A 52,234-nucleotide genomic window follows, 5' to 3' on the forward strand; every position below is an offset into this window, starting at 1 on the left:
CTGGAGTCGCTGAATCTGAAGCAGCGGCGGCTGGAGATCGTGTCGTGTCCGTCGTGCGGCCGGGCGCAGGTGGATGTGTACAAGCTGGCGGATCAGGTCAGTGCCGGTCTTGAGGGCATGGAAGTGCCGTTGCGGGTGGCCGTGATGGGCTGCGTCGTCAACGGTCCGGGTGAGGCCCGTGAGGCGGACCTGGGTGTCGCTTCCGGGAACGGCAAGGGGCAGATCTTCGTGAGGGGCGAGGTCATCAAGACCGTGCCCGAGTCGAAGATCGTCGAGACGCTGATCGAAGAAGCCCTGAAGATCGCCGAGCAGATGGAGAAGGACGGCATCGCCTCGGGTGAGCCCCAGGTCTCCATCAGCTGAACCAGGACTCGCACCACCGCGCCCCGCCGGACGAACACCGCCCGGCGGGGCGCGGTCGTGAGCGACCCCACGGGGTCCTGCGGACGCTGTTCCCGGGCACGGGCGGCGCCGATGAGCCTCTTTGGGTACAGTGCGGAAATCAGCAGACCGCATGGTGAGGCCCCCTCGTGTTGACGCAGACCACCACCCGGGTCCTCGAACCCAGCGACCTCGGCGCCGCTCTCGCCATCCTGGAGAGCGAACCCGTCGCCAATGCCTTCGTGACGTCCCGGGTCCAGATCGCAGGTCTCGATCCCTGGCGCCTCGGCGGCGAGATGTGGGGCTGGTACGCCGATGGACGGCTGCGCTCGCTGTGCTACTCGGGCGCCAATCTCGTACCGATCTGCGCCACCCCCGAGGCCGTCAGGGCCTTCGCCGACCGGGCCCGCCGGGTTGGCCGCCGCTGCTCCTCGATCGTCGGCCCCGCAGAGCCCACCACCCGGCTGTGGCGGCTCCTCGAACCCGGCTGGGGCCCCGCCCGCGAGGTCCGGGCCCATCAGCCGCTCATGGTCACCGAGAGCCCGTCCGCCGAGGTCACCCCCGACCCGCTGGTCCGCCGGATCCGCAAGGACGAGATGGGCGTCCTGATGCCGGCCTGCGTGGCGATGTTCACCGAGGAGGTCGGCATTTCCCCGCTCGCGGGCGACGGCGGACTCCTCTACCAGGCACGCGTCGCCGAGCTCATCGGCGCCGGCCGCTCGTTCGCCCGGATCGAGGACGGCAGGGTCGTCTTCAAGGCGGAGATCGGCGCGGCCACCCCGCAGGCCTGCCAGATCCAGGGTGTCTGGGTCGCCCCCGAACAACGCGGCCGAGGACTCTCCGAGACCGGCATGGCGGCGGTCCTGCGCTACGCCCTGGCCGATGTCGCACCCGTCGTCAGCCTGTACGTGAACGACTACAACACCCCTGCGCGCAAGGCCTACACCAGGGTCGGCTTCCGCGAGGTCGGAGAGTTCATGAGCGTGCTGTTCTGACCGGTCGGCGGCCGGTGCCACCGACCCGTACCACCCACCCCACCCGGGCCAGTAGGGTCGGCGCATGGCAGCAGTTTCCGGGGGCGTCCCCCACACTCCCAGCGTCCGGATCGGACCGATCGATCTCGCCGCGCGCGTGGACGAGGCGCTCGCGGTGCAGGCTGTCGCCTTCGGCCTGGGACCGGAGGAGATCGAGGTACGGCGCCACATCGTCCTCAGGCACCTCGACCACCCCTGCGCCCGCGCGCTGGGCGCCACCACCCCGGGCGGCCGGCTCGTCGGCTTCGTCTACGGCATGCCGAACGAACGCGGCCAGTGGTGGTCCACCGTCGTCGAGCCCTACCTCCGCGCCACCGGCTCCGCGCACTGGCTCGACGACTCGTTCGTCATCACCGAGCTGCACGTCCTGCCGAAGTTCCAGAACCGCGGCATCGGCCGCGCGCTGATCACCGCCATCACGGACGCCGTCGACCAGCCCCGGTCCATCCTCTCCGCGATCGACACGGAGAGCCCGGCACGTGGTCTCTATCGCAGTCTCGGCTACCAGGACCTGGCCCGGCAGGTGCTCTTTCCCAGCGCTCCCAAGCCGTACGCGGTGATGGGAGCCCCGCTTCCGCTGCGTCGCAGGGGCTAGGACGGAAGCCAATCGATTTCCGCCCACCCGTACCACCCGGCTAACCTCCTGCACATCACCCTTCCGAGCAGGAGTTCATCATGGCCCAGGTCCAGCGCATGTCCCGATTGATGATCAAGACACTGCGCGACGACCCGGCGGACGCCGAGACGCTCAACCACAAGCTGCTCGTCCGGGCCGGATACGTACGTCGCACGGCGGCCGGAATCTGGACCTGGCTGCCGCTCGGCAAGAAGGTCCTGGAGAACATCACCCGTGTCGTGCGCGAGGAGATGGACGCCATCGGCGGCCAGGAGGTGCTGCTGCCCGCGCTGCTCCCCAAGGAGTCGTACGACGCCAGCGGCCGCTACCACGAGTACGGCGATCTGCTCTTCAAGCTCAAGGACCGCAAGGGCGCCGAGTACCTCCTCGGCCCCACGCACGAAGAGATCTTCACCCAGGTCGTCAAGGATCAGATCACGTCCTACAAGGACCTGCCCGTGATCCTGTACCAGATCCAGACCAAGTACCGGGACGAGGCCCGCCCCCGCGCCGGTGTGCTGCGCGGCCGCGAGTTCCAGATGAAGGACTCGTACTCCTTCGACACCACGGACGAGGGGCTCATCGAGGCGTACCGGCTGCACCGCGCCGCCTACATCCGGATCTTCGAGCGGCTCGGCCTCGACCACCGCATCGTCTCCGCCGTCTCCGGCGCCATGGGCGGCTCGGCCTCCGAGGAGTTCCTGGCCCCTGCCCCGGCCGGTGAGGACACCTTCGCCGACTGCCCCGCCTGCGACTACGCCGCCAACACCGAGGCCGTGACCTTCAAGGCCACCCCCGTGGACGGTTCGGCGCACGGCCCCGTCGAGGAACTGGACACCCCCGACACTCCGACCATCGAGACGCTCGCCGCGCACCTGGGCGTTCCGGCCTCCGCGACACTGAAGAACCTGCTGGTCAAGGTCGACGGCGAGATCGTCGCCGTGGGCGTGCCCGGTGACCGCGAGGTCGACCTCGGCAAGCTCGGCGAGCACCTCGCCCCCGCCGTCGTCGAACTGGTCACCGCGGAGGACTTCGAGGGCCGCGCCGACCTGGTACGCGGCTACGTCGGCCCGCAGGGTCTGGAGAAGGTCCGCTACATCGCCGACCCGCGCATCGCCGCCGGCACCGCCTGGATCACCGGCGCGAACAAGCCCGGCACCCACGCGAAGAACGTCGTCGCCGGCCGTGACTTCGAGGTCGACGACTACCTCGACGTCGTCGTCGTCGAGGCGGGCGACCCGTGCCCCAAGTGCGGCACCGGCCTCAAGCTGGACCGCGCCATCGAGATCGGCCACATCTTCCAGCTGGGCCGCAAGTTCGCGGACGCCTTCCAGCTCGATGTGCTCGGCCAGAACGGCAAGCCGGTCCGGGTCACCATGGGCTCCTACGGCATCGGCGTCTCCCGCGCCGTCGCCGCGCTCGCCGAGCAGACCGCCGACGAGCAGGGGCTGTGCTGGCCCCGCGAGATCGCCCCGGCCGATGTCCATGTCGTCGCGGCGGGCAAGGCGCTCCAGACGGAGCTGGCTCTCGACGTCGCCGAGAAGCTCGCCGCCGCCGGTGTGCGGGTCATGGTCGACGACCGCGCGGGCGTCTCGCCCGGTGTGAAGTTCACCGACGCCGAGCTGATCGGCATCCCGAAGATCCTGGTCGCCGGCCGCCGCTCGGCAGAGGGCGTCCTGGAGCTCAAGGACCGCCGTACGGGCGAGCGCGAGGAGCTCACGGTCGACGAGGCGATCGCCCGCCTGACGGTTCAGGGCTGACACCGCGACGCGAAGCCGTAGGCCCCCGCGGGGGCCTACGGCTTCGCGTCGCATTCACAGCCAGCCCGCGAACTCCAGGGTCAGCTCGCCCTCCTGGCGACGGCCCACCGCCAGCGCCCGGGTTCCCGACTCCACCGCGCGGAACAGCGTCCAGCCGTGCAGCCGCTCCCGGTCCACGTCCAGCGAATCGGCGAGCCTCTTGATCCGCCGACGGGCCGTCACCGGGCCGCCGGGGGAGGCGATCAGATCCTCGACGCGGTCGCGCACCAGGCGCGCCAGATCGTAGGCCCGCTCACCGACCAGCGGTTCCGGCCCGACCGTCAGCCAGGGCACCCGCTCGCCCGCGAGCACCTTGCTCTGGCGGAAATTGCCGTGCAGCAGCAGGAGTTCGGGGGAGTGGGCGACAAGCTCCTCACGCGCCGCGAGCGCCGCGCAGACCAGTGGCTCCAGGCTCGGGTCAAAGGCGGCGTAGGCGCGCATCGGCTCCGTACGGCGCCCGGTCCGCTCGGCGACCGTCTCGAATCCATGGCCGGCCGGCGGCTCGACCCAGAGCCGGCGCACCGTACCCGCCGCCTCCAGCAGCGCCTTCGCCTCCGGCAGTGAGCGCAGCGACACCTCGGGGTGCAGCCGTTCGAGAAGCAATGCGCCGGGGGCGCCGTTGAAGAGCTGCACCGCCCCCCAGCCGTTCCAGTGAGCGAGCGCCGCTTGCTCCAGCTCGGGTGCGGCCCCGGACGGAGCGATCTTCAGCGCGGCCGGGGTGCCGTCGGAGCAGGTCACCAGCAGGACCAGACTGCTGCGCCCCCCGGGGGCGGCAACCCGTTCCACGGTCAGCCTCTGCCCGGTCGAGGACAGCGCTTCCTCGGTCAGTGCGGGAAGCTGCGCGAGCCAGTCGGCGGCGGCATCCCCGTACGACTCGCCGAGCGCTCGCACCAGACGCTGCGGCGGTTCGAAACCCATACGTGCTTTGTTCCCTTTCAGAGCTTCTTCAGTGCCTCGCACGGGTCCCGTTCGTCACATCGGTCCCTTGGAGCGCGTCGGACCCGGCGTTCGCATGCTTCCCTGCCGGCGCGCCGGTCCCGGCGGCGGTCCGCTCGGCGAGCCCGGGAAAGGGTACGCCGCTGCCCCGCCAGCGGACCGCACGCACCGCGGCCTCCCGCAGCGCATCCGCGGCCTCCCGCCTGAGCGGACCCGCGGCGGCCCGTACGAGATCGGAGTACACGTCCGCGACCCGGTCCTCCAGCAGGGCGGCCAGTCGCACCGCCGCAGCCGGGTCCGGCACCGCGAACGGCAGAGCGTACGCCGCCTGAGCCGCCACAGGTTCACCGCCCAGGTCACGCACGGTCCGTGCCAGCGCATCGCGCCGGGCCCGGTGCGCGTGGTAGGCCGCAGTGGCCTCGGCCCGTCGGCCGTCGGCGACCCGGCCGCCGACCACCCCGTACCCGTACACCGCCGCGTGTTCGGCGGCCAGGGCCGCCTGAGCCGCCTTCTGTGTTCCGGCGCTCATGACGAGGTCTCCTTGGCCAGTTCGGTCAGCAGATAGGCATGGGCCGCGCCCGCAGCCGCGATCGACGCCAGCAGCCGGGCCAGCTCCGGCGGGGCGTTCAGCAGCGTCGCCGTGTGGGCGTCCGCGGTGCGGCGCTCCGCCGCGGCCAGTTCCTTGAGGGCGCCGGCGGCGTCGGTCGCGCGTGTCCGCGAGAACACGAGCGTCTTGCCGCCATCAGGCGCCAGCGCCTTGGCATGGGCCCGCACGGCGTCCCGCAGCGGCGAGAGCCCGGCGGCGGTCGCCGGATAGGCCCTGACCACCTGTTCGTACCGGGCGAGCAGTTCCCTGCTGGTACCCGCTGCACCCGTCCGGAGCGTCTTCTCCGCCCGTGCGGCGGCCTGCTCGGCCGTGGTCGCCGCGTCGGCCCGGGCGGAGCCCTCCTGGGGCCCGGTCCCGTCGCCGCAGCCGGCCAGCACCGCCCCCATGGCGATCGCCCCCGTCGCGGTGAACGCACCTCTGCGCGTCGTCCCCGTGCGCCGCACTTGTTCTCCTTCGGGCTTGGACCTGTCTTGACTGGATCTGTCCTGAAGTGATCACCGCAGGCGAGCGTACCCGCGGCAGCGGAGCAGGCGGACGGCAACACCCCTCGGGACCGGATACCCTTTGACCTGACACGCGAGATCCCCACAACAGCAGACGCGGCCGAGGAGTCACCCGGATGAGCACCACCCAGAGCGAGAGGCTGCGCGGACTGCTCGAACCGCTCGTCAGCGCCGAGCAGCTGGATCTCGAAGAGATCGAGGTGTCCCGGGCGGGCCGCCGCCGGGTGCTGCGGATCATCGTGGACTCCGAAGAAGGCGTGGAGCTGGACGCCTGCGCCGAGCTGAGCCGCGCGATCTCCGAGAAGCTCGACGAGACCGACGCGATGGGCGAGGGCGAGTACGTCCTCGAAGTCAGTTCCCCCGGTGCCGACCGTCCGCTGACGGAGCACCGCCACTACGTACGTGCCACGGGCCGCCTGGTCAAGCTGCACCTGCGCGAGGGAGGCGAGCTGGTGGCTCGCATCCTCGCCGTGGACGAAGAAGGACTCGACCTCGAAGTGCCGGGCGTCAAGGGCCGCAAGCCCACGTCCCGCCGGGTCGCCTTCGACGAGATCACCAAGGCGCGCGTGGAGATCGAATTCAGCCGCAAGGACAAGAAGGAAGAGGAGGCGTAGCCGTGGACATCGATGTGAAGCTCTTGAAGGGCTTGGCACAGGACAAGGAGATCCCCTTCGACGTGCTCGTCGAGGCGATCGAGTCGGCCCTCCTCATCGCCTACCACCGTACGGACGGCAGCCACCGCCGCGCGCGCGTGAAGCTCGACGAGCGCGGCCATGTGACGGTGTGGGCGAAGGAGGACCCGGCCGACCTCGAACCGGGCCAGGAGGCCAAGGAGTTCGACGACACCCCGTCCGGCTTCGGCCGGATCGCCGCGACCACCGCCAAGCAGGTCATCCTGCAGCGGCTGCGCGACGCCGAGGACGACAGGACGTTCGGCGAGTACGCGGGCCACGAGGGCGATGTCGTCACCGGCGTCGTCCAGCAGGGCAAGGACCCGAAGAACGTCCTGGTCGACATCGGCAAGCTGGAAGCGATCCTGCCGGTGCAGGAGCAGGTGCCGGGCGAGGAGTACACCCACGGCCTGCGTCTGCGTACGTATGTCGTACGGGTCGCCAAGGGCGTGCGCGGTCCGTCCGTGACACTGTCGCGGACCCACCCCAACCTCGTGAAGAAGCTCTTCGCGCTGGAGGTGCCGGAGATCGCGGACGGTTCCGTCGAGATCTGCGCGATCGCCCGCGAGGCCGGTCACCGCACCAAGATCGCGGTCCGTTCGACCCGTTCCGGGCTGAACGCCAAGGGCGCCTGCATCGGCCCGATGGGCGGCCGGGTGCGCAATGTCATGGCCGAGTTGCACGGCGAGAAGATCGACATCGTGGACTGGTCGGACGACCCGGCCGAGATGGTGGCCAACGCCCTGTCGCCCGCGCGGGTGAGCGAGGTCGAGGTCGTGGACCTCGGCGCCCGGTCCGCCCGGGTCACCGTCCCGGACTACCAGCTGTCGCTCGCGATCGGCAAGGAGGGGCAGAATGCCCGCCTCGCCGCCCGCCTCACCGGCTGGCGCATCGACATCCGTCCGGACACCGAGACCGACGCCGAGCGCGACGTCGCCGACCGGGAGCGGGCCGAGCGGGCCCGCGAGCGTTCGGAGCGCCGCTGACCAACCCGGCGGTCGCCGGGCTGTGGCCCGCGCCGGACTCCTGGCGCCGCCCCGGAAGGGGTGTCAGGGGCTCGGTCGCGCGGGCCGCGGGGAATACATCTCAGCGGCATGCCGTTGAGAACACGACAACATCCGTTCGATTTTTGCCCCAAAGGGGTGAGGTCGGTGCGGGGAGGTAGACTTAAACGTGTCTGGCCGGACGCAGGCTCTCGCTTGCCCCGAGCGAACCTGTGTGGGATGCCGGGAGCGGGCGGCAAAGAGCGAGCTGCTGCGCATCGTCGCGGACGGGGATGCATGCGTCCCTGATCCTCGCGGTACGCTGCCCGGCCGGGGTGCATATGTACACCCCGTCTCTGTCTGTCTGGACCTGGCGGTTCGCCGCCGGGCATTCCCCCGGGCCTTCAAGGCCAAGGGGCCGTTCGACCCCGCCGCAGTGCAGCGGTTCGTCGAGCGGGCGACACCGTAAGAAATGAACGGCACGGGACCCCGTGCGGTCAGGTACCTCGCGAGTTGGAAGTAGGTCGAGATTGCGATGAGCACTCGATGAGTACGCGATGAGTACGCCCATGAAGTAGCGACGGTCCGGCGGTAACCCGGACCTAAAAGGAGCGAAGTGGCTAAGGTCCGGGTATACGAACTCGCCAAGGAGTTCGGCGTCGAGAGCAAGGTCGTCATGGCCAAGCTCCAAGAACTCGGTGAATTCGTCCGTTCGGCGTCCTCGACGATCGAGGCGCCGGTTGTACGCAAGTTGACTGACGCACTGCAGGGTCCCGGCGGCAACGCCGGCAAGTCCGCTGCAAAGCCTGGCGCGCCCCGCAAGGCGACGCCCGCAAAGCCCGCAGCGCCCTCCCCGGCCGCTGCGGCACGTCCCGCTGCCCCGAAGCCCGGCGCCCCGGCCCCCAAGCCGGCCGCAGCCGAGGCCCCCAGCAGCACCCCTTCCGCTGCCGCGCCTTCCGCGCCGTCGGCGGGCCCGCGTCCGGGTCCCAAGCCCGCGCCGAAGCCCGCTCCGGTCACCCCGGTGCCCGCAGCAGAGTTCTCCGCTCCGGCCCCGGCCCAGCCGGCCGCGCCGCAGCAGGCCCCGCGTCCCGCGGGTGCCACCCCCGGGCCCCGTCCTGCCGGTGGCCATGCCCGTCCGGCTCCGGCCGGCGGTCAGCGTGACGGCGGCCGTGGTGGCGAGCGCGACGGTGGCCGTGGCGGCGACCGTCCGGCCCGTCCCGCAGGCCAGGGCGCCCCGCGCCCCGGCGGCGCCCGTCCGGCGGGTCCCCGTCCGGGCAACAACCCCTTCACCTCCGGCGGCTCGACGGGCATGGCCCGTCCGCAGGCGCCCCGTCCCGGCGGCGCACCGCGTCCCGGTGGCGGTCAGGAGCGTCCCGGCGCCCCGCGTCCGCAGGGCGGCCCCGGTGGCGCCCCGCGTCCGCAGGGCCAGGGCGGTGCCCGTCCGACTCCGGGCGGCATGCCTCGTCCGCAGGCTCCGCGTCCGGGCGGTGCGCCCGGTGGTAATCGTCCGAACCCGGGCATGATGCCGCAGCGTCCCGCTGCGGGCCCGCGTCCCGGTGGTGGCCCCGGCGGTGGCCGTGGTCCCGGTGGCGGCGCAGGCCGTCCCGGCGGCGGTGCAGGTCGTCCCGGCGGCGGCTTCGCCGGTCGTCCGGCCGGTCCCGGTGGCGGTGGCGGCGGTTTCGCCGGTCGTCCCGGTGGCGGCGGTGGCGGTGGCGGCGCAGGCCGTCCCGGTGGTGGTGGCGGCGGCTTCGGCGGTCGTCCCGGCTTCGGTGGACGTCCCGGCGGCCCCGGTGGCCGTGGTGGCACACAGGGTGCGTTCGGCCGTCCCGGCGGTCCTGCGCGTCGTGGTCGCAAGTCGAAGCGGCAGAGGCGCCAGGAGTACGAGGCCATGCAGGCCCCGTCGGTGGGCGGCGTCATGCTGCCTCGCGGCAACGGACAGTCCGTCCGTCTGTCGCGCGGTGCCTCCCTCACCGACTTCGCGGAGAAGATCAACGCCAACCCGGCGTCGCTCGTCGCCGTGATGATGAACCTCGGCGAGATGGTCACGGCGACGCAGTCGGTCTCCGACGAGACGCTGAAGCTGCTCGCCGAAGAGATGAACTACGTCCTGGAGATCGTCAGCCCGGAGGAGGAGGACCGCGAGCTGCTCGAGTCCTTCGACATCGAGTTCGGCGAGGACGAGGGCGGCGAAGAGGCTCTGGTCTCCCGTCCGCCGGTCGTGACCGTCATGGGTCACGTCGACCACGGTAAGACCCGACTTCTGGACGCGATCCGCAAGACGAACGTCGTTGCGGGCGAGGCCGGCGGTATCACGCAGCACATCGGTGCGTACCAGGTCTCCTCCGAGGTCAACGGCGAGGACCGCCGGATCACCTTCATCGACACCCCGGGTCACGAGGCGTTCACCGCCATGCGTGCCCGTGGTGCGAAGTCGACCGACATCGCGATCCTCGTGGTGGCGGCGAACGACGGTGTGATGCCCCAGACGATCGAGGCGCTGAACCACGCCAAGGCGGCCGACGTGCCGATCGTGGTCGCGGTCAACAAGATCGACGTCGAGGGTGCCGACCCGACCAAGGTGCGCGGTCAGCTCACCGAGTTCGGTCTGGTGGCCGAGGAGTACGGCGGCGACACGATGTTCGTCGACATCTCCGCCAAGCAGGGTCTGCACATCGACCAGCTGCTGGAGGCCGTGGTCCTGACCGCGGACGCCTCGCTCGACCTGCGGGCCAACCCGGAGCAGGACGCGCAGGGTATTGCGATCGAGTCCCACCTCGACCGCGGCCGCGGTGCCGTTTCGACCGTCCTGGTCCAGCGAGGCACCCTGCGCATCGGTGACACGATGGTGGTCGGCGACGCGTACGGCCGAGTCCGCGCGATGCTCGACGACAACGGCAACAACGTCGAGGAAGCGGGTCCGTCGACCCCCGTCCTCGTCCTCGGTCTCACCAACGTCCCGGGTGCCGGCGACAACTTCCTGGTGGTCGACGAGGACCGTACGGCCCGTCAGATCGCCGAGAAGCGTGCCGCCCGTGAGCGCAACGCCAACTTCGCCCGCAAGGGTGTCCGGTTCTCCCTGGAGAACCTGGACGAGGCGCTCAAGGCCGGTCTGGTCCAGGAACTCAACCTCATCATCAAGGGCGACGCGTCCGGTTCGGTGGAGGCTCTCGAGTCCTCGCTGCTCCAGCTCGACGTCGGTGACGAGGTCGACATCCGGGTCCTGCACCGCGGTGTGGGTGCGGTCACCGAGTCGGACATCGACCTGGCGACCGGATCCGACGCCATCGTGATCGGCTTCAATGTGCGCGCCGCAGGGCGTGCGCAGCAGATGGCCGAGCGCGAAGGCGTGGACGTCCGGTACTACTCGGTCATCTACCAGGCGATCGAAGAGATCGAAGCGGCCCTCAAGGGCATGCTCAAGCCGGAGTACGAAGAGGTCGAGCTCGGTACGGCGGAGATCCGCGAGATCTTCCGTTCGTCCAAGCTGGGCAACATCGCCGGTGTGCTGGTCCGGTCCGGCGAGGTCAAGCGCAACACCAAGGCGCGCCTGCTGCGCGATGGCAAGGTCATCGCGGAGAACCTCAACATCTCCGGTCTGCGCCGCTTCAAGGACGACGTCACCGAGATCCGCGAAGGCTTCGAGGGCGGTATCAACCTCGGAAACTTCAACGACATCAAGATCGACGACGTCATCGCGACGTACGAGATGCGCGAGAAGCCGCGAGGCTGACCCGTACCTCAACAGTCGGGGCCGGTCGACGGGTCATATTTCCGTCGATCGGCCCCGGCCGTTCCGTGTACGGTTCTTGTGTCCCTGCCAAGCGCTGGCAGGGCACGAACCCGAACCGGCGGGACATCCGGACATACATGTATGTGGGGACACTGTCCTTCGATCTGCTTCTCGGCGACGTACGGTCGTTGAAGGAGAAGCGCTCCATCGTCCGTCCGATCGTCGCCGAACTCCAGCGCAAATACGCGGTGAGTGCGGCGGAGGTGGGCGGTCAGGATCTCCATCGCAGGGCCGAGATCGGCCTCGCCGTGGTCTCCGGGGACACCGGACACCTCACAGACGTACTCGACCGGTGCGAGCGGCTGATCGCCGGCCGGCCCGAGGTGGAGCTGTTGTCCGTACGACGACGGCTGCACAGCGACGAAGACGATTGAGCAAGGCAAAGAAGGAGACGGACCAGTGGCCGACAACGCGCGGGCGAAAAAGCTGGCGGACCTCATCCAGGAGGTGGTCGCCGAGAAACTGCAGCGCGGTATCAAGGACCCGCGTCTGGGTACGCACGTGACCATCACGGACACCCGGGTCACCGGTGACCTGCGGGAGGCCACGGTCTTCTACACGGTCTACGGCGACGACGAGGAGCGGGCGAGCGCGGCGGCCGGCCTGGAGAGCGCCAAGGGCATCCTGCGTTCGGCGGTCGGAGCGGCGGCGGGGACGAAGTTCACCCCCACGCTGGCCTTCGTGGCCGACGCCCTCCCGGGGAACGCCAAGGCGATCGAGGACCTCCTCGACCGGGCACGGGCCTCGGACGCACGGGTGCGCGAGGCGTCCTCGGGCGCCACGTACGCCGGTGGCGCGGACCCGTACCGCAAGGCGGAGGACGAGAACGACGAGGACACCGCCTCCGAATGACATCGCAGAACAAGACGCCGGACGGTTTGATCATTGTCGACAAGCCGTCCGGCTTCACTTCGCACGACGTCGTCGCCAAGATGCGCGGCATCGCCCGGACCCGCCGCGTCGGCCATGCCGGCACGCTGGATCCGATGGCGACGGGCGTTCTCGTGCTCGGTGTGGAGAAGGCCACCAAGCTGCTGGGCCATCTCGCGCTGACCGAGAAGGAGTACCTCGGCACGATCCGGCTCGGCCAGAACACCATCACGGACGACGCGGAGGGCGAGATCACCTCGTCCACCGATGCGTCCGGTGTGACGCGTGAGGGCATCGACGCCGGGGTGGCGGCCCTGACCGGACCGATCATGCAGGTGCCGTCCAAGGTCAGCGCCATCAAGATCGACGGTAAGCGGTCCTACGCACGGGTGCGCGGCGGCGAGGAGTTCGAGATCCCGGCCCGGCCGGTGACGATCTCGTCCTTCAACGTCTACGACGTCCGCGAGGCGGTCGCCGAGGACGGGACGCCGGTCGTCGACCTGGTCATTTCCGTCGTCTGCTCCTCGGGTACGTACATCCGCGCGATCGCCCGCGACCTCGGCGCCGGGCTCGGCGTCGGCGGGCATCTGACCGCGCTCCGGCGCACCAGGGTCGGGCCGTACGGCCTCGATATGGCGCGGACGCTCGACCAGCACCAGCAGGAGCTCACCGTGATGCCGGTGGCCGAGGCCGCCGCCTCGGCGTTCCCCCGCTGGGACGTGGACGAGAAGCGCGCCAAACTGCTGCTGCACGGGGTGCGGCTGGACATGCCGGCCTTCCCGCCGGGACCGGTCGGGGTCTTCGGGCCCGACGGGCGGTTCCTGGTACTCGTCGAGGAACAGAAGGGCAAGGCCAAGAGCCTCGCCGTCTTCGCCTGACCGGCGACCCGGGTCCTGGGACCCCATCGTGGAGCGGGCAGGGCCCCTGTGCCCGCTCCACGATCCCCCAACGATTTCTGTCCACCGGACGCCATCAATTCACCCCAACGAGCAGGCGCTCGGAGTGAATCGGGGGTGCATTCGGGGGCGCTTTTACTCCGAGTGGTATTCGTGCCGATCACCGTCGGCCTAACGTCGGACCATGGGAAGCGGGGACCGGGCAGCGCTGGTACGTATCTGCGATTCGGCCGGCCGGCCGCGGGGGACCGGATTCGTCGCCGACGACCGGGGCACGGTGGTGACCAGCCACGAAGCGGTCGACGGTCCCGCCCGGCTCGTCCTGTACGGAACGGACGGTCGCAGCTGCCCCGTCGAGGCCGCCGATGTCACCGCGCTGCCCGAACTGGACCTCGCCCTGCTGCGTACCTCGGGGCCCTCCACGCTCGGCGTGGAGCCGACACCGATCGCCTTACGGGACCGGATCGGCGCCGGTACGTACGTGACGATCGCCGCCCACGGCTGGCGTGAGGCGCGGGTGTTCGGCACCGCTCCGGTGACGTACACCACGAACGGCCGCTGCCATCGGATCGGCGCAGCATTGGAGCTGGCGCTCGGTACGGACGGAAGGGACGCGCTGCGGCTCGGCGGTGCGGCCGTGGGAGGGCCCGTCCTCGATCCGGAGAGCGGCGCGGTCATCGCCGTGCTGGGCACCGAACTGCGCGCCGGGCGTCCCGCCGCAGGGTTCGCCGTGCCGCTCAGCGGCGCGGGCACCGACGGTCCGCTGGGCGAGCTGCTGCGGCGCAACGCGACGAGCGTTCCCGGATACGGACGCGACCTGAATCTCGCGGGCGCCCTGCACCTCACCGCGACATCACTCGGCTCGGCGGGCGGGCCGGCCGGCTGTTCCGATCCGGTCGAACGCCCGGACGTCATCGCGGAGTTCAGCGCCTTCTCGGACCCCGGCCACCTCTCGTCCGCACCGCACGGCCCCGTCGTGGTCCTCGGTCTCGTGGGAGCGCCGGGCACCGGCCGCACCACCGAACTGGCCGCACTCGCCGCCCGCCGGGCCCGCGGCGCCGTACCCGCACCCACCCTCTGGCTGCGCGGCGCCGATCTGCTGGCCGACGACGACTCGGTCGCCGACGCGATCGCCCGTACACTCCGGCGGGCCGGGCGGATCGTCACCGCCGCCGGAGCGAGGGGCGACATGGCGAGCGCCACCCCCGAGCGGGTGGCCGGGCTGGCCGAAGAGTCCGGGAGCCCGCTGCTCGTCCTGCTGGACGGCCCCGAGGAGATGCCTCCCGTACTGGCCCACGGGCTGGCCCGGTGGACCGCGGGCACCGTCGACTGGCTGCGGGAGTGCGGGGCGCGGCTCGTGGTCGCGTGCACGCCCGAGCACTGGGAGACGGCCGGTGCGCTCTGCCCGCCCGGTGCCCTGCACCGTCCCGTCAGGCCTGCGAGGCGGCTGCCGTCCGCGGTCCGCCTCGGCGACCTCACCGCGATTCAGGCCGAACAGGCCCGGGAGCGGTACGCCATCCCGTCCGATGCGCTCGCCCCCGGCCACGGTCGGCACCCGCTCACTCTGAGTCTTCTCGCGCAGGTGCGCGAGGCGCTGCCCGGGGACGTCGTCGGGCAGCCGGACGCGGAGGACGTCTTCGGCGCCCACCTGGACCTGATGTGCCTGCGCATCGCAGTCCGCATCGCAGCCGTATCGGGCCCGTCGCCCGGCGGCACCGCGGTCCGCCGGCTGGCCGCGCAGGTGGCGGGGCAGGTCCACGAAGCGGCGCGGCGCTGTCTGGGTCCCGGACAGGGGGAGCTGGACCGGGCGGTGTTCGAGGAGGTGTTCCCCTGGCGCACGGGCTGGGCGTCGGCGGTCCTCACCGAGGGGCTGCTGGTCCCGGCGGGAGCGGGCTACCGCTTCGCGCACGAGGAGCTGGGGGACTGGGTGCAGGGCGCCCACCTGGACCTGGACGCGGCGCTGCACGCGCTGGTCCACCGGTGGCATGCGGAGGAGGGACCGGGAGCGGGGGCGGCGGAGCTGCGCGTTCCGCAGCCGAGGAGGCCGCGTACCGGGCACAGCCGGGCGCCCGTGCCGGAAGCGTCGACGGAGGCCGCGGTGACGACGGGGCCGCGCACCCTGCCCGTACCGCGCCATCGGATCGGCCCGGTGATCCAGGCCCTGCTGCTCCTGGGCCGCCGCCAGGGCCCTGCCGCGCTGGCGCACCGGCTGGCCGATCTGATCGAGGCCCTGGACCGGATGCCACCGGGGCCGGGGGCGTCCGGTCAGACCGCCCATGACGCGCGCTGGTGGGCGGTGCACCTGCTCTCGGAGACCCTGCTCCGGGTGCCCGATGCCCGGCCTCATCTCGGGGTGTTGCGGCTGCTTGCCGGCCGTATCGTCCGGCGTGCGGCCGCGGGTGGGCCGGGGAGCCGGGGGGCGGGGGTGTACGCCGAGTTCGGGCCGTGGTTCTGGCGGCGGCTGAGGCTGCCCGAAGCGGACCGGATCGATCTGTTCCGGCGTCTCGTCCCCGTCGACGGCCCGCGCCGTGCCGACCCCCGTGGTGACGGCGACCGCACCTGCGACCCGTACCCCGACGGCGACAGCGGCGAGCGGTTTCTGGATGCCGTCGCGCGGCGGCTCGTCGCGCAGCCCCGGACGATGCAGCCGCTGCTCTGCGGCTGGTTCACCGACGAGCGCCCCCTCCCTGGTGATGAGGGCGTCACGATCCGCCCGACCGTGGCCGCCGCCGCTCAGGCGCTGCTCTACGCCCGTCGGGACCTGGCCGTCGACGATCTGACCGACGCACTCGTCTCGACCGCCCACCCCCGGGCCGAGGAGCTGCTCGCCGCGCTGGCCGAGGACGAGCCCTCCGCGCTCTGCCGGGCCGTCGACAGATGGGCCCGTGACGAGGACCGGCCCGCCCGCCGGACCGCCGCAGCCTCGTACGCACTGGTCACCGCGGCGCACGTCACCCTCGACGCCGACCGCGAGCTGCTGCGCCGAGCCGCCCGCGCCCTGCTGGCCCGCCAGGCCGACGCCTCCCTGCACGGGGCCGCGCTCACCCTCCTCGTACAGGATCCGCAGACCAGGGACCGCTACCTCCCGCAGGCTCTGCGGGCCTTCGTCGCGGGTGAGCCCCAGCTGCCCGCGGACGCGCTCGCCATCGCACTGCCCTCCCATGCGGAGCAGGTGCTCACCGCGTACCGGGAGCGGCTCACCCGTCCCGACGAGAGGGCGGGCGAGGTGCTGTGCTCGCTCGCCGGGATCGACGCCCCCGCGCTGGCCCTGGACGCCGCCGGGCTCGTACGGGCGTACATCGACAGCCATCCGGAAGACGCCGTGCACGCCGCCGCGTACATCGACCGGAGGCTGGAGCACGGACCCGCCGCCCGCGCCCTGCTGCTGCCCCTGGTGACCGGACTGCTGCGGGACCGTCCCGTGCCGCCGCCGGTGCGCGGCGCGCTCGCGGAGGTGCTCGCGGCGCCCGGCAGCCCCGCCTCCGGGCATCTGAGGGGCGAGCTGCTGGAGGTCCTGCTGGAATTCGAGCAGGATGCCCACCGCGACCCGGCCGTGCTCGACGCCTTGCTGCGGGCTGCCGCGACCGGCTCCGGCGGACGCGCACAGGCCCGCACCCGCGCCCTGGTCCACCGCACCGGGATGCTGCTGGTCCGTACCCCCGAGGGCGCGGTCCGCTTCGACCGCCGACTGGTCGAACTCGCTCGTGACGTGCCCGGATTCGCGGCCCTGGTCACCGGGTGGCTGGCCGAGGCCCCGCAGGAGTGGGCGGCGCTCATCGGCCCGAGCGCGCGGCGGACGGTGGAGGCGCTGGGAAGCCCGAAGACGATGCCGATGCAGGCCGCGGGGCGTGAGCATGGCAGTCTTAGACCTGCGTAACAGGCAATCTCACGTACACGGGTTCGGGCGAGGAGCGGTCACAGTGCAGCGCTGGCGTGGCTTGGAGGACATCCCCCAGGACTGGGGACGCAGCGTCGTCACCATCGGCTCCTATGACGGGGTGCACCGCGGACACCAGCTGATCATCGGGCGGGCCGTGGAGCGGGCACGCGAGCTGGGCGTGCCGTCGGTCGTGGTGACCTTCGACCCGCATCCCAGCGAGGTCGTACGGCCCGGCAGCCACCCGCCGCTGCTCGCCCCGCACCACCGGCGCGCCGAGCTGATGGCGGAGCTGGGGGTGGACGCGGTGCTGATCCTGCCGTTCACCACCGAATTCTCGAAGCTGGCGCCGGCCGACTTCATCGTGAAGGTGCTCGTCGACAAGCTGCACGCGCAGCTGGTCATCGAGGGCCCCAACTTCCGCTTCGGTCACAAGGCGGCCGGGAATGTGCAGCTGCTCACCGAGTTCGGCGAGACGTACGACTACGGAGTCGAGGTCATCGACCTGTATGTGAGTGGTGAGGCGGGCGGCGGCCGGCCGTTCTCCTCCACCCTCACCCGACGGCTGGTCGCCGAGGGCGATGTCGCGGGCGCCGCCGAGATCCTCGGCCGGCCGCACCGGGTCGAGGGCGTCGTGGTCCGCGGCGCACAGCGCGGCCGTGAGATGGGCTTCCCCACGGCCAACGTGGAGACCCTGCCGCACACCGCGATCCCCGCCGACGGCGTCTACGCGGGCTGGCTCAATGTGAACGGCGAGGCGATGCCCGCCGCGATCTCGGTCGGCACGAACCCACAGTTCGACGGCACGGAGCGGACGGTGGAGGCGTACGCGATCGACCGCGTCGGCCTCGACCTGTACGGGCTCCACGTCTCGGTGGACTTCCTCGCGTACGTACGCGGGATGCTGAAGTTCGACTCGATCGACGACCTGCTCGTGGCGATGGCCGCCGATGTGAAGCGGTGCAGCGAGCTGATCTCCGCGTACGAGCGCGGCTGAACCTTTCCTCGTGCACGACCGGGGCCGGGACCGTGGAGAACGGTCCCGGCCCCGGTCGTGTCGGAATCAGCTGTTCAGCTCCTCCAGCGTGCGCCCCTTGGTCTCCACGGCGAACCATGCGACCACGGCGCCGGCCACCGCGACGCAGCCCAGCCGGGTGAAGACCATCGCGAGGCTGCCGCCCGAGCCGATGATCGCGCCGACCACGATGGGTCCGAGGATGACGCCGAGCCGGTTGCGTGCGCCGCAGGGAGCGGTCGGCGAACAGATCACGCAGCCCGCCACGTGCTGAAGCATCGTTTATGGTGAGGCCGCGTCGAGCCGGACCGCATCCGGCCGGGAGGAGGTCCGTGCTGTGCGTGAACTGCTGTCGGAACTGGGTGCCTGGCACGCCGCCGGCACCGCCTTCGCCCTGGCGACCGTCGTCTCCGTACGCGGCAGCGCCCCGCGCGCACCCGGCGCCATGATGGCCGTGACCGCCGACGGCGCGGTGGCGGGCAGCGTCTCCGGAGGCTGTGTCGAAGGTGCGGTGTACGAAGTGGCGGGCGAGGTCCTCGCCACCGGGAGCCCTCAGCTGCAGACGTACGGGATCAGCGACGACGAGGCGTTCGGCGTGGGCCTGACGTGCGGCGGCACGATCGAGGTGTTCGTCAGGTCCTTCGCGTCGGCGGCCGACCGGGACCGGCTGCGGGAGGTCGCCGACAGTATCGGCAGGGGCGAGCCCGTCGCCGTCGCCACCGTCATCTCGGGCGAGGCGGAGCCCGGCGCCTGCCTGGTCGTCCGGGCACGGACCACGCAGGGAACGCTCGGCGACGAAGGGCTCGACTCGGCCGTCACCGACGACGCCCGGGGACTGCTCGCCCAGGGTGCGACCGGCGCCCTGCGGTACGGGGCACACGGCGAGCGCCGGATGCAGGAGGTGTCCGTCTTCGTCCAGACGTACGCGCCACCACCCCGGATGCTCGTCTTCGGCGCCATCGACCATGCGGCCGCCACCGCACGCATGGGTTCCTTCCTCGGCTACCGGGTCACCGTCTGCGATGCCCGCCCGGCCTTCGCGACCCGGGATCGCTTCCCCACCGCCGACGAGGTGATCTGCGCCTGGCCGCACACCTATCTGAGGGCGACGGACATCGACGAGCGGACGGTCATCTGCGTACTGACACACGATCCGAAGTTCGACGTTCCGTTGTTGGTGGCCGCCTTGCGCACACCTGCTGCGTACATCGGGGTCATGGGCAGCCGACGCACCCACCTGGACCGGGCCGCGCGGCTGCGGGAGGCCGGGGTCGACGCGGCCGAACTGGCGCGGCTCGCCTCGCCCGTCGGGCTGGACCTCGGTGCGCGCACACCGGAGGAGACCGCAGTCTCGATCGCCGCGGAGATCATCCAGCACCGGTGGGGCGGGACGGGCAGGCCGCTCGGCGAGCTGACCGGGGCGATCCACGGCCGGGCAACCGGCAGCCCGCCCGGCTCCTGACGGCGCTGCGTCCGCCGGACAGGCCGGGGCCCGTCCGAGGGCGATCCGCCGGACAGGCCCCAGGTCACCCCGCTACGACCGCGTCTTCGCAGCCGCGCCCGCCCAGTGGCACGCCACCTGTGTCTGCCCGCCGCCCGCGAGCACCGGCAGGTCCTTCGTACGGCACGCGTCCGCGACACCCGCCCGCTCGGCCTCGCCCGAGGCCAGCACCTGGCAGCGGGCATGGAACCGGCACCCCGATGGCACCCTGGACGGGTCCGGCGGCTCACCGGTCAGAATCACCGGATCGCCCCCGGCCTCCGGCAGCACCGACAACAGCGCCTGGGTGTACGGGTGCTGCGGAGCCGTCAGGATCTGCTCCACCTCGCCCGTCTCCACGATCCGCCCGAGGTACATCACCGCGACCCGGTCGGCGATGTTCCACGCCAGGCCGAGGTCGTGCGTGACCACCAGAGCGGACAGACCCAGTTCGTCCCGCAGCCGCAGCAGCAGGGCCAGGATCTCGCCGCGCACCGAAGCGTCCAGCGAGGCCACCGGCTCGTCGGCCACGATGAGTTCCGGCTCCAGCACGAGCGCGCCCGCGATCACGACCCGCTGTCGCTGACCGCCCGACAGCTCGTGCGGATAGCGCAGGAAGAACCGCTCGGGAGGCCGCAGCCCCGCCCGCGACAGCGCCTCGGCCACCGCCGCCCGCTCATCACCCGCGTACCCGTGGATCCGCAGACCCTCGGCGACGGCGTCGTACACCGTGTGCCTCGGGTTGAGCGAACCGCTGGGGTCCTGGAGCACCAGCTGGACCCGCTTGCGGTACACCTTCAGCGCCCGGCTGGCATAGTCGAGCGGCTGCCCGCCGAAGGTCACCTGCCCGGACGTCGGCGGGACCAGACCCAGCAGCGAACGCGCCAGCGTCGTCTTGCCGCAGCCCGACTCGCCGACCAGCGCGACGATCTCGCCCGGCCGGATGTCCAGATCGACGCTGTCCACGGCACGCGCCGGGGCAGCCCCGCGCCGGCCGGGGAAGGTGACCTTCAGCCCCTGGGCGCTGAGCAGGGGAGTGGTGGTGGTCATGATGTGCTCCTTGCTTCCTCGGCACCCGGCCGGGCCCCGGCCGCGACCGCCCCCGGCTCCACCAGCACACAGGCGGCCCGCCGCTGTGGCCCCGCGTCCCGCAGCTCCTGGTCCTCGGTCGTGCAGGAGTCCAGGGCCACCGGGCAGCGCGGGTGGAAGGTGCAGCCGCCGGGCAGCGCCGAGGGGTCCGGCGGATCGCCGGGCAGCCCGCGGGGCGCGAACCGGGAGGCCGGGTCGCCGATGCGCGGAAAGGCGCCGGACAGGGCTTTGCCGTACGGGTGGTGCGCGTTCTCGTAGACCTCGGACGCCGGGCCCTCCTCGACGACCCGGCCCGCGTACATCACCGCGAGCCGGTCGCAGGTGTCCGAGAGCACCGCGAGGTCATGGCTGATCATGATCAGGCCGAGGTCCTGCTCGGACACCAACTGTTCGATCAGCCGCAGGATCTGGGCCTGGATCATCACATCGAGAGCCGTGGTCGGCTCGTCCGCGATGATCAGGCCCGGATCGCAGGCCAGCGCCATCGCGATCATCACGCGCTGCCGCTGCCCGCCGGACAGCTCGTGCGGATAGGCGGAGGCACGGGCGGCGGGCAGCCCCACCTGCTCCAGCAGCACGCCCGCCCGCTTCGCCGCCGCGGCCTGCGTCGCCTTCTTGTGCAGCAGGATCGGCTCGGCGATCTGCTCCCCGATGCGGTGCACAGCGTTGAGTGAGTGCATCGCGCCCTGGAAGACGATCGACGCCCCCGCCCAGCGCACCGCCCGGACCTGGCCCCACTTCATGGCGAGGACGTCCTCGCCGTTCAGCAGGATCCGGCCGGACACCTTCGTACCGGCGGGCAGCAGCCGCAGCAGCGCGAGCGCCAGCGTCGACTTCCCGCAGCCCGACTCACCGGCGATGCCGAGCTTCTGCCCGGCGTCGACGGAGAGGTTCACACCGCGGACGGCCTGTGCCCCGCCGGCGTACGTCACCGTAAGGTCCTGTACGTCGAGAAGCGGTGTCTTCTGGATGCTCGTCGTGCTCAACGGGCCACCCCCAGCTTGGGATTGAGGACGGACTCGATGGCGCGGCCGCACAGGGTGAACGCCAGGGCCACCAGGGCGATGGCGATGCCGGGCGGTGCCAGGTACCACCAGTCGCCCGCGCTGACCGCGCCCGCCTCGCGGGCGTCCTGGAGCATGCCGCCCCAGGAGGTGGTGGTCGGGTCGCTGAGACCGAGGAAGGCCAGGGTGGCCTCGGTGAGGATCGCGCTGGAGATCACCAGCGTGGTCTGCGCGAGCACCAGCGGCATCACGTTCGGCAGCACGTGCCGGACCATGATGTGCCCGTGGCCGCCGCCCAGAGCGCGGGCGCGCTCGATGTACGGGCGGGACTCCACGGCAAGGGTCTGAGCCCGGACCAGCCGGGCCGTGGTCGGCCAGGTCGTGACCCCGATCGCGATGACGACCGTCCACATCGAGCGGTCCATCACCGTGGCGAGCGCGATCGCGAGGACCAGGGTCGGCATCACCAGGAACCAGTCGGTGACCCGCATCAGGACCGTCGAGTACCAGCCGTGGAAGTGGCCCGCGACGATGCCCACGACCGTACCGATGGCGACGCACAGGAACGCCGCGAGCAGGCCGACCGTCAGTGAGACCCTGGTGCCCCACACCAGCAGCGCCAGCACGCTGCGCCCGAACTGGTCGGTACCGAGCGGGAATTCACCGCTCGGCGACTCCAGCGCACCACCGGGGGCGCCGGTGACGCTCTGCGAGTCGGCGCCGACGAGCTGCGGCGCGAACACGGCGACCAGCGCGATCAGGACGAGCGCGCCCAGACCCCACAGTCCGCTCCGGTGGCCGCTGTACTCCCGCCAGAAGCGGGCGGCGGACTGGCGCTTACGCGCGCGGGCCAGAGCGCGCGGATTCTGCGCGGGCTCCGCCTTCGTCGGCGTGGGCATGGATTCGGTCGTCATCGGCCCACCCGGGGATCGAGCAGCGGATAGAGCACATCGGCAAGGGTGTTCGCCAGGATCACCGCGGTGGCGAAGACGAAGAACAGCCCTTGCACGAGCGGGAGATCGGGCACGCTGAGCGCCTCGTAGAAGAGGCCGCCGAGGCCCGGCCAGGAGAACACCGTCTCGACCAGGATCTGTCCGGCGACCACATGCCCGAGGTTCACGAACATCAGGGTGAAGGTCGGCAGCATCGCGTTCGGCACGGCGTGCTTGCGGCGCACGACGTCGTCCCGCAGCCCCTTCGCACGGGCCGTCGTCAGATAGTCGCTGCCCATCTCGTCGAGCAGCGAGGAGCGCATCACAAGGAGCGTCTGCGCGTATCCGACGGCGACCAGTGTGACCACCGGCAGGACCAGGTGGTGCGCCACGTCGAGGATGTAGGCGAAGCCGGTCTCGTTGCCCGACTCCAGACCGCCCGTCGGGAACATCCCCGGGATCGGGCCGATGCCCACCGAGAAGACGATGATCAGCAGCAGGCCCAGCCAGAACGCCGGGACGGAGTAGAGCGTCAGCGCGAACGCGGTGTTGAACCGGTCGCTCATGGAGCCATTGCGCCAGGCGGTCCGGGTACCGAGCCAGATGCCGAGCGCGGTGTACAGGACGTACGACGTGCCGGTCAGGAGCAGGGTCGCCGGGAGCGCCTCGGTGATCTTGTCGATGACCGGCGCGTGGAACTGGAACGAGGTGCCGAAGTCGCCCGTGAGGGCGTCGCCGACGTAGCTCGTGAACTGCTGCCACATTGGCTGGTCGAGACCGAACTGACGCCGCAGCGACTGGAGTTGTTCCACGGACACGGGCCGGCCGCCCGTCATCTGCTTCACCGGGTCGCTGGGAATGAGCCGGAAGAGGAAGAAGCTGGTGACCAGGACCGCGAACAGCGACACCGCTGCTCCCGCGATCTTGGCCGCCACGTATTGGAGATAGGCCTTGGTGTTGCGCGCCCGTGGACCGCGGGCGGCCGACGGGCCGGCCGGAGCCGGGCCGTCGGTGTCCGCGTCCGCGATCTGCACGAGCGCCGGAGTGCTGTCAGCTGTCATGGGGAACTCTCGTTACTCGTGCTGCACGTGGAGGGGCCGGCCGACGATGTGAATGTTCCCCGGCCGGTCCCTCTCGACCCGTCCGGGTGATTACTCGCGGTCGTCCGCCGTGTTGCGGCGGCGCTTCGCGATGAACAGCCCGCCACCGGCGAGCACCACGACCACCACGATGATGCCGATGACGACGCCGGTGGAGCCCGACCCGCCGGAGCTGTCCGAACTGCCGCCGGACGCGGGAGCCGCCGACCACCAGCTCCAGTAACCGTCCTGGCCGTAGATGTTGCCGGCCGCCTCGGGCATGGTCGTGATCGACTTGATCTGGTCGGTGCGGTACGCCTCGACCGCGTTCGGGTACGCGATGACACTCATGTACCCGGAGTCGTACAGCCACGACTGCATCTCGTTGACGATGCCGGCCCGCTTGGCCGGGTCGTACTCGGCGAGCTGCTTCTTGTAGAGCTCGTCGTACTGCTTGTCGCAGATGAAGTTGTCGGTGGCGGCACTGTCCTTCGCCTTGGTCGGCAGCGCGGCGCAGGTGTGGATGCCGAGGACGAAGTCGGGGTCCGGGTTGACGGACCAGCCGTCGAAGGCGAGGTCGTACTCACCGGCGTACCAGGGCACCGAGACGTTGTCGAGGCAGTCGACCTTCAGGCCGATGCCGAGCTTGCCCCACCACTCCTTGAGGTACTTGCCGATCGCCTTGTCGTTCGGGTCCGTCGCGTGGCAGAGGATGCGCAGGTCGAGCGGCTTGCCGTCCTTGCCGACCCGCTGGTCGCCCTTGAGCTTGTAGCCCGCCTCGTCGAGCAGCTTGGCCGCCTTGGCCGGGTCGTACGCCAGGCTCTGCTCGGCGGTCGGCTGCCAGTGGTACGCCGAGAAGCGCGGCGGGATGTAGCCCTGGCCCTCGACCGCGTGGCCCTGGAAGACCTTGTCGATGATGGTCTTGCGGTCGATGGACAGGAAGAGGGCCTGGCGCACCTTCTGGTCGAGAAGGGCCTTGTTGCCGTTGCCGAACTTCTTGCCGTCCTTGGTCTGCGCGCCCGGGTTGGTGGCCAGCGCGAAGAAGCGGCGGCCCGGACCCTCGTTGACCTTGATGTTCTTCTCGCCCTTGAGCGACGCGGCCTGAGCGGGCGTCAGCGCGGGGGAGCCGGCGACGAAGGAGACCTCGCCCTTGCGGAGCGCGGCGACCGCGGCGTCCTGGTCCTTGTACGTCTTGAAGATCAGCTCGTCGAACTTCGGCTTGCCGCGCCAGAAGTCCTTGTTGGCCTTGAGCTTCACATACTGGTCGACCTTGTAGTCGGTCACGACGAACGGCCCGTTGCCGACGATCGGGAACGTCTTGTCGTTGTTGAACTTGGAGAATTCACCGACCTTCTCCCAGACGTGCTTCGGCACTATCGGCACATCGAGTGCCGCCATGGTGGCCTGCGGCTCCTTGAGCTCGATGACCAGCTGCGTGGGGCTGGGAGCCGTCACCTTCTTGAAGTTCGCGACGAAGTTGCCGTTGGCCTGCGCGGCGGCCTCGTCGGTCATCATCTTGTTGAACGTCCAGGCCGCGTCCTCGGCGGTGGCCTGCTGCCCGTCCGACCACTTGGAGTCGGACCGGATGGTGTACGTCCAGGTCAACTTGTCCGCGGACGGCTCCCACTTGGTGGCGAGGCCGGGGATCGCGTGGTTGTCCTTGGGGTCGTAGTTGGTGAGGAAGTCGTACATGAGCCGGGAGATGCTGGTGCTCATGAGCCGCTGAGCGAGGAACGGGCTCAGCGAGTCGACGCTCTGTGCGACGGCGACGGTCAGTGTCGACTTTCCGCTGTCGGCGGCCTGTGCCTGCTGCGGCGCGGCACCGAGCGGCACACCCGGGACGATGGAACCGGCGGCCAGCGCCAGTGCGGCGGCACCGGAGGCCAGGAGAACACGCAGACGTGAGCGTGGCTGGGAGGAGCGTGGTGGAACTCTTTCGACCATGGTCAGGGACCTCGCGTCATGACTCGCACGGAGAAGGCGGGTTGATCTGTGGTTCGCCAGCTGGTGAAGCGAAGGTTTATCAGCGGGGGTCGAGCCGCGTCAACGGTCACCGAAACGGCGTGTGGTCTGCGGGAATACGCAGAGGGCCCGCACCGTGGAGACGGTGCGGGCCCTCATTGGTTTAGACCTCTGTTGCCTTACTGCTGAGGCGCTGGCGGCGGCTGTTGCGGCCAACCCACCGGCGGTACGGGACCCTGCAGTTCGGGCGGAATCGGCTGTCCGGGTTGACCCGGCTGAGCCGGCTGCTGCTGGTGAGGCGGCGGCGGTCCGGCCGGGCTCGCCGCGGACTGCGCCTGGGAGGGCAACGACTGCTGCCAGCCGTTCTGTTGCACTCCGGGACCGGGCTGAGGGGGGTACGGCTGCGGGGGCTGCTGCCCACCGTACGGCTGTTGCTGCGGCGGGTACGGCTGCTGCGGGGAGTACTGCTGCTGGCCGGGCATCGGCGGGGCGTACTGCGGGGGCGGGTTGGAGCCGTTCGACGTCCAGAGCCCCTGCTGCTGCTGGGCGCGCGCAAAGTCCTCCGCGACCATCGCGGAGAGGTTGAAGTACGCCTCGCGGGTCTTGGGCCGCATCATGTCGAGGTCGACCTCCGCACCGGCCGACAGGTGCTCGTCGAACGGTACGACGACCACGCCGCGGCAGCGCGTCTCGAAGTGCTGCACGATGTCATCGACCTTGATCATCTTGCCGGTCTCGCGGACACCCGAGATGACAGTGATGGAGCGCTGTACGAGCTCCGCGTACCCGTGCGCCGACAGCCAGTCCAGCGTGGTGGACGCGCTTGACGCACCGTCGACCGACGGCGTCGAGATGATGATCAGCTGGTCGGCGAGGTCCAGCACTCCGCGCATCGCGCTGTAGAGCAGACCGGTGCCCGAGTCGGTCAGGATGATCGGGTACTGCTTGCCCAGCACATCGATCGCGCGCCGGTAGTCCTCGTCGTTGAACGTCGTGGAGACCGCCGGGTCCACGTCGTTGGCGATGATCTCCAGACCGGAGGGCGCCTGCGAGGTGAAGCGGCGGATGTCCATGTACGAGTTGAGGTACGGGATCGCCTGGACCAGGTCACGGATGGTGGCCCCGGTCTCCCGGCGCACCCGGCGGCCGAGCGTGCCCGCGTCCGGGTTGGCGTCGATGGCGAGGATCTTGTCCTGCCGTTCGGTGGCCAGGGTCGAGCCGAGGGCGGTGGTCGTCGTGGTCTTGCCGACGCCGCCCTTGAGGCTGATGACCGCGATCCGGTAGCAGGAAAGCACCGGCGTACGGATCAGGTGGAGCTTGCGCTGCCGCTCGGCCTCCTCCTTCTTGCCGCCCAGCTTGAAACGGGCCGCACTGGACGGCGTACGGCTGCTCTTCGCCTTCTGCTTGTTCCGGAGCAACCGGTCGGAGGAGAGCTCCACGGCCGCCGTGTACCCGAGCGGGGCGCCGGGCACGGAGCGCTCGCGCTGGTCGTGGGTGACCGGGGTCGGCCAGGCGGCGCCGGTCCGCGGGTCGACGGGCTGTCCCTGCTGTTGCTGCTGTGGATGCTGCTGGTGCGCGGGCGACTGAGGGGCGGCCTGCGCGGGCAGATGGGGCGTGCCCTGGACCGGCTGCTGGGGCGCCCGGGGGACCTGCGGCGGCAGCGGCACGCCCTGCTGCGCGGGCCACTGGGGTGTCTGGGGCGCCTGCGGCGGCTGGGGCGCCTGGGGAGGCTGCGGGAATCCGTAACCACCCTGTTCGGGTACCTGTGGCGGCTGGGGCGCCTGGGGAGGCTGCGGGAATCCGTAACCACCCTGTTCGGGTACGTGCGGCGGCTGGGGCGCCTGGGGAGGCTGCGGGAATCCGTAACCACCCTGCTCCGGTGCCTGCGGCGCGGGGGGAGCGGGCTGCTGCGGGAATCCGTAACCACCCTGCGGCGGCTGCGGTGCCTGCGGCGGCTGAGGCGCTCCGGCATGCGGGAATCCGTAGCCGTCGGGCATCTGGTCGGCCGGAGTCTGGGCGGGCCACTGCGGCGCCGACCGGGGCGCGGAGGGCTGCGGCGTCGCGGGATGGAAGGCGGGCGGCAGCGGCGGCAGACCGCTCTGCGGCGGCGCCGGGGTCCAGGGGGTCGGCATGGCGGGCGCCGGGGTGTCCTGCGGTGTGTTGGGAGGCGGTACGTCCTGGGGCGCCGCGTCCGTGACGGCGTCCGAGGACGCGGCGCCCTCAGGTCCGTCGGCAGCACCGCTCGACAGGTCGCCCGGAGTCTCGGCAGGCGCCTTTGCAGCGGCACCGGAATCCGCGACGGCAGCGTCGTCCGGCTCATCGGCGGAGTCCGCCGCCTGCGCGGAACCGGAACTGGGGGCTTCGCCCTCGTTCACACCGTCCGCACCGGCTCCCACGGAACCGGATCCCGAACTCGAGCCGTCCCCGTCCGCGTTCCTCGACGCCTCCTCGCGTTCCGCGATCTCCCGCTTCAGCGCGGCCGGTGAGAACCGCATGGTCGCGCCGCTCTCCACATCACCGCCCCCGAACGGGTCCGTCATCCCGTCGGGAGCCCCCGCCCCTGCCCCCTCCGCAGGAGCAGGAGAGGGAGCGGAGTCACCCGCCGCGGAATGAGCAGGAGCAGGAGCAGGAGCAGGAGCAGCAGCGGGAGCCGGTGCCGGAATCGGAGCCGGTGCGGGCGGCGCCGGGGCCCAGTTGGGGTCGAAACCGCCCCCGGCCGGTGGCGCGGGCACGGACAACGGCGCCCCGTTGGGCGGCGGAGGCGGCGCCAGGTGCGATCCGGCACCGCCCGACGAGTCCCCCGGCGCGTTCTGCGTGTACCAGGCGGGCGGGGTGTAGTCGATGGTGAACTCACCCGTCATCTCGGCGGGCTCCGCGTCGGACGACTCGTCGACGGGCTTGTTCCAGCCCCCGCGGATCTCGTCCCGATCGCCGTTCACTTTGCCTCCTGGTGTGGTCGAGCACCCTTGTGCCTTGGTGGGTGGGGGCGACCGTTTCCGTCTTCCTAACCGCCCGGCTCTTCCCCCGGGACGCGCATCGCCTGCCCGCAGGTTCTTCTGCCGCGCCCGGACCCACCCTAATCGTCTTGGGGCTCGCTCCGGCAGGCCGTACGGCACCGCAAGAGCTGTCCCGTACATCACGCACTGCCCCCAAGTGAACCGAGTGCGGCACAGCGTGAAGGGCGAAGCGGTCAAACTCGCACATCCATGCATGGAATGCCGAACGTTCCGTACAGGCCGCAAGCAAGCCGGCTCCGTCAGTCCATCCGGCGCGCGCCACCCAGCAGCCCGGTCTCGGCGTCGGTCGCCTGGGTCATCACGAACTCCCGGTCGCGCCCGGCGCACCAGAGGGTGACCCCGTCCGCCAGCGTGGACAGTGCCTGAGTCTCGGCGGCCGGAAGATGCAGCATGCGACCGATCTGTGTGGCTTCGTCAGGAGATACCCGTTGGATACCGACCAGGGCCGACTTCTCGATCAGCCTCGGTGCCACCGGACTCAGATACGGCAGCAGCGTCAGCACCGACTGCCAAGGACCGGACACCACCCGCCCGCGCGGTGGCCGCATGCCGCAGTCCCGCACCACGACCACCGGCGAACCCGCCGAGGGCCCCTGTGGCGGTACCCGCCCCACATCGTGCAGCGTGATGCACGGCTGACCGCCGCCCGCGGCGTGCGCGAGCCCCGTCCACGTCTGGGACCGCCCGGTCTCCACGACGATCCGCGCACCGGTCGCGGCCGCCCGCAGCGCGAGCACCTGCGCCGTCCACAGCCCGCCGATCAGTGTGACGTCGTACGGAGTCGGCCGGTTGATCCCGAGCACGGCGGGGCGGCCATGGGCGTCCACGCCGATGACCATGCCGTCGTCACCGACCGGCAGGGCCAGCGACGCCAACTGGTCGAGCGAGACCGACTGCCGATCGCGACGCGGACCGATCAGCCCGAAGCCGAGCCGGGCACGGGCGCTCGTGGGCACGGACATCAGCGGGTACCCCCGAGCGGCAGGGTGGCGAGCACACCGGGCAGCTGCTCGCGGTCGAGCCGTACCAGCGAGGTCCTGACCCCGCGGGCGGTGCGCTCCAACTCATGTCGGGCGCCCACCAGTTCCTCGTCGCTGCGCCCGGTGATCCGGATGTGTCCGGTGATCGAGACGCCCTGCCGCTCACCGTGCCCCAGCGTGAGACTGAAGGTGGTGGCGAGCGCCGGGATCGAGGTGAGCAGGGCGACGAGCTGTGGCATCGACGCACCTGCGCCACCACCGCTGCCGCCGAACTGCGGCCAGCGGCCCACCCAGTAGGTGGTGTGCCACCGGTCGTCGCAGCGCCAGGTCCGCGAGGTCTCCCCGGTGCGGCGTACCGGCGTCCCGCTTCGGCCGGCCTGTGCCATGGCCGGTGCACTGGCACAGACCGAGGTCGCGATCGCGGACGTCAACTCCTGCTCGGTCAGCACCGTCGCACGGAAGCCGGCTCCGGTCAGCCTGCTGGACAGCTGGTCCGCCGCTCGTACCACGCACTTCTGAGCCCCCGTGATGCCACCGCCGCGCGCCTGCACGGCCTCCGGGCAGAGTTCCGGGTCCAGCTTGAGCGCGATCCAGGTGATCCGGACGGCGGGCGAACCCGTCTGGGCCTGCAGCGGTGCGTAGTTGCGTGCGGCGACGGACTGCTGGGGCAGATGCGGGGCGGGTGCGGGCTGGGTGTGCTGCACGATCTGCGCCGACTCCAGCCGGATGCCGTCGACTTCCAGCACATCCTGTACGAGCGTCAGCGGCAGCGGCTGCACGGACCGGTCCGGCCTGAGTGCCGAAGCGTCCGACTCCACCTGGAGAACGGCCGTGACGAACGTACCGTCACCGATCATCCCGACCGGTCGCCGGTCACGGTCGCTGAAGGAGTAGGTACGCAACGCCGGATCGCACTCGACGACGGGCGCTATCCCCGGCTCCGTTCCCGCGGGCAGCTCCAGCGAACCGGCCCTGCGTGAACGCGCGCGCAGCGAGAGGACGGTGCCCAGCCACTCCGGAAGTGAACGGCGGTGTCTGCGCACGACGGCCAGCAGCACCAGCAGCGCGGCGACCACGACGGCCGGGGCCAGCAGCAGGGGTTCGATCACCCACGCCGCGAGCAGCAGCGCGGCCGCGGTCTCCAGCAGTACGAGTTGTTGCAATCGGAACGAACCGAGCTGCCCGGGGCGTCCGTTGAGCCGCGCGGAGGCCGGCCCTCGGGCGCCCCGTGAAGAGCCGCGGGAGGCCGGTGGGCCACCGGCCGGAGGAGCTGTGGAGACCGTTGCGTTCCCGGCCGGACGTGTCCGTGTCGCGGAAGCCGTCATTCCGGCATTCCCCCGTTCATTAGGCCCCAACTCCACCCGTATTCCGCCTGCCCCGCACGGAGCTTCGGCGGCTGGATCACCCTACCCGCCCCACCGCCGCTCGCGGTCAGCAGGCATAGTAGGGGGCCGGTCCGGCACCCAGGTCCGGCATCGCGGGCCCGGTACAGGGGCCGGGGATGCGACCGCCCCCGGTGCCGCGCGGGGAGACACGGGAGAAAAGCGACTCATGGCATCACGGCGGGATGAGCTCAACGCATACACCTTTGCGAAGAAACGCACGGTGGCGGCATTCCTCCAACCCTCGCCCACCGGCACCGAGGAGGGCGCCCCGCGGCCGTTGCGAGCGGTCCTGCCGAGCGTGGTCGTCGGTGCGCTGATCCTCGCGGGCTTCGGAGCCTTCGGCATGTTCAAGCCCACCGCACCCAAGGGCTGGGACAAGCCCGGCACCAACGTGATCGTCGGCAAGAAGTCCACCACCCGCTATGTCGTGCTCACCACCGGCAAGGGCAAGAAGAAAAAGACCCTGCTGCACCCCGTGCTCAACCTCGCCTCGGCCCGACTGCTCCTCAACCCGCAGAACTACGACGTCATCCAGGTCGCCGACGAGGTCCTGGACGCGGGCAAGCCCTCGCGAGGGCCGATCCTCGGCATTCCGTACGCCCCCGACCGGCTGCCCGAGGCGAAGGACGCCGGGACAGCCAAGCGATGGGCCGTCTGCGTACAGCCCGGCGGCAAGGGCAACACGGTGCAGAAGGCCGCCTTCGTCTTCGGTGAACGCGACAACAAGCTGACCGAGGGGAGCAAGAAGCTCAGCGGCGGACAGGTGCTCTACGTCCAGGGCCAGGACCGGGCCCGCTATCTCGTCGATGCGAACGGCACCAAGTACCGCATCGCCGAGACCGCCGCCGACAACGGCCATCTGACCAACGCGCTGGTCGGCAGCAGGCAGCCGCAGTCCGTCACCGACGACTGGCTGGCCACCCTGCACGACGGCAGCCCGATCGTCTTCCCGCAGATCCCCGGGACCATCGGCGCCCCGGCACATGTCGAAGGACAGCTCTCCACCGAGGAGAACAAGGTCGGCATGGTCCTGCGGACCAGGACCGGCGAAGGCACCAGTTACTACGTCGTGCTCGACAAAAAGGTCCAGCCCGTCTCCGAGTTCACCGCCTGGCTGCTGATCAACTCCCCGCAGACGGCGGAGCTGAACCTGGACAGCGAGGCACGCGCCGTCGGCCTGCAGGACTTCGTACCCGACGCCGCGACCTTCACCGGCCAGGCCGCACACTGGCCGGCCCGCAAGACCGACCAGGTGAACTCCGCCGAGGGCGGCAGCGGCAGCCGCGACACCGTCTGCAGCGTGCTGCGCAAGGTCGACGCATCGGGGCGTACGACCCTGAGCACCTGGGCCGGCACCGCGTACCCCGCCACCATCAGCGTCGGTGGCACCAGCACCTATGTGACTCCCGGCAGCGGCCTGCTCTACACCCAGGTCCGGGGCGAACAGACCAGCCCCGACGGATCGCTCTTCCTGGTGACCGACACCGGACTGCGGTACGCGGTCCAGGCGAACGGCGACAGCGATGCCGGCCGCTCCGACATCGGCACCGGTGACGAGCAGAAGCAGTCGGACGGCCGCCCCGAGCCGAGCCAGGCGCAGAGCAGGCTCGGATACGAGAAGGTGACGCCCGCCCTCGTACCGATCGCCTGGTCGGACTTCCTGTCCAAGGGCCCCCGGCTCGACACCAACAGCGCCCGCCAGCCCCAGGGTTCATGACGTTCCGGCGCATCGCAGGCAGAGCAGGGTACGGGGGAGAGGGACAGATGTTGTACCGGAAGACGGTCCTCGCGGCGGCGGTCGTCGCCGCACTGGCCGCACTGGCGGGGCCCGGGGCCGCGTACGCCGCCGAGCGCGCGCAGGGCACCGGCGATGTGGGCATCGACGGCAGCGGCGAATGCACCTTCCCGATGAAGCAGCAGTACGAGGGCCGCCCCTGGTCGCTGCAGCGCGTCCTGCTGGACGAACTGTGGCAGGACACCAAGGGCAAGGGGGTACGCGTCGCGGTCATCGACACCGGCGTGGACAACGTCAACCGGCAGCTCAAGACGGCCGTCGACACATCGGCGGGCGCCGACTACCTCAAGGGCGGCAAGAGCGACGGCACCGTCGATGAGGTCGGCCACGGCACAAAGGTCGCGGGTATCATCGCCGCCCGCCCCCGCAAGGGCACCGGATTCGTGGGACTGGCCCCCGAGGCCACGATCATCCCGATCCGCCAGAACGACGAGAAGAACAGCGGCAAGGACACCACGATGGCGACCGCGATCGACCATGCGATCGCCAAGGGCGCCGACGTCATCAACATTTCCCAGGACACGACGAAAGCCCTGGCGGAGACGTCCGCGCTGGGCAGAGCGGTGGCCAGGGCGCTCGCCAAGGACATCGTCGTGGTCGCCTCCGCGGGCAACGACGGTATGGACGGCAAACTGAAGCGCACCTACCCCGCGGCCTTCGACGGCGTCCTCGCCGTCGCCTCGTCCGACCGGAACAACGAACGCGCCCCCTTCTCCCAGGCCGGTGAGTTCGTCGGCGTCGCCGCACCGGGCGTCGACATCGTCTCCACCGTCCCGGGCAACGGCCAGTGCACCGACAACGGCACCAGCTTCTCCGCCCCGTACGTCGCCGGGGTCGCCGCCCTGATGCGCGCCAAGTACCCGAAGTGGACGGCAGCCCAGATCGTCGCCCGGATCGAGCAGACCGCCGAACGCTCCGTCACCGGCCATGACGACTTCGTCGGCTGGGGCGTCGTCGACCCGGTCCGCGCCCTGTCCGGCGACGACATCCCGCAGGACGCCCCGCATCCCGACCCGGCGCCGCCCAGGGCGCCGGCCCCCGAGCCCGCGCACCTTTCCCTGACGGAGACTTCGCAGGAGCGCAGCGAGCGGTACGCCACCTACGCGCTGGCCGTGGCGGCCGTGCTGGTCAGTGTGATTGCCGGAACTGCGACGGTCGTCCGGGATGTCCGGCGTCGACGCGCTTCGCGGTGACACACCCGCCCGGTGGCGTGACTCTCTCGCCATCAACCGCAGTTGGGGAGAGCTGACGAAGTGACTAGGGTGGTAACAGACTTCACGTGTGTGACGGGGGAACGAGAAGTGGCCGAATCCGATTTCGGATTGCGGGAATGCCGACGACGCACTTTCCGGTCCCGCACTTTCCCCACCCCTTTGCCGGAGCACACGGGGGCAGGAAGAAGCCTGGCCGCACCATGCGGGCAGGCCCGGGAACTGAGAGATAGGACCTCCGGATGACCAACCCCGCAGGCGGTTACGCACTTGCCGACGATCCGATCGTCCAGGCGAAGAACAAGATCATCGAGACGGCCGGCGAGGTGTCCCGTGAGTCCAGGGAGCTCGCCGACATCCTCGCGACGGTCAGCGCCGGATGGACGGGCGTCGGTGCCTCGGGATTCACCTCCGCACAGAACATGATCAATGAGGACCACGACGAGATCCGCCGGCTTCTCAACGTCCTGCTCAACGCGGTGGGCAGCACGAAGGAGCTCAGCAACGCCAACGACGAGGAGGTCCGTGCGGCCTTCAACGCGGTCAAGGATCAGGCGCCGTCGGCCAACACCTCCGGGCTGAACAACGTCTGAGCAGCGCCGCACCCCCTTCCGTACACGCTGAGCACCGAGGAGCAGACACATGGGCCACGACCCGAACACCAAGGTCAAGTACGAGAGCGTCCAGGAGATCGCGAACCGTATCCGTACGGTGTCGCAGAAGATCGTCAACGACCTCACGGAGATGGACAGCGCACTCAAGGTCGTCACCGACACCTGGGACGGTGAGGCTCACCGGGAATACGTGAACCTCCAGCGCAAGTACAAGGAGAAGGCGAACCACATGAAGAACCGCCTGGAGCACGTCGCGAAGATCATCGAATCCGGCAAGGACAGCTACCGCGCCACGGACCTCAAGTCTTCGCGCGCGTTCACCGAGGCGTACTGACCGCCCGCAAGCACACCGAAAGAGGGGCACGCTCGGCGGAGCGTGCCCCTCTTTCGGTGTGCGACAACGACTACTTCAGGTCGAACTCGCCGTCCCGCGCCCCCAGGACGAAGGCCCGCCACTCGGCCTCGGTGTACCGCAGCACGGTCTCAGGATCCAGCGAGGACCGCATCGCCACCGCACCGCCCGGCAGATGCGCGATCTCGACGCGCTCCTCGGCCTCTTCGGTACCGGGCGCACTCAGCCACTCCACCCCCGAGATGTCGAGTCCGTACAGCTCGTCCTTCTCCGCTTGCGTGCCCATCAGGTGCCTTTCCTCTCCTGCGGCGGAACGTGTTCGTCGCCCGCGAGCAGACTATCCCCGCTCCCACGCCCCGCAGTCCCGGTGTTTACAGCTTCCGCACCACGGTGGTAGAGACCGCCCACCCCGCATCCGGACGCACTGCCGGACCGGTACGCTCCGCCGAGCGCCGGCCCGCCCGGTCCCCGGCTCAGCTGATCCTGACCGGCGAACACAACGGTGTCCGTGACCGCGGTCCGGGTACGGAACGACTCCCGGTCCCGGCGGCTTAGTTCTGCTCCGGCAACCGCCCGATCTGCACCAGCGGGTTCCCCCGGCGCCGCGAGGCGAAGTACCCGCGTCCCGGCGGCATCGCATGCCCGCGCACCGAACCGATCAGATCGCCCTCGGACGGGTCGCCGGACAGCACCACACCCTGCGCCCCCAGCTCCTTGATGCGCTGCATGAACGCCTCGTACATCGACCGCGAGGCCCCGGCGGAGTTGCGCGCGATGATGAAGCGGACCCCGGTGTCCCGGGCGAACGGCAGGTACTCCGCCAGCGGGGCCAGCGGGTTGCCCGCGTTCGTCGCCACCAGGTCGTAGTCGTCGACGATGATGAAGATCTGCGGGCCGGTCCACCAACTGCGGTCGCGCAACTGCTGCGGCGTGACATCCGTCGGCGGCTGCCGTCGTGCGAACACCCCGGCCAGCGCCTCCATGTGCATCTGCATCGAGCTCGCCATCGGCGCGTACTCCAGCAGATGCCCCTCCGGCAGCGCACCCAGCAGCCCCCGTCGGTAGTCACCGACGACGAGCTTCGCCTCGTCGGGGGAGTAGCGCTCCGCGATCTGCTTCGCGATCAGCCGCAGCAGATTGGTCTTCCCCGATTCACTCTCCCCGAAGACCAGGAAGAACGGATCGGTCTCGAAGTCGACGAACACCGGCTCCAGTTCGGTCTCGTCGATACCGATCGCGATGCCCCGCTGCGGGAACTCGAAGCCCTTCGGCAGATGATCGGCCGGCAGCTTGCGCGGCAGCAGCCGTACGGCCGGCGCCGCGGGACCCGCCCAGTTCGCCTTCACCGACCCGACGAACGCGGCCGTACCGTCGGAGAGATCCGCGGCGCTGCTGGAGGAGTCGATACGCGGCAGCGCCCCCATGAAGTGCAGCTTCTGCGGCACCTGCCCCCGGCCCGGGACACCCGCGGGCACATTGGCCGCGACCTTGCGGTCGAACTCGGAGTCCATGACGTCGCCGAGCCGCAGCTCCAGCCGGCCGAGGATCTGGTCCTTCAGCGCGGCCCGCACCTCCATGTAGCGGGCGGCCGTGATGACTACATGGATGCCGTAGCCGAGCCCGCGCGCGGCGATGTCGGTGACGACCTGCTCCAGCATCTCGTACTCGGAACGGAAGCCGCCCCAGCCGTCCACCACCAGGAAGACATCGCCCCACGCCTCGCCGGGCAGCTCACCCAGGGCACGCTTGCGCCGGTAGGTGGCGATGGAGTCGATGGAGTGGGCGCGGAAGAACTCCTCACGCCGGTTCAGCACACCTGCGACCTCGGCGACCGTACGCCGCACCCGTTCCGGGTCCAGCCGGGAGGCCATCCCGCCGACATGCGGCAGCTCCGCCAGCGAGACCAGACCGCCACCACCGAAGTCCAGCCCGTAGAACTGCACTTCGTGCGGGGTGTGGGTGAGGGCGAACGACGAGATGAGCGTCCGTACCAGCGTCGACTTGCCGGACTGCGGCCCGCCGACGGCCATCATGTGGCCCGCCGCACCCGAGAAGTCCAGGTAAAGCACCTCGCGCCGCTGCTCGAAGGGCTTGTCGATCAGCCCGAGGGGCACCGTCAGCCCGCCCGGGCGGGTGTACTCCGTCGCCGTGAACCCTCGCTCGGCGGTCGGCGCGAGCCCCGGCAGCAGCTGGTCCAGCGTCGGCGCCCGGTCCAGCGGCGGCAGCCACACCTGATGGGCGGGCACCCCCTGCCCCTCCAGGCGACGCACGATCACATCGAGCACCGTGTCGGCGAGCGCATCGTCCTCCGTGCTCGTCCGCGACGCCACCAGATGCGCCGGATCGGGCGCCGCGTACACCACCGGCACCGGAAGCGCGCTGAACACCGCGGGCCGCCGGTCGATCGGCAGCGCCCCCACCGACAGATCGGGACCGCCGGTGCGGTACGTCCCCGACACATACGCCGCCTTGAACCGCGTCATCTCGTCCGTACCGAACTTCAGATAGCCGGAACCGGGCACCGACGGCAGGTGGTACGCGTCGGGCACACCCAGCGCCGTACGCGATTCGGCGGCGGAGAAGGTCCGCAGCCCGATCCGGTACGAGAGATACGTGTCGAGCCCGCGCAGCTTTCCCTCCTCCAGGCGCTGCGAGGCGAGCAGCAGATGCACACCCAGCGAACGCCCGATCCGGCCGATCTGGATGAACATGTCGATGAAGTCGGGCTTGGCGGTGAGGAGTTCGGAGAACTCGTCGATGACCAGGACGAGCGAGGCAAGCGGCTCCAGCGCCGCACCCGCCGCCCGAGCCTTCTCGTAGTCGTGGATGTTGGCGTAATTGCCGGCCGACCGCAGCAGCTCCTGCCGGCGCTGCAGTTCACCGCGGATCGCGTCCCCCATGCGGTCGACCAGTGTCAGGTCGTCCGCGAGGTTCGTGATGACGGCCGCCACATGCGGCATGTGCGACATCCCGGCGAATGTCGCGCCACCCTTGAAGTCCGCGAGTACGAAGTTCAGCGTCTCCGAGGAGTGCGTGACCGCGAGCCCCAGCACCAGCGTCCGCAGCAGCTCCGACTTGCCGGAACCCGTGGCGCCGACACACAGCCCGTGCGGACCCATGCCCTCCTGCGCGGCCTCCTTCAGGTCCAGCATCACCGGCTGGCCGTCCTCGCCGACCCCGATCGGCACCCGGAGCCGTTCGGAGACCGACCGTGGCCGCCAGGTGCGCGCCACATCGACCGAACCCGCATCGCCCAGATTCAGCAGATCCGTGAAGTCCAGGTTGGCCAGCAGCGGTTCGTCGCCGTCGCCCCCGCCCATCCTGAGCGGCGCCAGCTGCCGGGCCAGCGCCTCGGCCGCGGGCAGCGACATCCCGTCCGGCACACCCTCGTACGCCAGCCCCGCACCCGACTCCAGCCGCAGCAGCCCCGGCCGCACCACCACGGAGAGACCGCCGCGCGGCTCGTCGAGCTCACCCGGCACCACCTCGACGATCGTCACACCCTGCAGGCCCTCGGCCGCCGCGAACAGCGAGTCCGGCGGCACCATCCCGCCGTCGAGAACCACCACGATGTGCGGCTGGTCCAGCAGTGGCTGACTCTCCCGGCCGAACCGCGGCCGCCCGTCGAGCCGGCTCGCCAGCAGCTGCTCCAGCTCGCCCAGGTCATCCCCGAACAGCCGCTTCGTGCCGGCCCCGTCGACCTGCCCCGGCACCTGCAGATGCGGAAGCCACTTCGTCCACTCCCAGCGCGACACCGCGCCCCGCGCCGTCACGACGGCGACCACGAGATCCTCGGGGGAGTGCAGCGTCACCAACTGCGCGACCAGCGCCCGCGCCGCCGACTGTGCCGCCTCCGGCTGACCGGAGACCGTCACGTGGTAGAACGCCCGCATCGACACGGCCATCGGCAGCCCGTCCAACGACCCGTGCACGGCGAGGAACCGCTGCATCGCACCTGCGCACATCGGCTCCAGCTCATCCACCGGAGCGGTGTCGGGGGCGATCAGCGGGGTGGCCAGCTGCTGCGCCCCCAGCCCGACCCGCACCTGCCCGAAGTCCTTGTCGCCGACGCGCCGTTCCCACACCCGGCTGCCCTCGGCGACCACCGACCACAACTGCTCGGGAGCAGGCTGCAGATACAGCTGTACGTCCCGCTGCTTGCGCGCCGTCCGGCGCACCGTACGCCGCGTCTGCGCCAGGTATTTGAGGTAGTCACGCCGGACATCTGCCATTTGCCCCTGCGTACCGCGGCGATGGCGGACAAGCTGCGCGACCACCATTCCGACGGTCGAGACGAGCATCAGAACACCCATGATCCGCATGAACGGATGGGCCTGGGGAGAGAAGAAGAAGACCACCGACGAACCCATGCCGAGCACCGGCAGGATCTGCATCAGCATGCCCTCCTGCTGCCCGCGGGGCAGTTCGGGAGGGGACTCCAACGTCAACTCGTCCATGGGGACTTCCGGCGGCAGGGCCCGCGGAGGTCGTTTCACGACGATCTGGCTCACCGAAACATCAATCCCTCGGTACGGACGGGCGGAAGGCCGGCCGAACGTGCACCGAAGCCCCCGTGGCTGCCTTTGCTTGCGGACGTCCCTCCGCGCGATGGCGATCCTACTTGCAGATGACCTGCCCCCCTCCCGGTAGGGTGGCGCGCGCACCGTGCGCAACCGCGAATCAGGGGGACCAGACACGTGAGTTCGACTGCAGCGACGGGCTTCTGCCGCGTCACCGTCGTGGCGCCCGACAGCCGGATCGATGTGGCCCTGCCGGAGGACATCGCCGTCGCCGACGTCTACCCGGAGATCCTCCGCCTCACCGGCCAGACCCAGGCGGCCGGAACTCCCACCGGGTACCACCTCGTACGCCGCGACGGCACGGTCCTCGACGGCGCGCGCACCCTCGCCGCCCAGCAGGTCCTCGACGGCGAACTCCTCAGCCTGCGCCCCTTTGCCCAGTCGCTGCCGCCCGCCGTCTTCGATGACGTCTCGGACGCCGTCGCCTCGGCCGTCACCCGCGACCGCCATCTGTGGAGCGACGAACTACTGCGCGGCGCGGGCCTGGTCGGCGGCGTACTGCTGCTCGTCCTGATGGGCTTCGTGCTCTGGTTCGCCGACCCGGTACGGCACGACATGCACAGCCTGCCCGGCATCATCGCCGGTTCGGCCGGACTGCTGCTGACCGCGTTCGCGGGGGTACGCGCCCGGGTCTACGCGGACCGGGCCACCGCCGTCGCCCTCGGCCTCGGCGCCCTGCCCCTTGTGCTCATCGCGGGCTCCGGCATCATCGGCCCGGACGCCGGCCAAGGCCCCGGCCGGCTGCAGTTCCTGCTCGGCTGCGTCGCCGTACTGGTCTCCTCGGTCGCTCTGGTCGTCCTCACCCCGAGCGGCGACGCCCCGTTCGTCGCGGCGACCTTCCTCGCCACCGTCGGCACCCTGGCGACCTTCGTCGCGATCCTCACCGAGGCATCCGCCACCGAGACCGCCGCCGTCTGTGCCCCCGTCGCCCTCGGCCTCGTCGCCTTCCTGCCCGGCCTGTCCGCCCGTTTCGCCCGGCTGCCCATCGGCTACGCCTCGCCGCGCACCGCCCCCGGCGGCTACGACGACAATTTCGCCGAGCCGAACGCGGAGCCCCAGACCCAGGGCACCCCCGTCGACGCCGACCGCATCGCGGCCCAGGCCCGCCGGGGCCACGAGATGCTGCTCGGCCTGGTCGGGGGCTGTGCGGCCGTCGTCGTCGGCTGTGCTGCCGTCCTCGGCTTCTCGGACAACATCTGGGGCCAGTTCCTGGCGCTGGCCGCAGGACTCGCGATGCTGCTGCGCGCCCGCCTCTTCCGCTACACCTCGCAGGTCGCCTGCGTACTGGTTGCGGGCATCGGTGCGGTCGCCCTGCTGATCCTCGGCCTCTCCCTGAATCCGCCGACCGACCTGCTGTTCGATCTGATCCGGTACGGCGACCGCAGCTCCCTGGACATCCGTACGATCTGGCTCTCCGCAGCCGTCGCCGCCGGGGCCGCCCTGCTCACCGCGATCGGCCTGATCATCCCCCGCAAGGGCCTCTCCCCGTTCTGGGGCCGCCTCCTCGACCTGGCCGAGAGCACCGTCCTCCTCTCCCTGGTCCCGCTCTGCCTGGCGGTACTGGACGTCTTCGCGAGGGCCAGGGCTTTGACCAGCTGACACCGATCGGGCCAGCCGGGCGGAACCAAGCCCAGCCGGGCAGAATCAAGCCCGCCCGGCGATCGAGGACAGAGCGGCTTCCCGGCTGCTCCCGGGCCACCGCACTCCCGGCCGAACCGGCTCCGGCGGACTGGTACGCTGTGTGACGGCCGTTTGTGTACGCCCTTCCGGATCATCCTGGGAGCTGCGCTCATCGGACCTTCGCCTCCGAGTCATGGAAGCTCCCCTGCGATCAAGACCAGGGGCACTCGTGGGCGCATCGAACATCAAGAGGAGTACGCGTGCCGCTCGACGCCGCTACGAAGAAGCAGATCATGTCCGAGTTCGCCCAGAAGGAGGGTGACACCGGATCCCCCGAGGTCCAGGTCGCGATGCTCTCCCGCCGGATCTCGGACCTGACGGAGCACCTCAAGACGCACAAGCACGACCACCACTCCCGTCGTGGTCTGCTGATCCTGGTCGGCCAGCGTCGCCGCCTCCTTCAGTACCTGGCCAAGAAGGACATCCAGCGCTTCCGTGCGCTGGTCGACCGCCTCGGCATCCGCCGCGGTGCGGCCGGCGGCGCCAAGTAATACGCCGTGAAGGGAGCGGTTCCCACGACTGAGGGGGCCGCTCCCTTTGTTGTACGTACAGTTGTGTGTACGTATGCATGTACGGGATGTGGCGGGCCTGCCCGCACGACCGGAATGCCAAGCTGAGCCGAATCTCAGTAACCTGGTCGCAGAACGTCCCACAGACGAGCGAGAAGGAGACTCCCCGCCGCCGGTCCTCGGTAGTGGCCCCCGGACACAGCAACCCGGGTGCTTCGATCGAAGACCGGCCCGCCGATGGAGGGCTTCTCCGCAACCGTCCCCCGCCACACGGGCGTGGGGGCGAGAAGACGATATGTATCGGAGAAAACGCTAGTGGAGAACGAGACCCACTACGCCGAGGCCGTTATCGACAACGGAACCTTCGGCACCCGCACCATCCGCTTCGAGACGGGCCGCCTGGCCAAGCAGGCCGCCGGCTCCGCCGTTGCGTACCTGGACGACGACACCATGGTGCTGTCGGCCACCACGGCTTCCAAGAAGCCCAAGGACCAGCTCGACTTCTTCCCCCTCACGGTGGACGTCGAGGAGCGGCAGTACGCCGCGGGCAAGATCCCCGGCTCCTTCTTCCGTCGTGAGGGCCGGCCCTCCGAGGACGCGATCCTCACCTGCCGCCTGATCGACCGCCCGCTGCGCCCCTCCTTCAAGAAGGGCCTGCGCAACGAGATCCAGATCGTCGAGACGATCATGGCGCTCAACCCCGACCACCTGTACGACGTGGTCGCGATCAACGCCGCCTCCTGCTCCACGCAGCTGGCCGGCCTGCCCTTCTCCGGCCCGGTCGGCGGCACCCGTGTCGCCCTGATCAAGGGCCAGTGGGTCGCCTTCCCGACGCACACCGAGCTCGAGGACGCCGTCTTCGACATGGTCGTCGCCGGTCGCGTCCTGGAGGACGGCGACGTCGCGATCATGATGGTCGAGGCCGAGGCCACCGAGAAGACCATCCAGCTCGTCAAGGACGGCGCCGAGGCCCCGACCGAAGAGGTCGTCGCCGCCGGTCTCGAGGCTGCGAAGCCCTTCATCAAGGTCCTCTGCAAGGCCCAGTCGGACCTCGCCGCCAAGGCTGCCAAGCCCACCGGCGACTTCCCGGTCTTCCTGGACTACCAGGACGACGTCTTCGAGGCCCTCGCCGCCGCCGTCACGTCCGAGCTGGCCCAGGCGCTCACCATCGCCGGCAAGCAGGACCGCGAGGCCGAGCTGGACCGCGTCAAGGAGATCGCCGCCGAGAAGCTTCTCCCGGCCTTCGAAGGCCGCGAGAAGGAGATCTCCGCCGCGTACCGTTCGCTGACCAAGAAGCTGGTCCGCGAGCGCGTCATCAAGGACAAGGTCCGTATCGACGGCCGTGGCGTCACGGACATCCGTACGCTCGCCGCCGAGGTCGAGGCCATCCCGCGCGTGCACGGCTCGGCGCTGTTCGAGCGTGGCGAGACCCAGATCCTGGGCGTCACCACCCTCAACATGCTCCGCATGGAGCAGCAGCTGGACACTCTCTCCCCGGTGACCCGCAAGCGCTACATGCACAACTACAACTTCCCGCCGTACTCCGTCGGTGAGACCGGCCGCGTGGGCTCGCCCAAGCGCCGCGAGATCGGCCACGGCGCGCTCGCCGAGCGCGCCATCGTGCCGGTGCTGCCGACGCGCGAGGAGTTCCCCTACGCGATCCGCCAGGTCTCCGAGGCGCTGGGCTCCAACGGCTCGACGTCCATGGGCTCGGTCTGCGCCTCCACCATGTCGCTGCTGAACGCCGGTGTGCCGCTCAAGGCCGCTGTCGCCGGTATCGCCATGGGCCTGATCTCCCAGGAGATCGACGGCAAGACCCACTACGTCGCCCTCACCGACATCCTCGGTGCGGAGGACGCCTTCGGCGACATGGACTTCAAGGTCGCCGGTACGAAGCAGTTCGTCACCGCGCTCCAGCTCGACACCAAGCTCGACGGCATCCCCGCCTCGGTCCTGGCCGCCGCGCTGAAGCAGGCCCGCGACGCCCGCCTCCACATCCTCGATGTGATGAACGAGGCCATCGACGTCCCGGACGAGATGTCCCCGAACGCCCCGCGGATCATCACCGTCAAGATCCCGGTGGACAAGATCGGTGAGGTCATCGGCCCCAAGGGCAAGATGATCAACCAGATCCAGGAGGACACCGGCGCCGACATCACGATCGAGGACGACGGCACCATCTACATCGGTGCCGCCGACGGACCGGCCGCCGAGGCCGCCCGCGCCACGATCAACTCGATCGCCAACCCGACCATGCCGGAGGTCGGCGAGCGCTACCTGGGTACGGTCGTCAAGACCACCACCTTCGGTGCGTTCGTGTCCCTCATGCCGGGCAAGGACGGCCTGCTGCACATCTCGCAGATCCGCAAGCTCGCCGGTGGCAAGCGCGTGGAGAACGTCGAGGACGTGGTCGGCGTCGGATCCAAGGTCCAGGTCGAGATCGCCGAGATCGACTCCCGGGGCAAGCTCTCCCTGATCCCCGTCATCGAGGGTGCTGAGTCCGATGGCGGCTCCGCCGAGGGGTCCGAGAAGAAGGACGACGCCGCCAAGTGACGTCCCGTAGTTCCGTGACGACGGCCCGCGCCTCCTCGAAGGCGCGGGCCGTCGCCCGTACCCAAACGCTTCTCAAGGGCACCAACGGCATCGGTACGGTCCGCCGCACCGTCCTTCCCGGCGGTCTCCGGGTCGTCACCGAGACGCTGCCCTCCGTCCGCTCCGCCACCTTCGGGATCTGGGCCAACGTCGGATCACGCGACGAGACCCCCACCCTGAACGGTGCGACGCACTACCTCGAACACCTCCTCTTCAAGGGCACCGCCAAGCGCAGTGCCCTCGACATCTCAGCCGCCATCGACGCGGTCGGCGGCGAGATGAACGCCTTCACGGCGAAGGAGTACACCTGCTACTACGCGCGGGTTCTCGACACCGACCTGCCACTGGCCATCGACGTCGTCTGCGACATGCTGACCGGCTCGCTGATCACCGCCGAGGACGTCGACGCCGAGCGCGGCGTCATCCTCGAAGAGATCGCGATGACCGAGGACGACCCGGGCGACTGCGTGCACGACCTGTTCGCGCACACGCTGCTCGGCGACACCCCCCTCGGCCGCCCGGTCCTCGGCACCGTCGACACCATCAACGCGCTCGACCGCGGCCGGATCGCCCGCTTCTACAAGAAGCACTACGACCCCACGCACCTGGTCGTCGCCGCCGCCGGCAACATCGACCACGCCACGGTCGTACGCCAGGTCCGCAAGGCCTTCGAGCGCGCGGGCGCCCTGTCCCGCACCGAAGCCGTCCCGGTCGCCCCGCGCCAGGGCTCCCGCACTCTGCGCACCGCGGGCCGCGTCGAGCTGCTGAACCGCAGGACCGAGCAGGCCCATGTCGTTCTCGGCGTGCCCGGCCTGGCCCGCACCGACGACCGTCGCTGGGCGCTCGGCGTACTCAACACCGCCCTCGGCGGCGGCATGAGCTCACGCCTCTTCCAGGAGGTACGGGAGAAGCGCGGCCTCGCCTACAGCGTCTACTCGTACACCTCGGGCTTCGCCGACTGCGGACTCTTCGGCGTGTACGCGGGCTGTCGGCCCAGCCAGGTCCACGACGTCCTCAAGATCTGCCGGGACGAACTCGACCGGGTGGCGTCCGAAGGGCTGAGCGACGAGGAGATCGGCCGCGCCATCGGGCAGCTCTCCGGCTCCACGGTCCTCGGCCTGGAGGACACCGGCGCGCTGATGAACCGTATCGGCAAGAGCGAACTGTGCTGGGGCGACCAGATGTCGGTCGACGACATGCTGGCCCGGATAGCGCAGGTCACCCCCGATGACGTCCGCGCGGTGGCGGGCGAGGTCCTCGGACACCGCCCCTCGCTCTCCGTCATCGGCCCGCTCAAGGACAAGCAGGCCGACCGCCTCGACGAAGCGGTCTCCTAACCCCACCCGTAAGGAAGCAGAGCAATGAGCAAGCTGCGCGTGGCCGTTCTCGGCGCCAAGGGCCGTATCGGATCCGAAGCGGTACGAGCCGTCGAGGCCGCCGACGACATGGAGCTGGTGGCCGCCCTGGGGCGTGGCGACAAGCTGGAGACCCTCGCGGAATCCGGCGTCCAGGTCGTCGTCGAGCTCACCACCCCCGCGTCGGTGATGGGCAACCTCGACTTCTGTATCCGGCACGGCATCCACGCCGTCGTCGGTACGACGGGCTGGTCCGACGAACGGCTCGCGCAGCTGAACACCTGGCTCTCCGGCTCCCCGGGGACCGGTGTGCTCATCGCGCCGAACTTCTCCATCGGCGCCGTCCTCACCATGAAGTTCGCGGAGCAGGCCGCCCGCTACTTCGAGTCCGTCGAGGTCGTCGAACTGCACCACCCCAACAAGGCCGACGCCCCCTCGGGCACCGCCACCCGCACTGCCCAGCTGATCGCAGAGGCCCGGAGGAAGGCCGGCTGCGCCCCGCAGCCGGACGCCACCGTCACAGCCCTGGACGGCGCCCGCGGCGCGGACGTGGACGGAGTCCCGGTCCACGCGATCCGACTCCGAGGTCTCCTGGCCCACCAGGAAGTGCTGCTCGGCGGCGAGGGCGAGACGCTCACCATCCGCCACGACTCCCTGCACCACAGCAGCTTCATGCCGGGCATCCTGCTCGGCACACGCCGCGTGGTGACCACTCCCGGCCTCACGTTCGGCCTGGAACACTTCCTCGACCTGAACTGACTGAGCCCTGCCATGCGCGCAAAGATCACTTACTTCGTCACCGCTGCCGTCCTGGTCTTCTACTTCGCCCTGGTCGGCAGCCGTGGCGTCCTGCTCATCCAGCACGGCACCCTGCTGACGGTCACCTTCGGGGTCGCGGTGCTGATCCTGCCGGTGATCGGTATCTGGTTCCTCTGGAAGAACACCCAGTTCGTGGCGCGGGCCAACGCGCTGGCCGCCGAACTGGACGCGGAGGGCGGCCTGCCGGTCGACGAGCTGGTCCGGACCCCGTCCGGCCGCATCGACCGCGCCTCGGCCGACGCCGTGTTCGCACGCCGCCGCGAGGAGACCGAGGACTCGCCGGACGACTGGCGCTGCTGGTTCCGCCTGGCCGTCGCCTACCAGGACGCCAGGGACACCCCCCGCGCCCGAAAGGCCATGCAGCGCGCCATCGCCCTGCATACGAAGCCCACCCAGCCCAGCACGCCCTGACCCGGGCCGACGGGCTGTCCGACCGAATCATCGAGCCCGTCCGGCCGGATCAGGCCTGTCCGGCGCTTGAGGACAAAACGGCCACCGGGCGGCCCCGGTGGCCGGACGTCTCAGCCCCGCCGATACTCGTCCCCCCACGCCTCGACCGTGTCGGCCGCACGGTCGAACGCCTCACCCCGCGCCAGAAAATCCGCACTGCTGTCGGTGAGCAGGGGCGGCATCGACTCGCCTCCTTGGCGTACGACGATCAACGCCTGCCCCTGCACCGTGCGCGGAAACCCGAGCCACTTCACCGGCTGCTGCACCGTACGGACGCCCGCGACGCGGTTCCACGGCACGGTCGTCGTCGTGAAGAAGCCGACCCGGCGCACGCCGTGACGGCTCACCCAGGCGCCGACCCGCAGCAGCCGCAGGGCGCAGCCGATGACCACGACGGCGAGCGCCAGACATGCGGCGGCACCCGGCACCGCCCCGGCGAACAGGATGACCATCCCCGCGAGCAGGATGAACGACGAGAGCAGCAGCAGGGAGGCCGCAGCCGCGACCCGCCAGGGTCCTGGGCGGTACGGACGCCGCCAGCTGTCGTGGTCGTCGAACGGCAGCGCGATGTCCTCAGCGCTCGCGTCAAACGCGCGTTCGGCCGTCAGAAAGGGCAGGGGCACGACTGATCCTTACTCACAAGCACGCTCGATTGCTGTGCCCGGTGAGGCTACCGAGGAGGCCGCCGACCAGACCACCCCAGGGGGCCCGTAGGAGTCAGCGCCCGTGGGCAGCCTCGGTCTGCTGGGTCTGCGACGGCCCCTGGGCGGTGCTCAGGGCGGGCAGGCCGAGGATCAGCGACCCGATGAGACCTGCTACGACCGTCAGCCCGACAAGGGAACGGCCGGCCAGCTGGGAGACGGTGGTGCGCTCCCGCGGGGGCGGGGTGACGTTACTGCGGAATCGGTCGGCCTCGGCCACGAACGAGAACGGGACGGATTCACGCCGGCGGAACATGAGGAAGCTCTCCTTGAACTCTGTTACGGATGCTGCTAAAGAGTCAGACGTACGGCAGACCCGTTCGGTGCCCCGAATCGCCGAATTCGTCGAAGAAATCCCTGCACGACCCTTCCGGCCCTCGTTGTCAGTGGCGGCCCGTAGAGTGGGCGCCGCCCGAGCGACGCAATTGGAAGGACCCCGCCGGTGACCGAGACCCCCGAGCCCGCAAAGCCCAGCTTCCGCAGTGACGTCACCGTTGACCTGGTGAAACACTCCGCAGGCGACTCCGACGTCCTGTTCGCGGCCCGTGTCTCCACGGCCGGTGAGCAGTCCCTGGAGGAGGTCACCAAGGACCCTGAGCGCTCCAAGGGGCTCATCAACTTCCTGATGCGTGACCGGCACGGCAGCCCGTTCGAGCACAACTCGATGACCTTCTTCATCAGCGCCCCGATCTTCGTGTTCCGCGAGTTCATGCGTCACCGCGTCGGCTGGTCGTACAACGAGGAATCGGGCCGCTACAGGGAGCTGGAACCGGTCTTCTACGTTCCGGGGGAATCCCGCAAGCTCGTCCAGCAGGGCCGCCCCGGCAAGTACGAATTCGTCGAGGGCACCCAGGCCCAGCAGGAGCTCACCGGCCGCATCATGGAAGACTCCTACCGCCAGGCGTACGAGGCGTACCAGGAGATGCTCGCCGCAGGAGTGGCCCGTGAGGTCGCCCGCGCGGTACTCCCCGTCGGCCTGTTCTCCTCGATGTACGCCACATGCAATGCCCGCTCGCTGATGCACTTCCTCGGCCTGCGCACCCAGCACGAGCTGGCGAAGGTGCCGTCCTTCCCGCAGCGGGAAATCGAAATGGTCGGCCAGCAGATGGAGGAGCACTGGGCCCGGCTCATGCCGCTCACCCATGCAGCCTTCAACAAGAACGGACGCGTAGCCCCGTAAGCGGTGTCCGTATTGCGGCGTTTCGTGAAGTTCATCTAGGCTGATCAAACGGACCCGGCACTGCTTGAACCCCCGAGCAGGCAGTGCCGGGCTCCTACTGGGTGTCCCCCCGAGGGGGCATTGGGCGCTGAGCAACGAGTAGCGTGTTACCCATGGCTCCGATCTCCACTCCGCAGACCCCCTTCGGGCGGGTCCTCACCGCTATGGTCACGCCCTTCACGGCGGACGGTGCACTCGACCTCGACGGCGCCCAGCGGCTCGCCGCCCACTTGGTGGACGCAGGCAATGACGGCCTGATCATCAACGGCACCACCGGCGAGTCCCCGACCACCAGCGACGCGGAGAAAGACCAGCTCGTTAGGGCCGTACTCGAAGCAGTGGGAGACCGGGCCCACGTCGTCGCCGGCATCGGCACCAACGACACCCGTCACAGCATCGAACTCGCCCGCACGGCCGAACGCTCGGGTGCCCACGGCCTCCTCGCGGTCACGCCGTACTACAACAAGCCGCCGCAGGAAGGCATCTTCCGCCACTTCACGGCCATCGCCGACGCCACCGGTCTGCCGGTGATGCTCTACGACATTCCGGGCCGCAGCGGTGTGCCGATCGACACAGAGACGCTGGTACGGCTCGCCGAGCACCCGCGCATCGTCGCCAACAAGGACGCCAAGGGAGACCTCGGCCGTGCCAGCTGGGCCATCGCCCGGTCCGGCCTCGCCTGGTACTCCGGCGACGACATGCTGAACCTGCCGCTCCTCTCGGTCGGGGCCGTCGGATTCGTCTCCGTCGTCGGCCATGTCGTCACCCCCGACCTGCGCGCCCTCATCGAGGCGTACCTCGGCGGCGACGTCCAGAAGGCTACGGAGATCCACCAGAAGCTCCTGCCGGTCTTCACCGGCATGTTCCGTACCCAGGGCGTCATCACCACCAAGGCCGCACTGGCCCTCCAGGGCCTCCCTGCGGGCCCGCTGCGCCTTCCCCTGGTGGAACTCACCGCACAGGAAACGGCGCAGCTCAAGATCGATCTCGCCGCCGGTGGGGTAGAGCTGTAACCACAGACTTCACAACTGAATAAACGAAGAACACTCGCAAGAGCGACAACACAGACAACAGCAAGTGCACGAATGACATGCGCGCCACGTGCCCAAGCGGTACGTGGCGCGCGTGGTAAGGAGAGTCTTTTGAGTCATCCGCATCCCGAACTCGGCACCCCGCCGAAGCTCCCGAAGGGCGGCCTCCGGGTCACCCCGCTCGGCGGCCTCGGCGAAATCGGCCGCAACATGACGGTCTTCGAGTACGGCGGCCGCCTGCTCATCGTCGACTGCGGAGTTCTCTTCCCGGAGGAAGAGCAGCCCGGAATCGACCTGATCCTGCCGGACTTCACCACGATCCGGGACCGTCTCGACGACATCGAGGGCATCGTCCTCACGCACGGCCACGAGGACCACATCGGTGGTGTCCCGTACCTGCTGCGACTGAAGCCGGACATCCCTCTCATCGGCTCCAAGCTGACCCTCGCGCTGATCGAGGCGAAGCTCCAGGAGCACCGCATCCGCCCGTACACCCTCGAAGTCGCGGAGGGCCAGCGCGAGCGCATCGGCGTCTTCGACTGCGAGTTCATCGCGGTCAACCACTCCATCCCGGACGCCCTCGCGGTCGCCATCCGCACACCTGCGGGCATGGCCGTCGCGACCGGCGACTTCAAGATGGACCAGCTCCCGCTGGACGGCCGGCTCACCGACCTGCACGCGTTCGCCCGGCTGAGCGAGGAAGGCATCGACCTTCTCCTCTCCGACTCGACCAACGCGGAGGTCCCCGGCTTCGTACCGCCCGAGCGGGACATCTCCAATGTTCTGCGCACGGTCTTCGCCAACGCTCAGAAGCGCATCATCGTGGCGAGCTTCGCCAGCCATGTGCACCGCATCCAGCAGATCCTCGACGCGGCACACGAATACGGCCGCCGGGTTGCCTTCGTCGGGCGCTCGATGGTCCGCAACATGGGCATCGCCCGCGATCTCGGCTATCTGAAGGTGCCTGCGGGCCTGGTGGTCGACGTCAAGACCCTCGACGACCTTCCGGACGACGAGGTCGTGCTGGTCTGCACGGGATCCCAGGGCGAGCCGATGGCCGCACTGTCCCGTATGGCCAACCGCGACCATCAGATCCGCATCGTCCAGGGCGACACGGTGATCCTGGCGTCGTCCCTGATCCCGGGCAACGAGAACGCGGTGTACCGCGTGATCAACGGCCTGACCCGCTGGGGCGCCAATGTCGTCCACAAGGGCAATGCCAAGGTCCACGTCTCGGGCCATGCCTCGGCCGGCGAGCTGCTGTACTTCTACAACATCTGCAGGCCGAAGAACCTGATGCCGGTCCACGGCGAATGGCGCCACCTCAGGGCCAACGCCGAACTGGGCGCCCTCACCGGTGTACCCAAGGACCACATCGTCATCGCAGAGGACGGCGTCGTCGTCGACCTCATCGACGGCAAGGCCAAGATCGTCGGCAAGGTCCAGGCCGGTTATGTGTACGTCGACGGCCTCTCGGTCGGGGACGTCACCGAGACCTCCCTCAAGGACCGCCGGATCCTCGGCGAGGAGGGCATCATCTCCGTCTTCATCGTGGTCGACAGCTCCTCCGGCAAGATCACGGGCGGGCCGGACATCCATGCCCGCGGCTCCGGCATCGACGACTCGGCATTCAGCGCCGTTGTGCCGAAGATCGAGGAGGCGATCAACAGGTCCGCCCAGGACGGCGTGCTGGAGCCCCACCAGCTCCAGCAGCTGGTCCGCCGCACGGTGGGCAAGTGGGTCTCCGACACCTACCGCCGGCGACCGATGATCCTTCCCGTCGTCGTCGAGGTCTGACCCCGACAGACGCGAACTCCGGAGCGGGGCCCCCGATTTGCATCGGGGCGCCCCGCTCCAGTACGTTTACGGCTCCGCCTGACCGGGAAGCGCGCGCACGCTCATGTGCAGTGGGCACTCCGAACGGAGCGGGAATTCCGACTCAGAACTTCTGATAAAGTCGGATCCGCCGAAAGGCAAGGCCACTCCAAAGGCCACCGGAATTCAAATTCGGACCGGAAACGGAACGAAAAAGAATCTGGTAAGGTTGGAACCGCCGGAAAGGGAAACGCGAAAGCGAAGAACTGGAAAGCGGCCCCGCTTCGACCGGGAATCGGACACGAAAGAGTCTGATAGAGTCGGAAACGCAAGACCGAAGGGAAAGCCCGGAGGAAAGCCCGAGAGGGTGAGTACAAAGGAAGCGTCCGTTCCTTGAGAACTCAACAGCGTGCCAAAAGTCAACGCCAGATATGTTGATACCCCGGCCTGCTTCGGCAGGTTGGTGGTTCCTTTGAAAGTCCTGCCGGGCCTCATGGTTCAGGTGGGCAATTTACACAGCGAGGACGCTGTGAACGATCGGTCTTATTCCGGCTGATCGTTCCGCTCTCGTGATGTGTGTCCCGATTACGGGAAAACATTCACGG

The 52,234-nt window shown here is 70.0% G+C and carries 42 protein-coding genes and 1 pseudogene; 27 read left to right on the forward strand and 16 right to left on the reverse strand.

Going from position 1 to position 52,234, the window contains the following annotated elements; all coding sequences use genetic code 11:
* From IEZ15_RS36480 to IEZ15_RS36495, 4 genes and pseudogenes are all read left to right on the forward strand, one after another.
* A pseudogene (locus tag IEZ15_RS36480) lies at positions 1-363 on the forward strand (flavodoxin-dependent (E)-4-hydroxy-3-methylbut-2-enyl-diphosphate synthase); the annotation flags it as partial.
* Between the two features lie 167 nt (positions 364-530).
* Positions 531-1,376, forward strand: a complete 846-nt coding sequence (locus IEZ15_RS36485) for a GNAT family N-acetyltransferase (protein ID WP_189281163.1) — start codon at positions 531-533, stop codon at positions 1,374-1,376.
* 64 nt (positions 1,377-1,440) lie between these two features.
* Positions 1,441-2,010: a GNAT family N-acetyltransferase gene (locus IEZ15_RS36490; RefSeq protein WP_189281164.1), complete on the forward strand. Its 570-nt coding sequence runs from the start codon at positions 1,441-1,443 to the stop codon at positions 2,008-2,010.
* Positions 2,011-2,090: 80 nt separating this feature from the next.
* A complete protein-coding gene (locus tag IEZ15_RS36495) occupies positions 2,091-3,791 on the forward strand; it encodes a proline--tRNA ligase (protein WP_189281165.1) in 1,701 nt (566 codons plus the stop codon).
* A 54-nt stretch (positions 3,792-3,845) separates the two neighbouring features.
* Here the strand turns inward: IEZ15_RS36495 and IEZ15_RS36500 are convergent, their stop codons facing one another.
* Genes IEZ15_RS36500 through IEZ15_RS36510 form a run of 3 tightly spaced genes read right to left on the reverse strand, consistent with a single transcriptional unit; the run spans position 3,846 to position 5,816 of the window.
* Positions 3,846-4,748: an aminoglycoside phosphotransferase family protein gene (locus IEZ15_RS36500; protein ID WP_189281166.1), complete on the reverse strand. Its 903-nt coding sequence runs from the start codon at positions 4,746-4,748 to the stop codon at positions 3,846-3,848.
* 28 nt (positions 4,749-4,776) lie between these two features.
* Positions 4,777-5,295, reverse strand: a complete 519-nt coding sequence (locus tag IEZ15_RS36505) for a ferritin-like domain-containing protein (protein ID WP_114246973.1) — start codon at positions 5,293-5,295, stop codon at positions 4,777-4,779.
* Positions 5,292-5,816 (reverse strand): hypothetical protein, encoded by a 525-nt coding sequence (locus tag IEZ15_RS36510; RefSeq protein ID WP_189281167.1) that lies wholly within the window; start codon positions 5,814-5,816, stop codon positions 5,292-5,294. Before IEZ15_RS36510 ends, IEZ15_RS36505 begins: the two co-directional genes overlap by 4 nt.
* 176 nt (positions 5,817-5,992) lie before the next feature.
* Here IEZ15_RS36510 and rimP point away from each other — a divergent pair, with 176 nt between their 5' ends.
* From rimP to IEZ15_RS36555, 9 genes are all read left to right on the forward strand, one after another.
* Positions 5,993-6,490, forward strand: coding sequence for a ribosome maturation factor RimP (gene rimP / locus IEZ15_RS36515; RefSeq protein ID WP_114246975.1), 498 nt, complete (start codon positions 5,993-5,995; stop codon positions 6,488-6,490).
* Between the two features lie 2 nt (positions 6,491-6,492).
* Positions 6,493-7,533 (forward strand): transcription termination factor NusA, encoded by a 1,041-nt coding sequence (nusA, locus tag IEZ15_RS36520; RefSeq protein ID WP_114246976.1) that lies wholly within the window; start codon positions 6,493-6,495, stop codon positions 7,531-7,533.
* A 187-nt stretch (positions 7,534-7,720) separates the two neighbouring features.
* A complete protein-coding gene (locus IEZ15_RS36525) occupies positions 7,721-7,999 on the forward strand; it encodes a YlxR family protein (protein ID WP_189281168.1) in 279 nt (92 codons plus the stop codon).
* A 147-nt stretch (positions 8,000-8,146) separates the two neighbouring features.
* Positions 8,147-11,260 carry a translation initiation factor IF-2 gene (infB, locus tag IEZ15_RS36530; RefSeq protein WP_189281169.1) on the forward strand — a complete coding sequence of 1,038 codons (3,114 nt, stop codon included), beginning with the start codon at positions 8,147-8,149 and terminating at the stop codon, positions 11,258-11,260.
* A gap of 137 nt (positions 11,261-11,397) precedes the next feature.
* Complete coding sequence (locus IEZ15_RS36535; protein ID WP_093894188.1) at positions 11,398-11,694, forward strand: DUF503 domain-containing protein; 297 nt, start codon at positions 11,398-11,400, stop codon at positions 11,692-11,694.
* A 25-nt stretch (positions 11,695-11,719) separates the two neighbouring features.
* On the forward strand, positions 11,720-12,172 hold the full coding sequence (gene rbfA, locus IEZ15_RS36540; RefSeq protein WP_114246979.1) for a 30S ribosome-binding factor RbfA: 453 nt from the start codon (positions 11,720-11,722) through the stop codon (positions 12,170-12,172).
* Complete coding sequence (gene truB, locus IEZ15_RS36545; RefSeq protein WP_114246980.1) at positions 12,169-13,068, forward strand: tRNA pseudouridine(55) synthase TruB; 900 nt, start codon at positions 12,169-12,171, stop codon at positions 13,066-13,068. Before rbfA ends, truB begins: the two co-directional genes overlap by 4 nt.
* Positions 13,069-13,270: 202 nt before the next feature.
* Complete coding sequence (locus IEZ15_RS36550; RefSeq protein WP_189281170.1) at positions 13,271-16,963, forward strand: S1 family peptidase; 3,693 nt, start codon at positions 13,271-13,273, stop codon at positions 16,961-16,963.
* A 43-nt stretch (positions 16,964-17,006) separates the two neighbouring features.
* On the forward strand, positions 17,007-17,960 hold the full coding sequence (locus IEZ15_RS36555; protein WP_114246982.1) for a bifunctional riboflavin kinase/FAD synthetase: 954 nt from the start codon (positions 17,007-17,009) through the stop codon (positions 17,958-17,960).
* A gap of 66 nt (positions 17,961-18,026) precedes the next feature.
* Here the strand turns inward: IEZ15_RS36555 and IEZ15_RS36560 are convergent, their stop codons facing one another.
* Complete coding sequence (locus IEZ15_RS36560) at positions 18,027-18,257, reverse strand: hypothetical protein (RefSeq protein WP_268250474.1); 231 nt, start codon at positions 18,255-18,257, stop codon at positions 18,027-18,029.
* Between the two features lie 58 nt (positions 18,258-18,315).
* Between IEZ15_RS36560 and IEZ15_RS36565 the strand changes: the two genes are divergently transcribed.
* Positions 18,316-19,440: an XdhC family protein gene (locus tag IEZ15_RS36565; protein WP_189281171.1), complete on the forward strand. Its 1,125-nt coding sequence runs from the start codon at positions 18,316-18,318 to the stop codon at positions 19,438-19,440.
* Positions 19,441-19,512: 72 nt separating this feature from the next.
* Here IEZ15_RS36565 and IEZ15_RS36570 read toward each other — a convergent pair whose 3' ends face one another.
* From IEZ15_RS36570 to eccE, 8 genes are all read right to left on the reverse strand, one after another.
* A complete protein-coding gene (locus IEZ15_RS36570; RefSeq protein WP_189281172.1) occupies positions 19,513-20,508 on the reverse strand; it encodes an oligopeptide/dipeptide ABC transporter ATP-binding protein in 996 nt (331 codons plus the stop codon).
* Positions 20,505-21,533, reverse strand: coding sequence for an ABC transporter ATP-binding protein (locus tag IEZ15_RS36575; protein ID WP_189281173.1), 1,029 nt, complete (start codon positions 21,531-21,533; stop codon positions 20,505-20,507). The genes IEZ15_RS36570 and IEZ15_RS36575 overlap by 4 nt, the downstream gene beginning before the upstream one ends.
* The gene (locus IEZ15_RS36580) at positions 21,530-22,465 is read right to left on the reverse strand and encodes an ABC transporter permease (protein ID WP_189281174.1); all 936 of its coding nucleotides are present in this window, start codon (positions 22,463-22,465) and stop codon (positions 21,530-21,532) included. The genes IEZ15_RS36575 and IEZ15_RS36580 overlap by 4 nt, the downstream gene beginning before the upstream one ends.
* Positions 22,462-23,544, reverse strand: coding sequence for an ABC transporter permease (locus IEZ15_RS36585; RefSeq protein ID WP_189281175.1), 1,083 nt, complete (start codon positions 23,542-23,544; stop codon positions 22,462-22,464). The genes IEZ15_RS36580 and IEZ15_RS36585 overlap by 4 nt, the downstream gene beginning before the upstream one ends.
* A 90-nt stretch (positions 23,545-23,634) precedes the next feature.
* On the reverse strand, positions 23,635-25,506 hold the full coding sequence (locus tag IEZ15_RS36590) for an ABC transporter substrate-binding protein (RefSeq protein WP_189281176.1): 1,872 nt from the start codon (positions 25,504-25,506) through the stop codon (positions 23,635-23,637).
* 197 nt (positions 25,507-25,703) lie between these two features.
* The gene (locus IEZ15_RS36595; protein WP_189281177.1) at positions 25,704-28,463 is read right to left on the reverse strand and encodes an SCO5717 family growth-regulating ATPase; all 2,760 of its coding nucleotides are present in this window, start codon (positions 28,461-28,463) and stop codon (positions 25,704-25,706) included.
* 317 nt (positions 28,464-28,780) lie between these two features.
* On the reverse strand, positions 28,781-29,503 hold the full coding sequence (locus tag IEZ15_RS36600) for a hypothetical protein (protein ID WP_189281178.1): 723 nt from the start codon (positions 29,501-29,503) through the stop codon (positions 28,781-28,783).
* Positions 29,503-30,846, reverse strand: a complete 1,344-nt coding sequence (gene eccE / locus IEZ15_RS36605; protein ID WP_189281179.1) for a type VII secretion protein EccE — start codon at positions 30,844-30,846, stop codon at positions 29,503-29,505. Before eccE ends, IEZ15_RS36600 begins: the two co-directional genes overlap by 1 nt.
* A 226-nt stretch (positions 30,847-31,072) precedes the next feature.
* Here eccE and eccB point away from each other — a divergent pair, with 226 nt between their 5' ends.
* The 4 genes from eccB to IEZ15_RS36625 all read left to right on the forward strand — a co-directional run bounded on the left by eccB (position 31,073) and on the right by IEZ15_RS36625 (position 34,860).
* Positions 31,073-32,623 (forward strand): type VII secretion protein EccB, encoded by a 1,551-nt coding sequence (gene eccB / locus IEZ15_RS36610; protein ID WP_189281180.1) that lies wholly within the window; start codon positions 31,073-31,075, stop codon positions 32,621-32,623.
* Positions 32,624-32,670: 47 nt separating this feature from the next.
* On the forward strand, positions 32,671-33,894 hold the full coding sequence (gene mycP, locus IEZ15_RS36615) for a type VII secretion-associated serine protease mycosin (protein ID WP_189281181.1): 1,224 nt from the start codon (positions 32,671-32,673) through the stop codon (positions 33,892-33,894).
* Between the two features lie 260 nt (positions 33,895-34,154).
* Positions 34,155-34,505 (forward strand): WXG100 family type VII secretion target, encoded by a 351-nt coding sequence (locus IEZ15_RS36620; protein WP_114246993.1) that lies wholly within the window; start codon positions 34,155-34,157, stop codon positions 34,503-34,505.
* A gap of 49 nt (positions 34,506-34,554) precedes the next feature.
* Complete coding sequence (locus IEZ15_RS36625) at positions 34,555-34,860, forward strand: WXG100 family type VII secretion target (protein ID WP_114246994.1); 306 nt, start codon at positions 34,555-34,557, stop codon at positions 34,858-34,860.
* A 70-nt stretch (positions 34,861-34,930) separates the two neighbouring features.
* Here IEZ15_RS36625 and IEZ15_RS36630 read toward each other — a convergent pair whose 3' ends face one another.
* Positions 34,931-35,164 carry a DUF397 domain-containing protein gene (locus IEZ15_RS36630; protein ID WP_114246995.1) on the reverse strand — a complete coding sequence of 78 codons (234 nt, stop codon included), beginning with the start codon at positions 35,162-35,164 and terminating at the stop codon, positions 34,931-34,933.
* 265 nt (positions 35,165-35,429) lie between these two features.
* Positions 35,430-39,389 carry a type VII secretion protein EccCa gene (eccCa, locus tag IEZ15_RS36635; RefSeq protein WP_189281182.1) on the reverse strand — a complete coding sequence of 1,320 codons (3,960 nt, stop codon included), beginning with the start codon at positions 39,387-39,389 and terminating at the stop codon, positions 35,430-35,432.
* Between the two features lie 186 nt (positions 39,390-39,575).
* On the opposite strand from eccCa, the gene eccD reads away from it, so the two are divergent.
* From eccD to IEZ15_RS36665, 6 genes are all read left to right on the forward strand, one after another.
* Positions 39,576-41,057, forward strand: coding sequence for a type VII secretion integral membrane protein EccD (gene eccD, locus IEZ15_RS36640; protein ID WP_189281183.1), 1,482 nt, complete (start codon positions 39,576-39,578; stop codon positions 41,055-41,057).
* A 281-nt stretch (positions 41,058-41,338) separates the two neighbouring features.
* Positions 41,339-41,629, forward strand: a complete 291-nt coding sequence (gene rpsO, locus IEZ15_RS36645; RefSeq protein ID WP_003965855.1) for a 30S ribosomal protein S15 — start codon at positions 41,339-41,341, stop codon at positions 41,627-41,629.
* 333 nt (positions 41,630-41,962) lie between these two features.
* Positions 41,963-44,200: a polyribonucleotide nucleotidyltransferase gene (locus tag IEZ15_RS36650; protein ID WP_114246998.1), complete on the forward strand. Its 2,238-nt coding sequence runs from the start codon at positions 41,963-41,965 to the stop codon at positions 44,198-44,200.
* Positions 44,197-45,576: a M16 family metallopeptidase gene (locus tag IEZ15_RS36655; protein ID WP_114246999.1), complete on the forward strand. Its 1,380-nt coding sequence runs from the start codon at positions 44,197-44,199 to the stop codon at positions 45,574-45,576. The genes IEZ15_RS36650 and IEZ15_RS36655 overlap by 4 nt, the downstream gene beginning before the upstream one ends.
* 24 nt (positions 45,577-45,600) lie before the next feature.
* A complete protein-coding gene (gene dapB, locus IEZ15_RS36660; protein WP_189281184.1) occupies positions 45,601-46,353 on the forward strand; it encodes a 4-hydroxy-tetrahydrodipicolinate reductase in 753 nt (250 codons plus the stop codon).
* A gap of 12 nt (positions 46,354-46,365) precedes the next feature.
* Entirely contained in the window at positions 46,366-46,824 is a 459-nt protein-coding gene (locus IEZ15_RS36665) for a tetratricopeptide repeat protein (RefSeq protein ID WP_114247001.1), read from the forward strand.
* A gap of 110 nt (positions 46,825-46,934) precedes the next feature.
* Here IEZ15_RS36665 and IEZ15_RS36670 read toward each other — a convergent pair whose 3' ends face one another.
* Positions 46,935-47,486, reverse strand: coding sequence for an SCO5741 family PH domain-containing membrane protein (locus IEZ15_RS36670; protein WP_114247002.1), 552 nt, complete (start codon positions 47,484-47,486; stop codon positions 46,935-46,937).
* Between the two features lie 94 nt (positions 47,487-47,580).
* Complete coding sequence (locus IEZ15_RS36675; protein WP_114247003.1) at positions 47,581-47,820, reverse strand: hypothetical protein; 240 nt, start codon at positions 47,818-47,820, stop codon at positions 47,581-47,583.
* Positions 47,821-48,006: 186 nt separating this feature from the next.
* On the opposite strand from IEZ15_RS36675, the gene thyX reads away from it, so the two are divergent.
* The 3 genes from thyX to IEZ15_RS36690 all read left to right on the forward strand — a co-directional run bounded on the left by thyX (position 48,007) and on the right by IEZ15_RS36690 (position 51,611).
* Positions 48,007-48,744, forward strand: a complete 738-nt coding sequence (gene thyX, locus IEZ15_RS36680) for an FAD-dependent thymidylate synthase (protein ID WP_093898763.1) — start codon at positions 48,007-48,009, stop codon at positions 48,742-48,744.
* Positions 48,745-48,896: 152 nt separating this feature from the next.
* Complete coding sequence (gene dapA, locus IEZ15_RS36685) at positions 48,897-49,796, forward strand: 4-hydroxy-tetrahydrodipicolinate synthase (protein WP_114247005.1); 900 nt, start codon at positions 48,897-48,899, stop codon at positions 49,794-49,796.
* A gap of 129 nt (positions 49,797-49,925) precedes the next feature.
* Complete coding sequence (locus IEZ15_RS36690; RefSeq protein ID WP_114247006.1) at positions 49,926-51,611, forward strand: ribonuclease J; 1,686 nt, start codon at positions 49,926-49,928, stop codon at positions 51,609-51,611.
* The last annotated feature ends 623 nt before the right edge of the window (positions 51,612-52,234 follow it).

The sequence above is a fragment of the Streptomyces atratus genome (assembly GCF_014648655.1).
Classification (GTDB): Bacteria; Actinomycetota; Actinomycetes; order Streptomycetales; family Streptomycetaceae; genus Streptomyces; species Streptomyces atratus.

Bases quoted from the DNA above. Each gene is read 5' to 3' on its own strand.
- IEZ15_RS36490 (WP_189281164.1), top strand. From the start codon at position 1,441: ATGGCAGCAGTTTCCGGGGGCGTCCCCCACACTCCCAGCGTCCGGATC.
- IEZ15_RS36495 (WP_189281165.1), top strand. From the start codon at position 2,091: ATGGCCCAGGTCCAGCGCATGTCCCGATTGATGATCAAGACACTGCGC.
- IEZ15_RS36500 (WP_189281166.1), bottom strand. From the start codon at position 4,748: ATGGGTTTCGAACCGCCGCAGCGTCTGGTGCGAGCGCTCGGCGAGTCG.
- IEZ15_RS36505 (WP_114246973.1), bottom strand. From the start codon at position 5,295: ATGAGCGCCGGAACACAGAAGGCGGCTCAGGCGGCCCTGGCCGCCGAA.
- rimP (WP_114246975.1), top strand. From the start codon at position 5,993: ATGAGCACCACCCAGAGCGAGAGGCTGCGCGGACTGCTCGAACCGCTC.
- IEZ15_RS36535 (WP_093894188.1), top strand. From the start codon at position 11,398: ATGTATGTGGGGACACTGTCCTTCGATCTGCTTCTCGGCGACGTACGG.
- truB (WP_114246980.1), top strand. From the start codon at position 12,169: ATGACATCGCAGAACAAGACGCCGGACGGTTTGATCATTGTCGACAAG.
- IEZ15_RS36550 (WP_189281170.1), top strand. From the start codon at position 13,271: ATGGGAAGCGGGGACCGGGCAGCGCTGGTACGTATCTGCGATTCGGCC.
- IEZ15_RS36560 (WP_268250474.1), bottom strand. From the start codon at position 18,257: ATGCTTCAGCACGTGGCGGGCTGCGTGATCTGTTCGCCGACCGCTCCC.
- IEZ15_RS36570 (WP_189281172.1), bottom strand. From the start codon at position 20,508: ATGACCACCACCACTCCCCTGCTCAGCGCCCAGGGGCTGAAGGTCACC.
- IEZ15_RS36580 (WP_189281174.1), bottom strand. From the start codon at position 22,465: ATGACGACCGAATCCATGCCCACGCCGACGAAGGCGGAGCCCGCGCAG.
- IEZ15_RS36585 (WP_189281175.1), bottom strand. From the start codon at position 23,544: ATGACAGCTGACAGCACTCCGGCGCTCGTGCAGATCGCGGACGCGGAC.
- IEZ15_RS36590 (WP_189281176.1), bottom strand. From the start codon at position 25,506: ATGGTCGAAAGAGTTCCACCACGCTCCTCCCAGCCACGCTCACGTCTG.
- IEZ15_RS36600 (WP_189281178.1), bottom strand. From the start codon at position 29,503: ATGTCCGTGCCCACGAGCGCCCGTGCCCGGCTCGGCTTCGGGCTGATC.
- eccE (WP_189281179.1), bottom strand. From the start codon at position 30,846: ATGACGGCTTCCGCGACACGGACACGTCCGGCCGGGAACGCAACGGTC.
- eccB (WP_189281180.1), top strand. From the start codon at position 31,073: ATGGCATCACGGCGGGATGAGCTCAACGCATACACCTTTGCGAAGAAA.
- mycP (WP_189281181.1), top strand. From the start codon at position 32,671: ATGTTGTACCGGAAGACGGTCCTCGCGGCGGCGGTCGTCGCCGCACTG.
- IEZ15_RS36620 (WP_114246993.1), top strand. From the start codon at position 34,155: ATGACCAACCCCGCAGGCGGTTACGCACTTGCCGACGATCCGATCGTC.
- IEZ15_RS36625 (WP_114246994.1), top strand. From the start codon at position 34,555: ATGGGCCACGACCCGAACACCAAGGTCAAGTACGAGAGCGTCCAGGAG.
- IEZ15_RS36630 (WP_114246995.1), bottom strand. From the start codon at position 35,164: ATGGGCACGCAAGCGGAGAAGGACGAGCTGTACGGACTCGACATCTCG.
- dapB (WP_189281184.1), top strand. From the start codon at position 45,601: ATGAGCAAGCTGCGCGTGGCCGTTCTCGGCGCCAAGGGCCGTATCGGA.
- IEZ15_RS36665 (WP_114247001.1), top strand. From the start codon at position 46,366: ATGCGCGCAAAGATCACTTACTTCGTCACCGCTGCCGTCCTGGTCTTC.
- IEZ15_RS36675 (WP_114247003.1), bottom strand. From the start codon at position 47,820: ATGTTCCGCCGGCGTGAATCCGTCCCGTTCTCGTTCGTGGCCGAGGCC.
- dapA (WP_114247005.1), top strand. From the start codon at position 48,897: ATGGCTCCGATCTCCACTCCGCAGACCCCCTTCGGGCGGGTCCTCACC.